The 56,978-nt window shown below is 71.2% G+C and carries 51 protein-coding genes (1 of these 51 only partly in view); 20 read left to right on the top strand and 31 right to left on the bottom strand.

Features of this window, described 5'->3' with window-relative positions; genetic code table 11:
• From ABZS69_RS14340 to ABZS69_RS14325, 4 genes are all read left to right on the top strand, one after another.
• On the top strand, nucleotides 1-84 hold the 3' end of the coding sequence (locus tag ABZS69_RS14340) for a DUF1996 domain-containing protein (protein ID WP_355371160.1). The gene continues 1,380 nt to the left of window position 1, outside the view; only the last 84 of its 1,464 coding nucleotides appear in the window; its start codon lies off the left edge, out of view; it ends in the stop codon at nucleotides 82-84.
• A 150-nt stretch (nucleotides 85-234) separates the two neighbouring features.
• Nucleotides 235-1,026 (top strand): hypothetical protein, encoded by a 792-nt coding sequence (locus tag ABZS69_RS14335; protein WP_355371157.1) that lies wholly within the window; start codon nucleotides 235-237, stop codon nucleotides 1,024-1,026.
• A gap of 46 nt (nucleotides 1,027-1,072) precedes the next feature.
• Nucleotides 1,073-2,713 (top strand): NADH-ubiquinone oxidoreductase-F iron-sulfur binding region domain-containing protein, encoded by a 1,641-nt coding sequence (locus ABZS69_RS14330; protein ID WP_355371154.1) that lies wholly within the window; start codon nucleotides 1,073-1,075, stop codon nucleotides 2,711-2,713.
• An 89-nt stretch (nucleotides 2,714-2,802) separates the two neighbouring features.
• A complete protein-coding gene (locus ABZS69_RS14325; RefSeq protein WP_355371152.1) occupies nucleotides 2,803-4,227 on the top strand; it encodes an FAD-binding oxidoreductase in 1,425 nt (474 codons plus the stop codon).
• Here ABZS69_RS14325 and ABZS69_RS14320 read toward each other — a convergent pair.
• The 4 genes from ABZS69_RS14320 to ABZS69_RS14305 form a co-directional block, all read right to left on the bottom strand.
• The gene (locus ABZS69_RS14320) at nucleotides 4,224-4,919 is read right to left on the bottom strand and encodes a L,D-transpeptidase family protein (protein WP_355371149.1); all 696 of its coding nucleotides are present in this window, start codon (nucleotides 4,917-4,919) and stop codon (nucleotides 4,224-4,226) included. The genes ABZS69_RS14325 and ABZS69_RS14320 overlap by 4 nt on opposite strands.
• Before the next feature lie 371 nt (nucleotides 4,920-5,290).
• On the bottom strand, nucleotides 5,291-6,067 hold the full coding sequence (locus ABZS69_RS14315) for an ABC transporter permease (protein WP_355371146.1): 777 nt from the start codon (nucleotides 6,065-6,067) through the stop codon (nucleotides 5,291-5,293).
• Nucleotides 6,064-7,617 (bottom strand): ABC transporter permease subunit, encoded by a 1,554-nt coding sequence (locus ABZS69_RS14310; RefSeq protein ID WP_355371143.1) that lies wholly within the window; start codon nucleotides 7,615-7,617, stop codon nucleotides 6,064-6,066. The genes ABZS69_RS14315 and ABZS69_RS14310 overlap by 4 nt, the downstream gene beginning before the upstream one ends.
• On the bottom strand, nucleotides 7,614-8,531 hold the full coding sequence (locus ABZS69_RS14305; protein WP_355371140.1) for an ATP-binding cassette domain-containing protein: 918 nt from the start codon (nucleotides 8,529-8,531) through the stop codon (nucleotides 7,614-7,616). The genes ABZS69_RS14310 and ABZS69_RS14305 overlap by 4 nt, the downstream gene beginning before the upstream one ends.
• A 134-nt stretch (nucleotides 8,532-8,665) precedes the next feature.
• On the opposite strand from ABZS69_RS14305, the gene ABZS69_RS14300 reads away from it, so the two are divergent.
• Both ABZS69_RS14300 and ABZS69_RS14295 read left to right on the top strand, forming a co-directional pair.
• The gene (locus ABZS69_RS14300; protein WP_355371137.1) at nucleotides 8,666-9,976 is read left to right on the top strand and encodes a sensor histidine kinase; all 1,311 of its coding nucleotides are present in this window, start codon (nucleotides 8,666-8,668) and stop codon (nucleotides 9,974-9,976) included.
• Complete coding sequence (locus ABZS69_RS14295; protein WP_355371134.1) at nucleotides 9,973-10,641, top strand: response regulator transcription factor; 669 nt, start codon at nucleotides 9,973-9,975, stop codon at nucleotides 10,639-10,641. Before ABZS69_RS14300 ends, ABZS69_RS14295 begins: the two co-directional genes overlap by 4 nt.
• 12 nt (nucleotides 10,642-10,653) lie before the next feature.
• Here ABZS69_RS14295 and rhaS read toward each other — a convergent pair whose 3' ends face one another.
• The 5 genes from rhaS to ABZS69_RS14270 form a co-directional block, all read right to left on the bottom strand.
• The gene (rhaS, locus tag ABZS69_RS14290) at nucleotides 10,654-11,739 is read right to left on the bottom strand and encodes a rhamnose ABC transporter substrate-binding protein (RefSeq protein WP_355371132.1); all 1,086 of its coding nucleotides are present in this window, start codon (nucleotides 11,737-11,739) and stop codon (nucleotides 10,654-10,656) included.
• Nucleotides 11,736-12,719 carry an ABC transporter permease gene (locus ABZS69_RS14285; RefSeq protein WP_355371129.1) on the bottom strand — a complete coding sequence of 328 codons (984 nt, stop codon included), beginning with the start codon at nucleotides 12,717-12,719 and terminating at the stop codon, nucleotides 11,736-11,738. Before ABZS69_RS14285 ends, rhaS begins: the two co-directional genes overlap by 4 nt.
• A complete protein-coding gene (locus ABZS69_RS14280; RefSeq protein ID WP_355371126.1) occupies nucleotides 12,709-13,809 on the bottom strand; it encodes an ABC transporter permease in 1,101 nt (366 codons plus the stop codon). The genes ABZS69_RS14285 and ABZS69_RS14280 overlap by 11 nt, the downstream gene beginning before the upstream one ends.
• A 46-nt stretch (nucleotides 13,810-13,855) precedes the next feature.
• The gene (locus tag ABZS69_RS14275; protein ID WP_355371123.1) at nucleotides 13,856-15,352 is read right to left on the bottom strand and encodes a sugar ABC transporter ATP-binding protein; all 1,497 of its coding nucleotides are present in this window, start codon (nucleotides 15,350-15,352) and stop codon (nucleotides 13,856-13,858) included.
• Nucleotides 15,353-15,504: 152 nt separating this feature from the next.
• Entirely contained in the window at nucleotides 15,505-16,443 is a 939-nt protein-coding gene (locus ABZS69_RS14270) for an AraC family transcriptional regulator (RefSeq protein ID WP_355371121.1), read from the bottom strand.
• A gap of 88 nt (nucleotides 16,444-16,531) precedes the next feature.
• On the opposite strand from ABZS69_RS14270, the gene ABZS69_RS14265 reads away from it, so the two are divergent.
• A complete protein-coding gene (locus ABZS69_RS14265; RefSeq protein WP_355371118.1) occupies nucleotides 16,532-18,196 on the top strand; it encodes a zinc-binding dehydrogenase in 1,665 nt (554 codons plus the stop codon).
• On the opposite strand, the gene ABZS69_RS14260 is transcribed toward ABZS69_RS14265, so the two are convergent.
• Genes ABZS69_RS14260 through ABZS69_RS14250 form a run of 3 tightly spaced genes read right to left on the bottom strand, consistent with a single transcriptional unit; the run spans nucleotide 18,177 to nucleotide 21,988 of the window.
• Nucleotides 18,177-20,144 carry an acetoacetate--CoA ligase gene (locus ABZS69_RS14260; protein WP_355371115.1) on the bottom strand — a complete coding sequence of 656 codons (1,968 nt, stop codon included), beginning with the start codon at nucleotides 20,142-20,144 and terminating at the stop codon, nucleotides 18,177-18,179. The genes ABZS69_RS14265 and ABZS69_RS14260 overlap by 20 nt on opposite strands.
• A gap of 57 nt (nucleotides 20,145-20,201) precedes the next feature.
• A complete protein-coding gene (locus tag ABZS69_RS14255; protein WP_355371112.1) occupies nucleotides 20,202-21,059 on the bottom strand; it encodes a serine hydrolase in 858 nt (285 codons plus the stop codon).
• A complete protein-coding gene (locus tag ABZS69_RS14250; RefSeq protein WP_355371110.1) occupies nucleotides 21,056-21,988 on the bottom strand; it encodes a LysR family transcriptional regulator in 933 nt (310 codons plus the stop codon). The genes ABZS69_RS14255 and ABZS69_RS14250 overlap by 4 nt, the downstream gene beginning before the upstream one ends.
• Before the next feature lie 87 nt (nucleotides 21,989-22,075).
• Between ABZS69_RS14250 and ABZS69_RS14245 the strand changes: the two genes are divergently transcribed.
• Nucleotides 22,076-23,659 carry a penicillin-binding transpeptidase domain-containing protein gene (locus tag ABZS69_RS14245; RefSeq protein WP_355371107.1) on the top strand — a complete coding sequence of 528 codons (1,584 nt, stop codon included), beginning with the start codon at nucleotides 22,076-22,078 and terminating at the stop codon, nucleotides 23,657-23,659.
• 26 nt (nucleotides 23,660-23,685) lie between these two features.
• Here the strand turns inward: ABZS69_RS14245 and ABZS69_RS14240 are convergent, their stop codons facing one another.
• The 5 genes from ABZS69_RS14240 to ABZS69_RS14220 all read right to left on the bottom strand — a co-directional run bounded on the left by ABZS69_RS14240 (nucleotide 23,686) and on the right by ABZS69_RS14220 (nucleotide 27,061).
• Entirely contained in the window at nucleotides 23,686-24,390 is a 705-nt protein-coding gene (locus ABZS69_RS14240) for a haloacid dehalogenase-like hydrolase (protein WP_355371104.1), read from the bottom strand.
• Between the two features lie 131 nt (nucleotides 24,391-24,521).
• Entirely contained in the window at nucleotides 24,522-25,148 is a 627-nt protein-coding gene (locus ABZS69_RS14235) for an HAD hydrolase-like protein (protein WP_355371101.1), read from the bottom strand.
• 91 nt (nucleotides 25,149-25,239) lie between these two features.
• Nucleotides 25,240-25,686, bottom strand: a complete 447-nt coding sequence (locus ABZS69_RS14230; RefSeq protein WP_355371099.1) for a hypothetical protein — start codon at nucleotides 25,684-25,686, stop codon at nucleotides 25,240-25,242.
• 99 nt (nucleotides 25,687-25,785) lie between these two features.
• The gene (locus ABZS69_RS14225) at nucleotides 25,786-26,295 is read right to left on the bottom strand and encodes a hypothetical protein (RefSeq protein WP_355371096.1); all 510 of its coding nucleotides are present in this window, start codon (nucleotides 26,293-26,295) and stop codon (nucleotides 25,786-25,788) included.
• 97 nt (nucleotides 26,296-26,392) lie between these two features.
• Entirely contained in the window at nucleotides 26,393-27,061 is a 669-nt protein-coding gene (locus tag ABZS69_RS14220) for an HAD family phosphatase (RefSeq protein ID WP_355371633.1), read from the bottom strand.
• A 97-nt stretch (nucleotides 27,062-27,158) separates the two neighbouring features.
• Here ABZS69_RS14220 and ABZS69_RS14215 point away from each other — a divergent pair, with 97 nt between their 5' ends.
• A complete protein-coding gene (locus ABZS69_RS14215; RefSeq protein WP_355371094.1) occupies nucleotides 27,159-27,971 on the top strand; it encodes a F0F1 ATP synthase subunit A in 813 nt (270 codons plus the stop codon).
• On the opposite strand, the gene ABZS69_RS14210 is transcribed toward ABZS69_RS14215, so the two are convergent.
• The 6 genes from ABZS69_RS14210 to ABZS69_RS14185 form a co-directional block, all read right to left on the bottom strand.
• A complete protein-coding gene (locus ABZS69_RS14210) occupies nucleotides 27,972-29,309 on the bottom strand; it encodes a glycoside hydrolase family 3 N-terminal domain-containing protein (protein WP_355371091.1) in 1,338 nt (445 codons plus the stop codon). It abuts the gene before it with no gap.
• A gap of 72 nt (nucleotides 29,310-29,381) precedes the next feature.
• Complete coding sequence (gene ptsP, locus ABZS69_RS14205; protein ID WP_355371088.1) at nucleotides 29,382-31,049, bottom strand: phosphoenolpyruvate--protein phosphotransferase; 1,668 nt, start codon at nucleotides 31,047-31,049, stop codon at nucleotides 29,382-29,384.
• On the bottom strand, nucleotides 31,046-31,306 hold the full coding sequence (locus ABZS69_RS14200) for an HPr family phosphocarrier protein (protein ID WP_355371086.1): 261 nt from the start codon (nucleotides 31,304-31,306) through the stop codon (nucleotides 31,046-31,048). The genes ptsP and ABZS69_RS14200 overlap by 4 nt, the downstream gene beginning before the upstream one ends.
• A gap of 94 nt (nucleotides 31,307-31,400) precedes the next feature.
• Nucleotides 31,401-31,847, bottom strand: a complete 447-nt coding sequence (locus ABZS69_RS14195; protein WP_355371083.1) for a PTS glucose transporter subunit IIA — start codon at nucleotides 31,845-31,847, stop codon at nucleotides 31,401-31,403.
• 10 nt (nucleotides 31,848-31,857) lie between these two features.
• Nucleotides 31,858-32,094, bottom strand: coding sequence for a PTS glucose/sucrose transporter subunit IIB (locus tag ABZS69_RS14190; protein WP_185071009.1), 237 nt, complete (start codon nucleotides 32,092-32,094; stop codon nucleotides 31,858-31,860).
• Nucleotides 32,095-32,127: 33 nt separating this feature from the next.
• Complete coding sequence (locus ABZS69_RS14185; RefSeq protein ID WP_355371080.1) at nucleotides 32,128-33,162, bottom strand: SIS domain-containing protein; 1,035 nt, start codon at nucleotides 33,160-33,162, stop codon at nucleotides 32,128-32,130.
• A gap of 125 nt (nucleotides 33,163-33,287) precedes the next feature.
• Here ABZS69_RS14185 and ABZS69_RS14180 point away from each other — a divergent pair, with 125 nt between their 5' ends.
• The 3 genes from ABZS69_RS14180 (at nucleotide 33,288) to ABZS69_RS14170 (ending at nucleotide 36,437) form a co-directional block, all read left to right on the top strand.
• Nucleotides 33,288-34,028, top strand: coding sequence for a GntR family transcriptional regulator (locus ABZS69_RS14180; RefSeq protein ID WP_355371076.1), 741 nt, complete (start codon nucleotides 33,288-33,290; stop codon nucleotides 34,026-34,028).
• 28 nt (nucleotides 34,029-34,056) lie between these two features.
• Complete coding sequence (locus ABZS69_RS14175; RefSeq protein WP_355371074.1) at nucleotides 34,057-35,370, top strand: PTS transporter subunit EIIC; 1,314 nt, start codon at nucleotides 34,057-34,059, stop codon at nucleotides 35,368-35,370.
• 614 nt (nucleotides 35,371-35,984) lie between these two features.
• Nucleotides 35,985-36,437 carry an Rv3235 family protein gene (locus tag ABZS69_RS14170; protein WP_355371071.1) on the top strand — a complete coding sequence of 151 codons (453 nt, stop codon included), beginning with the start codon at nucleotides 35,985-35,987 and terminating at the stop codon, nucleotides 36,435-36,437.
• A gap of 61 nt (nucleotides 36,438-36,498) precedes the next feature.
• On the opposite strand, the gene secA is transcribed toward ABZS69_RS14170, so the two are convergent.
• Nucleotides 36,499-39,288: a preprotein translocase subunit SecA gene (gene secA, locus ABZS69_RS14165; RefSeq protein ID WP_355371068.1), complete on the bottom strand. Its 2,790-nt coding sequence runs from the start codon at nucleotides 39,286-39,288 to the stop codon at nucleotides 36,499-36,501.
• Nucleotides 39,289-39,511: 223 nt separating this feature from the next.
• On the opposite strand from secA, the gene ABZS69_RS14160 reads away from it, so the two are divergent.
• Both ABZS69_RS14160 and ABZS69_RS14155 read left to right on the top strand, forming a co-directional pair.
• Nucleotides 39,512-39,772, top strand: coding sequence for an HGxxPAAW family protein (locus ABZS69_RS14160; RefSeq protein WP_355371066.1), 261 nt, complete (start codon nucleotides 39,512-39,514; stop codon nucleotides 39,770-39,772).
• 814 nt (nucleotides 39,773-40,586) lie between these two features.
• Entirely contained in the window at nucleotides 40,587-41,777 is a 1,191-nt protein-coding gene (locus ABZS69_RS14155) for a crosslink repair DNA glycosylase YcaQ family protein (RefSeq protein ID WP_355371064.1), read from the top strand.
• 370 nt (nucleotides 41,778-42,147) lie between these two features.
• On the opposite strand, the gene ABZS69_RS14150 is transcribed toward ABZS69_RS14155, so the two are convergent.
• The 6 genes from ABZS69_RS14150 to mtrA form a co-directional block, all read right to left on the bottom strand.
• A complete protein-coding gene (locus ABZS69_RS14150; protein WP_355371061.1) occupies nucleotides 42,148-42,846 on the bottom strand; it encodes a response regulator transcription factor in 699 nt (232 codons plus the stop codon).
• Nucleotides 42,847-43,018: 172 nt separating this feature from the next.
• Nucleotides 43,019-43,675, bottom strand: a complete 657-nt coding sequence (raiA, locus tag ABZS69_RS14145; protein ID WP_355371059.1) for a ribosome-associated translation inhibitor RaiA — start codon at nucleotides 43,673-43,675, stop codon at nucleotides 43,019-43,021.
• 628 nt (nucleotides 43,676-44,303) lie between these two features.
• Complete coding sequence (locus ABZS69_RS14140) at nucleotides 44,304-44,987, bottom strand: ComF family protein (protein WP_355371056.1); 684 nt, start codon at nucleotides 44,985-44,987, stop codon at nucleotides 44,304-44,306.
• A gap of 105 nt (nucleotides 44,988-45,092) precedes the next feature.
• Entirely contained in the window at nucleotides 45,093-46,820 is a 1,728-nt protein-coding gene (locus ABZS69_RS14135; protein ID WP_355371054.1) for an LpqB family beta-propeller domain-containing protein, read from the bottom strand.
• Nucleotides 46,807-48,429: an MtrAB system histidine kinase MtrB gene (mtrB, locus tag ABZS69_RS14130; RefSeq protein ID WP_355371051.1), complete on the bottom strand. Its 1,623-nt coding sequence runs from the start codon at nucleotides 48,427-48,429 to the stop codon at nucleotides 46,807-46,809. Before mtrB ends, ABZS69_RS14135 begins: the two co-directional genes overlap by 14 nt.
• A 120-nt stretch (nucleotides 48,430-48,549) precedes the next feature.
• Nucleotides 48,550-49,227 (bottom strand): MtrAB system response regulator MtrA, encoded by a 678-nt coding sequence (mtrA, locus tag ABZS69_RS14125; RefSeq protein WP_043620615.1) that lies wholly within the window; start codon nucleotides 49,225-49,227, stop codon nucleotides 48,550-48,552.
• 272 nt (nucleotides 49,228-49,499) lie between these two features.
• Between mtrA and ABZS69_RS14120 the strand changes: the two genes are divergently transcribed.
• Genes ABZS69_RS14120 through ABZS69_RS14100 form a run of 5 tightly spaced genes read left to right on the top strand, consistent with a single transcriptional unit; the run spans nucleotide 49,500 to nucleotide 54,963 of the window.
• Nucleotides 49,500-50,765, top strand: coding sequence for a glycerophosphoryl diester phosphodiesterase membrane domain-containing protein (locus ABZS69_RS14120; protein ID WP_355371047.1), 1,266 nt, complete (start codon nucleotides 49,500-49,502; stop codon nucleotides 50,763-50,765).
• Nucleotides 50,762-51,445 (top strand): DUF4129 domain-containing protein, encoded by a 684-nt coding sequence (locus ABZS69_RS14115; RefSeq protein WP_355371044.1) that lies wholly within the window; start codon nucleotides 50,762-50,764, stop codon nucleotides 51,443-51,445. The genes ABZS69_RS14120 and ABZS69_RS14115 overlap by 4 nt, the downstream gene beginning before the upstream one ends.
• Nucleotides 51,442-52,620, top strand: a complete 1,179-nt coding sequence (locus ABZS69_RS14110; RefSeq protein ID WP_355371041.1) for a DUF4350 domain-containing protein — start codon at nucleotides 51,442-51,444, stop codon at nucleotides 52,618-52,620. The genes ABZS69_RS14115 and ABZS69_RS14110 overlap by 4 nt, the downstream gene beginning before the upstream one ends.
• Entirely contained in the window at nucleotides 52,610-53,590 is a 981-nt protein-coding gene (locus ABZS69_RS14105) for a MoxR family ATPase (RefSeq protein WP_355371038.1), read from the top strand. The genes ABZS69_RS14110 and ABZS69_RS14105 overlap by 11 nt, the downstream gene beginning before the upstream one ends.
• A complete protein-coding gene (locus tag ABZS69_RS14100; protein WP_355371035.1) occupies nucleotides 53,590-54,963 on the top strand; it encodes a DUF58 domain-containing protein in 1,374 nt (457 codons plus the stop codon). Before ABZS69_RS14105 ends, ABZS69_RS14100 begins: the two co-directional genes overlap by 1 nt.
• A 31-nt stretch (nucleotides 54,964-54,994) precedes the next feature.
• Here the strand turns inward: ABZS69_RS14100 and ABZS69_RS14095 are convergent, their stop codons facing one another.
• Nucleotides 54,995-55,987, bottom strand: a complete 993-nt coding sequence (locus ABZS69_RS14095; protein WP_355371032.1) for a stage II sporulation protein M — start codon at nucleotides 55,985-55,987, stop codon at nucleotides 54,995-54,997.
• Nucleotides 55,988-56,038: 51 nt separating this feature from the next.
• On the opposite strand from ABZS69_RS14095, the gene ABZS69_RS14090 reads away from it, so the two are divergent.
• A partial coding sequence (locus ABZS69_RS14090; protein WP_355371029.1) for an RDD family protein occupies nucleotides 56,039-56,978 on the top strand: 940 nt, incomplete at its 3' end.

Genomic DNA, 56,978 nt, shown 5'->3' with positions numbered 1-56,978 from the left:
GACCACGCGGACTTCGCGAACGTGATGCCCGATCGGCTGATGCAATTCGTCGTCTCTTGCATCAACCGGGGCCGCCGATGCTGATCTGACAGCCCTCACGGGCTACCCAGCCTTCCGAGTCGCACCCTCACCCGACGTTGGAGGGAACCTTAGATGCTCCACAGACGACACCCCCGGCACACTCCCACGAAGCTGGACACGAGAGGTGTCCGGCTGGGAGCCAGCGCCATGGTCATGGCAGTCGTTCTGTCGGCGTTCGCGCTGACCAGGACCGACCGTGGCATCGCGATACTGGGCCGGGTGGTGGCCTTCCTCGAGTTCTACGTGGGCGTGATGGCCCTGGTGACGTTCACCGCGACCGTCGCGCTCGGCATCATCACCACCGAGCGGGTCTTCCTGTCGCCGGTCAACCGGGTCAGGTCGCAACTCGCCCACAAGGCCTTCGGGCTTCTCGGGATGATCTTCCTGATCACGCACATCTCACTCATGATCAGTCTGGGACACGTGCCGCCGGGCGCGGCGGTCGTCCCGATCGCGGGCATCAACAAGGGCCTGGGCATCCTGGCCTTCGACCTGATGATCCTGGCTGTGGTCACGGGAGTACTCAGGAGGCGCTGGGCGGCGAAGGCCAGGCCGTGGATGTGGCGGGTGATGCACTCCGCCGCGTACATCGGCTGGCCCGTCGCCATCATGCACGGGTTGACGGCCGGCCGCCCTCCGGCCGGCTGGGTCGCCTGGTCCTACGTGGCCAGCATCGCGGCGGTCGGCGGAGCGCTGGTCGTCCGCGTGCTGGCCTCGGTCTTCCGCCCGCCGGTCACGCTCGAGAAGATCCAGGGGCCGGCGGTCACCTCCCCCGCCGCCATGGGCGTGCCCGACGAGCGGATGCAGCCGCAGAAGGTCGCGGCCGGGGCCGCCGCCACGGGCCCGGCTCAGGCCCAAGCTCCGGCCCCCGCCCAGGCTCAGGCTCAAAGAAGAAACGCGCCAGTGAGCCTCGCCGAGCGGCGCAGGTACCGGGAGGCGGGATGAGACCGCCCGCTATCTGGATGATCCCCGCAACCCGACAGGAGCGACCGTGATTCCGGCCCGAGTGCCGCGGGTCTTACGGATGGGTCCGGCCCGGCTGACCGCCGGGCTGGACCAGACCCGCCGTCTGGACCTGCCCGCCCACCGCACCCTCCATGGCTCTCCCAAGCCGCGCGACCTCGAAGACCTCATCTCGATCGCCAACGAGGTGGACATGCGCGGCCGTGGCGGCGCGGCGTTCCCGTTCGCGCGCAAGCTGCGGGCCGTCGCCGACGCGGTGGGCTCGGGCGGCGAGTGCGTCGTCCTCATCAACGGCGCCGAGGGCGAGCCCGCCAGCTCCAAGGACGCCATGCTGCTGACCCGCAACCCGCACCTGGTGCTGGACGGGGCGGTGCTGGCGGCCGAGGCGCTGGGCGCCCGCGAGGTGGTGCTCGCCACGGCCGGCGGCGAGGTCGCCGAGGCGTCCGTCAGCGCCGCCGTGGACGAGCGCCGGGCCGCGAACGTCTCCGGCGGCGCGGAGAGCCGCATCCCGATCCGGGTGGTCGGGATCAAGGAGAGGTTCATCTCCGGGGAGGGCGGCGCCCTGGTCAACGCCGTCAACGGCGAGAAGGGCATCCCGCCCGGCCGCAAGAGGCGGGCCGCGATCAGCGGCGTGGACGGGCTGCCGACCCTGCTGTCCAACACGGAGACGTACGCTCAGCTGGCGCTGCTGGCCGAGCTCGGCCCGGACAGGTACGCCGAGGTCGGCACCGCCAAGGAGCCCGGCACCATCCTGCTCACCGTCAGCGGCGGCGCGGCCAGCGGCGCGGTCATCGAGGCGCCGACGGGCACCTATCTGGCGGACGTGCTCGCGCTCACCGAGGCCGAGATCGGCGACGGGGTGCTCATCGGGGGCTACCACGGCGCCTGGCTCTCGGCCGAGGTGGCCCAGACGGCCGTGATCTCGCGCGAGGGCATGAAGCTGGCCGGCGCGACCCTGGGGGCCGGGATCATCGTCCCGCTCGGCGAGTCGACGTGCTCGCTGGGCGAGGCCGCCAGGGTCACCTCCTACCTGGCGGGCGAGTCGGCCGGCCAGTGCGGCCCGTGCCGGCTCGGCCTGCCGGACCTGGCCTGGGCCATGAACTCACTGGTCGAGGGGAACGGCTCCGTGGACGCCGTACGGCGCTGCGTGCGCGGCGTCGAGCGGCGGGGGGCGTGCTTCCACCCGGACGGCACGGCCAAGTTCGTGCTGTCGGCGCTGGACGCGTTCGAGACCGAGATCGCGCTCCATCTGGAGCACGGCTCGTGCGGCCGGCCGGTGCGCGGCGTGCTGCCGATGCCCGAGCCCGAGAAGGACTACGTCGAATACCGGCTGGAGGTCGACTGGTCCCGCTGCGCGGGACACGGGCTCTGTGCCCACCTGCTGCCGGAGTTCGTGGAGCTGGACGACTACGGGTTCCCGTCGTTCAGGACCGTTCCGGGCTGGATGGCCAAGGAGGCGCGGCGCACGGTCGAGATGTGCCCCGCACTGGCCCTGCGGATGGTCCAGACCACGGGAGACGGCCACGGTGGTCCGGCTCCGAAGCCGGCCGGGTCGCCGCTGCGCCTCGTCAAGGACGGAACCCTCAAGAAGGCCGACAAGAGCACACCGCGGCTCACCCGGGTCGGGGCCCCCACTCCCAGGAGCGCGTTCGGAGGTAGCGCCGGGTGAACCCCGAAGTGATGGAGATGTGACCAAACCTGGCGGGTCATCCCGACGTCTCACCGAGCGGCTCAACCCCGATCACCACGGAGGCGTCCATGGACCGCCGGGACTTTCTGCACGTCGCCGCGCTCGCCCCACTGGCCGCCACCGCGCGGCCTACTGGCACGTCCGGCCTCTCCGCGCCGCCGCCCAACTGGGCGAGGCTGCGGAGACAGCTGGCGGGCACGCTCGTGCTGCCGGGTGACGCCGGATACGACGGCGCGCGCCGCCTCTACAACCCCGCCTACGACCGGATCCGGCCGGGCGGGGTCGCTTACTGCGCGAGCGCGGCCGACGTGTCGGCGTGCCTGACGTTCGCGCGCACCAGCGGCGTGCCCATCACCCCCCGCTCGGGAGGCCACTCCTACGCCGGCTGGTCCACGGGCACCGGGCTGGTGATCGACGTGTCCAGGATGAGCTCGGTCGCCTATGCGGGCGGCCGGGCCACGATCGGCGCGGGCGCCAAGCTGATCGACGTGTACGACCGGCTCGCCCGCCACGGCGTGAGCATCCCCGCGGGCACCTGCCCCACGGTCGGGATCGGCGGCCTCACGCTGGGCGGAGGCATCGGCGTGGTGTCGAGGAAGTACGGCCTCACGTGCGACACCCTCCAGTCGGTACGCGTCGTCACGGCCGACGGCCGCACCCTCGACTGCGACACCGCCCGCAACGCCGGCCTCTACTGGGCCTGCAGGGGCGGCGGCGGCGGGAACTTCGGCGTGGCGGTGTCCTTCACGTTCAGGACGTTCACGGCGCGTGACATCACCGTGTTCTTCCTGCACTGGCCCTGGGCCAAGGCGGGCGCCGCGGTCAAGGCGTGGCAGTCGTGGGCGCCGTCGGCGCCGGACGAGCTGTGGTCCTCGCTGCAACTGGGGCGCTCGGGCGGCGGCGGCCTGGACGTGGCGATCGTCGGCGCGTACGTCGGCGGCAGGCCCGCGCTCGACCGGCTGCTGGCCCCGCTCGTCGCCAAGGTCGGCCGGCCCTCCTCCCGCTCGGCGCGGACGGTCCCCTATCTGGACGGCATGAAGATCATGGGTGGCTGCGCGGGCAGGTCGACCGCCGAGTGCCGGCGGACGCCCCGGGAGGCGTTCGTGGCCAAGTCGCACCTGGCGTACGCGAAGCTGCCGGCCGACGGCGTGCGGGCGCTGGTGGACGGGGTGGCCCGCGGCGGGCGGCACTCGGTGCTGCTGGACGCCATGGGAGGGGCCATCGGCCGGATCGCTCCCGCGGACACGGCGTTCGCGCACCGGGCGGCGCTTTACAGCGTGCAGTATTACGCGGAGGGGACGGATCGGCGGTGGCTGCGCGGGCTACATTCCGACATGTCCCCATTTTTCGGGGATCATGCTTACGTTAATTACATAGACCCCGATTTGCGTAATTGGCGAAGTGCGTATTACGGACCGAATGCCGGCCGGCTGGCCGAGGTGAAGTCCACGTACGACCCCGGCCGGCTGTTCCGATTGCCCCAGGGCATCTAGATCTGTCCGCGTACGTACACCGGCTCCCCCACCTTCACCATGTTGTACAGGCGCACGGACGTCGACAGCGGCACGCGTACGCAGCCGTGCGAGGCGGGTCTGAGGGGCACCTCCGTCGAGCCGTGCATGGCGATGCCGCCGACGAAGTAGGACGAGTTGAACATCGAGCCCAGCCGGCTCTGCGTCCAGCCGGGCGCCTTCCTCTCCACGTGGAAGTCGCCCACCGGCGTGACCGCGTTGCCGCAGTGGCCCTTCTCGCAATACCGCACCTCGGCGCCGGTGGAGATGTGGGTGACCAGCGCCGGGCGGTTGTCGCGGTAGACGGTGAGCAACTGGTGCGACAGGCTGATCTCCACCCGGTCCGCGCCGCCCTGCGGCACCAGCGGGCGCAGGCCCTTGCTCCGGTTGAGCGCCGCCAACGTCTTCTGCCCCACTTCGTTCCTCGGCGTCAGCCCCCTGCTCTTCTGGAATCCCCAGACCGCGTACCTCGTCTGGTCGTCGAAGATCCCGTGCGTCTCGCCGAAGTAGAAGCCGCCGTCGTGCAGGCGGCGCTGGAGCTGCCTGACCGCCTCGCTCCGGTCGCCCATCCGCAGCGGGACGATCTTCCCGGCATGGGCGCCCTTGACGCCTTTGACGCCCTTGACGCCCTTGACCGCCGGCACAGACTTCACGACCGGCACGGGCTTCGCCACCGGCACAGGCTTCGCCGCTGGCACAGGCTTCACGACCGGCGCGGGCTTCGCCGCCGGCATGGTTATCACCGCCGGCACGGTTATCACCGCCGGGACCGACCTGACCTCCGGGCCGCCCGGGTCGGTCTGGGCCCCCGTGTTCCCCTGCGCAGGTTTGTCCGGCTGCGAGGGCTCGTCCGCCAGGGCGGGCGCCGCGGCCAAGAGCGGCAGAAAACATCCCGCGGCCAGCGCCGCCATTCCCCTTATCCTCATAAATCGACGCGTACCCAGATCGCCGATAATTCACGTCCAACGGGAGGTTTTGTCAAGCAAAGTCCGACGGAATATCAATACCGGGAAAATACCGGCATTTCTGCTCTATTCGCCATCCGTCACGCGTCGCGGTACCGGAGGAGCAGGCCGCCGCCCAGGAGGGAGGCGGCGGACCAGGCGGCGAGGACGCCGAGCCCCTCCCACGGGCCGATGGGGAGGGAGGCCAGATCCACGGTCGTCTGGACGGCCAGCCCGGCGTTCGTCGGGGACACCGACCACAGGAACCGCCGCAGCTCGGGGTCCGCGACCATGAGGATCGCGACCGGGAAGACGTACAGGAGCCCGAGCACGGCCCCGGCCGCCGCGGCGGAGTCGCGGACGGCGGTGGCCAGACCGAGGCTGAGCAGCGCGATCAGCACCAGGTACAGGACCGAGCCCGCGGCGGCGCGCAGGGTGGGCCCGTCGGCCAGGGACAGCGGCGGGTAGCCGTGCGCGGCCGTGAAGCCGCTGCCCGGCAGCAGGAGCCGCCCGGCCAGCACGGACCCGAGGACGGCCAGGATCCCCGCGCCCAGCGTGAGCCCGCCGACCACCACCGCCTTGGCGGCCAGGGCGGTGGCCCGGCGCGGCATGGCGGTGAGGCTGGTGCGGATCATGCCGGTGCTGTACTCGCCGCAGACCGCCACCACGGCCAGCAGGGCGACCAGCGCCTGGCCCAGCTGGACCCCGACGAGGCTGATCCTGGCCGCGTCCTGCCCGCACCCGGCCGCCGCGCAGGGCACCACGGCCGCTCCGACGGCGCTCGCGACCACGGTCAGCACGACGACCCCGGCCAGCAGCCAGCCGGGCCCCGCCAGGGTCCGCAGCTTGGTCCACTCGGCGTGCGTCTCCCGTCTCATACGTCCCTCCGGCGCAGCCGGTGGGCGGCCAGGGCGAGGGCGAGGGCGGCGTACGCGCACAGGACCGCGAACCCCGCCCAGGGCGCCAGCGGGAAGAAGCCGTCCGCCGGTGCGAAGCGGGCGGTCACCTGCTCGTACGCGGTCATGCTCTGCTGGATCGCGAAACCCGCCGCCGGAGTGAGCCGCAGCAGCCACCGCGCCGCCTCGTCGGGCAGCAGCGACGTGGTCGCCAGCACGTACGGGACGACGATCGCCACGATGGCGGCGATGACGGCCACGGCGCTGCGCCGGAACAGCGACCCGAGGGCGAGCGCGAGGACGGCGGCCACGGCGAGCAGCCCGGCGGTCCCGGCGATCATCCGCACGGCGGTGAGCGGCGCCAAGGGGGCCAGGGCGTTGCCGTTGCCCGCCAGGAGAGCCCGGCCGACCGGCACCGTGACGGCGGCGGCGACCAGCCCGAAGGCGAAGGCGGCCGCGAAGATCACGACGGCCTTGGCCGCCAGCGCCCGGCTCCGCCGCGGGCTGGCGAGCAGGGTGGTGCGGATGAGCCCGCGCCGGTACTCGGAGGTGACGAACGCCACGGCGACCACGCTGACGGCGACCAGCCCCGTCAGCACCCCGGTCAGGACGCGCTCGGCGGGCATGCGCTCGACGTCCGGCGCGATGTCGCCCACTCCGGTGATCCTGAACGTGTCGCCGGACCGCACGAGCCCGCCCGGATGGTGCGGGGTGCCGTCGGCCTCCAGCGTGACGCCGAGGTCGTCGCGGGCCCACGTGCCCCCGGCGGCCACGCCCCGCACGCTCACCTGGTCCATGTCGGCGGTGACCTCGGCGAAGCGGGAGGCCGTCGTCGATCCGCCGATCACGTCCCGGGTCACGGTCAGGTCGCCGGGAGAGGCCGCGAACAGCCCGATGCGGACCTTCCCGGTGGCCAGCGGGGCGGTGCCCACCCTGGTCCACCGCGAGCCGTCGGCCGACTCCTCGCCGACGATCGTCCCGCCGGTGCGGGTCAGCCGCAGCCACCGCGGGCCCCCGCCGGGCCGTCCCGCCACGTCCTCGGTGAAGTCGTGCTGCATCCGCACGCCGTGGCTGCCGGTGACCATCATCGCCGCGTACGCGGCTCCCTGCCGGACGCTCTGCTTGATCATGACCCCCGCCTTGGCCCATGGCGTGACGCCGGGGACGACGTTCCGGACGCCGGGGGTGACGTCGGGCTTGCGGAGCTGCCCGGTCATGGAGTTCACGCGTACGGTGATGCTGCCGTCGCCGTCGAGCTGCTGGTGGACGAAGTAGAACCGGTCCTGGACGGCCTCGCCGCCGGGCCCGGTCGGCGGTGCGGGACAGGGCACCTCGATCGGCCCGTTCATGCAGGAGGAGCGGCTGCCGGTCGCGAACAGCACCCCGAGCATGACGATGAGCAGCGCCGCCAGCGTCAGGCCGGCCATCCAGCCGCGTACGGTGCGCAGCTTGGTCCACTCGGCCAGCAGCAGTTGCGCGAAGCCGTCGCGCCCGGCCCGCAGGCCCGAGCGGTAGGGGGTCACCGTGGTCATCGCGCCGCTCCCCTGAACTCGACCGCGTCCCTGGTGAGGTCCAGGTACGCCTCCTCCAGCGACGCCCGATGGGCCGCCACCTCCGAGAACGGCACCCCCCGCGCGGCGAGCAGCCGCACGATGTGCTCGGCCGCCAGCCCGGAGACGACCAGCGTCTCGCGGTCGGTGACGGTCACGGTGCCCCCGGCCGCGGCCAGCACCGACATCGCCTCGGGCCGGGCCGCGGTACGCAGCGTGACCCGGTCCTGTGAGGCGGCCGTGATCAGGTCGGCCACGCTGGTGTCCGCGACGACCCGGCCCCTGCCCACCGCCACGAGATGGCCGGCGGTGTCCTGCAGCTCGCTCATCAGGTGACTGGACACCAGCACGGCGCGCCCCTCCGCGGCCAGCGACCGCAGGAAGCCGCGGATCCACACGATGCCCTCGGGGTCGAGGCCGTTGAACGGCTCGTCCAGCATGAGCACGGGCGGGTCGCCGAGCAGCGCCGCGGCGATGCCGAGGCGCTGGCGCATGCCCAGCGAGAACCCGCCCGCCCTGCGCCGGGCCGCCGGCGTCAGCCCGACCTGCTCGATCACCTCGTCCACCCGCCTGGCGCCCAGTCCCTGGGAGTGGGCCAGCCACAGGAGGTGGTTGCGCGCGGTGCGGCCCGGCTGCAGCGCGCCCGCGTCCAGTAACGCGCCGACGTGGCTCAGCGGGCTGCGCAGGCTCGCGTACGGGCGCCCGCCGACCAGGGCGTGGCCCTCGTCGGCGGCGTCCAGGCCGAGCACCACGCGCATGGTGGTGGACTTGCCCGCGCCGTTCGGCCCGACGAACCCGGTGACCTGGCCGGGCAGCACGGTGAACGTCATCCCGTCCAGGGCCCGGGTCTGGCCGAACCGCTTGCGCAGGCCGCTCACTTCGATGGTTGCTTCCACGGCAGGCAGACTAGGCAGCGGACCCGGCCGGAGTCGTCACGCGCCGGAGCGATCCGCGGCGTCACTGGCGCCAGCTACGCCTCGTCACTCTTACGAGGGATGCCACAATTGTCGCTGCCCGGGACAATGACCTGGTGGAACGAGTGCAGGACCGGAGGTGGAGCCGTATCGTCGCGGTGCCGGTCGCGTGGGTGCGCAGGATCGGGGCGGCCGTGCCGTACGGTCCCGCCGTGGCCCGGCATCTGCCGGTCGTGCTCGGGGTGGTCCTGGCGCTGCTCGCGGTGGTCGAGTCGATCGTGCAGGCCGGGAGCGCGCCCGCGCTCTCGGAGACCGTGAGCGTGCCGGTGGACGGCCAGACGGCGTATCCCGCCGCGGTGCCGCCGGCCGGTGACTCCACGGCCCCGCTGCTCCTCATGGTGTTCCCCCTGCTCGCGCTGGCCACCACGCTGCCGCTCCCCCTCCTGTGGGCCCAGCCGGGCCTGGCGGCGCTCCTGGCGACCGGGGCGGGCGCGCTGTCGGTCCTGGCCTTCCACACGCTGACGGTGGCGGGCGCGGTGGCGCAGCTGGTCACCGGCTACCGGCTCGGCCGGCTCGGCGTCCCGGCGGTGGCGGTGCTCGTCGCGCTCCCGTACCCGCTGGTGGCGCTGGCGGTCGGGCCGGGCGAGCGGGTGCGGGGGCTCACGCTGCTGCTCGCCTGCCTGGCCCCGGCGGTGGCGCTGGCCGGGATCGCCGTACGGGCCCGCCGCAGGGCCCGTGCCGACACCGCCGCCCGGCAGGTCATGGCCGACAGCCTGGTCGAGCACACCGCCCGCGGCGAGCGCGCCCGCATCGCCCGCGAGCTGCACGACGTGGTCGCCCACCACATCTCCATGGTCGCCGTCCAGGCGGAGACCGCCCGGCTGGCCGTCCCGGGCATGCCGGAGGCGGGCGCGGAGCGGCTGCTGGCCATCGGCGACACCGCCAGGTCGGCGCTGACCGAGATGCGGCGGCTGCTCGGCGTGCTGCGCGAGGACGCCGAGGCCGAGTCCACCTGGCGGCCGCAGCCGGGGCTGCGCCTGCACGAGCTCAACGAGCTGCTCGACGAGTCGCGCGCGGCGTCTGGCACGACCACCCGGCTGGTCCTGCGGGGCTCGCCGGTGGAGCTCGATCCCGGCGTGGAGCTGGCCGCGTATCGGATCATCCAGGAGGCGCTCACCAACGCGCGCCGCCACGCGCCCGGGGCCGCCGTGGACGTGGAGCTCGACTACACCGGCGCCGACCTGCGCCTGCTCGTCCGCGACAACGGGCCTGGCCCGGCGAGCACGCTGCAGGGTGGTGGGCACGGCCTGTCCGGCATGCGCGAGCGCGCCGCGGCCGTCGGCGGCGAGCTGCGCACGGGCCCCGCCCAGGGCGGCGGCTTCCTTGTCGAGGCCCGCCTGCCCGGACGCGACGAGGAGGGCGGATGAGCGGCGAGCCCGCCAGGCTCAGGATCGTGATCGCCGACGACCATCTGGTGGTGCGGACGGGGTTCGCCGAGCTGCTCGACACCCAGCCGGACTTCGAGGTCGCGGGCACCGCCGCCGACGGGGCCGAGGCGGTGCGGGTCTGCCGCGAGCTGTCGCCCGACGTGGTGCTCATGGACGTGCGCATGCCGGTCATGGACGGCATCGAGGCCACCAGGCGCCTCAACGGCGGGCCGCGGGTGCTCATCCTGACCACGTTCGATCTGGACGAGTACGTCTACGACGCCCTGCGCGCCGGAGCCAGCGGCTTCCTGCTCAAGGACGTCACGGCCGAGCGCCTCTTCGACGCCGTACGCGTGATCGCCGCCGGCGAGGCGCTGCTGGCCCCGGCCGTCACCCGCCGCCTGATCAGCGAGTTCGCCCGCATGGGCGGCCCGAGGCCGGACGCGGAGGCGCTCTCCGCGCTGACCCCGCGCGAGACGCAGGTCCTGCGGCTGGTCGCCGAGGGCCTGTCCAACCCCGAGGTCGCGGCCAGGCTGGTGGTCACCGAGGAGACGGTCAAGACGCACGTGAGCCGCGTGCTGAACAAGCTCGGCCTGCGCGACAGGACCCAGGCCGTCGTCATGGCGTACGAGACGGGCCTGGTCGTGCCGCGCGGCCGGGCGTGAGCGCCAGAGGTCTCAGAAGTCGAACTTGTCGATGTTGTCCTTGTTGAACACGGTCGGCTTGCCCAGCAGCACCTCGCCCTTGGCCCCGATCGTGTACTCGCCGAGCTTGCCCGCCTTGAACTTCTCCCCTTCTGCCCCGGTGATCTGCCCCGACGCCAGCGCCGCCGCCGCGTACGAGGACAGGTAGCCGAGGTCGGCCGGGTTCCACAGCTCGAACGCCTCGATGGTGCCGTCCTTGACGAACTTCCTGAGCTGGTTGGGGGTGCCGAGCCCGGTCAGCTTGACCTTGCCCTTGGACGGCGAGTCCGACAGGTAGCGGGCCGCCGCGGCGATGCCCACGGTCGTGGGCGAGATGATGCCCGCCAGGTCCGGGTACGAGCGCAGCAGCCCCTGCGTCTCGGTGAACGACTTCTGGTCGTCGTCGTTGCCGTAGGCGACCTTGACCAGCTCCATGTCCTTGTACTCGGGCTTCTTGAGCTCGTCCTTCATGAAGTCGATCCAGGTGTTCTGGTTCGTCGCGTTGGGGGTGGCGGAGAGCACGGCGATCTTGCCCTTGTGCCCGATCTGCTCGGCCAGCAGCTGCACCTCGGTCCGGCCCAGGTCCTCGGGGCTGGCCTGGTTGACGAACACGTCGCGGCCCTCGGGGGCGGTGTCGGAGTCGTAGCTGACGACCTTGACCCCGGCGGCCATGGCCTGCTTGAGCGCGGGCACGACGGCGTTGGGGTCGTTCGCGGAGATGACGATGGCGTCCTGCTTCTGCTGCATCAGCGTGTTGATGTAGGACACCTGCGAGGACGCGCTGGCGTCGGACGGCCCGACCTCCTTGCCCTCGCCGCCGAACTCCTTGGCGGCCTCGATCCCGCCGCCGTCGGCGATCGTGAAGTACGGGTTGTTGACCTGCTTGGGCAGGAACGCGATCTTCAGTCCCTGCTTGAGCGGGGCGTTCGGATTCGCGGCGGGGGCCGAGGACGCGGCGGCCGTGGCGGAGGCGGAGGACTGTTGTGCCACGTCGCTCTTGGTGGTGCCGCCGCAGGCGGCCGTCAGCAGGACGAGTCCGGCAAGGAGCGCCGTGGAGCGCCAAGGGGTGCGCGTTGTCATGAAACGGACTTCCCTTCCACTTGTGGTGATGTGCGCCGCCGCCATACCGCCCCCAGGTTCGGCGCCAGCACGGATGCGACGAGCAGCAGGCCCGTCACGAAGTTCAGGACCTCGTTGGCCACGTCGGCGAGGATGAGCGCGTTGCGTACCACGCCGAGCAGCAGCACCGCCATGAGGACTCCGGGCAGCGTGCCGCGCCCGCCGAAGATCGACACGCCGCCGAGCAGCACGGCGGCCACCACGGCCAGTTCGAGCCCGACGCCGTTGTCCGCCCTGGCGCTGGCGTAGCGGAACGTGTAGACGAGTGAGGCCAGCGACGCCATCACCCCGGAGGCCACGAACAGCCAGAACTTGATCCGCTTGACCCGGACGCCCGCGAAGAAGGCGGCCTCCACGTTCGAGCCGAGCGCGACGATTGACCGGCCCAGCCCGGTCGCGTGCAGCACCGTGGCCGCCACCGCCGCCAGCACCGCGACCAGCACGGACGCCAGCGGGATCGGGCCGACGGAGGCGGTGGCCAGGCTCGTGTACGCGGGCGGCAGGTCGGCCACCGCTTGGTCGCCGAGCATGACGTACGCCAGGCCGCGGAACAGCGCGAACGTCCCGATGGTGACCGCCAGCGAGGGCAGGCCCAGCCGGGTGACGAGCAGCCCGTTGAACGCCCCGCACGCGGCGCCCACCAGCAGGCAGATGGGCATGATCGCCTCGATCGGCAGGCCCGCGTTCCACAGCCGGCCGAGCACCGCGCACGACAGGCCCAGCGTGGAGGCCACCGACAGGTCGATCTCGGCCGCCACGATGACCAGCGTCATGGTCAGGGCCATGAGGGCGATCTCGGTGGTGTCGAGGAGCAGGAAGGAGACGTTGGACCCGTTCGCGAACCCGTCCACGCCGAGCGAGGCCCACCCGATCACGCCGACGAGCAGGACGAGGATGAGCCCCTCCCACCGGCGGGCCATCCGAGCGAGATCAGCGGCCATCGGCGGTCCTCCCGGAGGCGGGGTCGGCGGGATCGGCGGGGTCGGCGGGGCCGGCGGGGTCGTGGAATCTTCGGCGGCGCAGGGCGGCGGCGACGCGGAGGGCGAGCACGCGGTCGAGGACGATGGCGGCCAGCAGCAGGGCGCCGTTGATCGCGGTCTGGGCGAGGGCGTCCACCCGGAGCACGGCCAGCGCGCTGGTGATGCCGGCCAGCAGCAGCGCGCCGAGCGCCGCTCCGTACACCGTGCCGCTGCCGCCGAAGATGGCCACCCCGCCCACCACGACGGCCGCGATCACGTCGAGCTCCTTGCCGGTCGCCACGGTGGCGTCCACGGTGCCGAAGCGGGCCGCCCACATCACCCCGGCCAGCCCCGCCAGCGCCCCGTTGGCCACGAACGCCGCCAGGATCCTGCGCCGCACCCGGATCCCGGCGAGCACCGCCGCCTCGGGGTTGGAGCCGATCGCGTACAGCTCCCGGCCGGCGCGCAGGTTGCCCAGCATCCACCCGACCACCAGCAGCACGACCAGGGCGGCCAGCGCGAGCAGCGGCACGCCGAGCACCGAGCGGGTCCCCAGGGACAGGAAGCTCTCGGGCATGTCGGCCGCGTTCACCTGGCGTCCGCCGGCCCAGGCGTAGTCGATGCCGCGGAAGGCGTACAGGGTGCCGAGGGTGGCCACCAGCGCGGGCACCTTCGCCGCGCCGACGAGCAGCCCGTTGACCGCCCCGCACAGGGCGCCGACCAGCACGCATCCCACGATCACGACCGGGATCGGCACGGCCGGGTGGTCGGCCAGGATCAGCGCGCCCCCGAACGCCGACAGCCCCACCACGGAGCTGACGGACAGGTCCACGTTCCTGGTGATGACCACGAGCGTCTGGCCGACGGCGAGCATGGCGACGATGGCGGAGTTCAGCAGGATGTCGCGGAAGCTGGCGTAGGTGAGGAAGGACGGGTTGACGGCGCCGGTGACGCCGAAGAGGGCGCCCAGCGCGACCACGATGCCCAGCTCGCGCACCCGCGCGACGCGGTCCACGAGCCGCCGCCCGCCGTTGCGCCGCACAGCCTCGGCTCTGGTCGCGGTGGCGGTCACGTGACGCTCCTTCCGGTCGCGGGCGCGGTCACGGTCGCGGTGGCGGTCACGCGAGGCTCCTTCCGGTGGCGGCGGCCATCACGCTCTCCTCGGTGGCGGCCGCGCGCGGGATCTCGGCGGCCAGCCGCCCCTCGTGCATGACCAGCACCCGGTCGGCCATCCCGAGCACCTCGGGCAGCTCGGAAGAGATCATCAGCACCGCCACCCCGCTCCCGGCCAGCTCCGACAGCAGCCGGTGCACCTCGGCCTTGGTGGCCACGTCGATCCCGCGGGTGGGCTCGTCCACGATGAGCACCGACGGTCTGCGCGCCAGCCACTTGGCCAGCACGACCTTCTGCTGGTTCCCCCCGGACAGCACGTTCACGGCGTCCGTCAGCCGCGCGAACTTCAGCCGCAGCCGCACCGCCCAGTCCCTGGCCCGCTCCCGCTCGGCCGTCCGGGAGACCAGCGGCCCCCACCGCACGTCGGCCAGGCCGGCCAGCCCGATGTTGCGCTCGATGGACAGGTCCATGACGAGCCCCTGCAGCCGCCGGTCCTCGGGCACGAGGGCCAGCCCGGCCGCCATGGCCGCCGTAGGGCTGGCGGGCCGCAGCCTCCGGCCGCCCACCTCGACGCTCCCCGCGTCCCACCGGTCGATGCCGAACACGGCCCTGGCCACCTCGCTGCGCCCGGCCCCGACGAGCCCGGCCAGCGCGACGATCTCCCCCCGCCGTACCTCGAAGGACACGTCGGTGAAGACGCCCTCGCGGGTGAGCCGGGCCACCTTCAGCGCGACCTCGCCGGCCTCCGTCTCCTGCTTGGGGAACAGGGCCTCCAGCTCCCTGCCGACCATGCGGCGTACCAGGTCGTCGGGGGTGATGTCGGCGATCAGGTCCGCGGCGACGTACGTGCCGTCGCGCAGGGTGGTGACCCGCCGGCACAGCTCGAAGATCTCCTCCAGCCGGTGCGAGATGAACAGCAGCGCGCAGCCCTGCGAGCGCAGCGTCCGGGCCACGCCGAACAGCCGGGCGACCTCCGTGCCCGACAGGGCGGCGGTCGGCTCGTCCATGACGAGCACCCGCGCCTGCCGCGACAGCGCCTTGGCGATCTCCACGAGCTGCTGGTCGGCGATCGACAGGCCGCGGGCCGGCTGGTCGGGGTCGAGGTGCACGCCGAGCCGGTCGAACAGCTCGGCGGCGCCGGCGCGCATGGCCCGCCGGTCGATGCCGAGGCGGCCGCGGGGCTGGCGGCCCATGAAGATGTTCTCCATGACCGACAGATCGGGAAAGAGGGTCGGCTCCTGGTAGATGACCGCGACCCCGGCCCGCTGCGCGTCCGCGGGCCCGCCGAACTCCACCGGCTCGCCGTCCAGCAGGATCCGGCCCGAATCCGGCCGGTGCACGCCGGACAGGATCTTCACGATCGTCGACTTGCCCGCGCCGTTCTCCCCCGCGAGCGCGTGCACCTCGCCCGGGAAGAGCGCAAGAGAGACCTCGCGTACGGCGCGCACCGCACCGAACGCCTTGCTGACCTGCGAAAGGGATAGAACGGGAGTTTCACTCATTGCCGCACTCCCGGCAAAATCGTTTTAAGCGGTGGGAGGACGGTAAATCAGCGAGTGGCAAAGCGTCAATGCCTGGGTAATGCCAGATTTCCCGCCGCTCGAAGTCGTTCGGAAATTGTTACGTTTTAACCTATTTGCATAGGGGCAAGCGATCAGGCCGGGCAGATCTCGCGGCGATATCTGCCGGGCGCCACGCCGTACTCCCGCTTGAAGGCGTTGGCGAAGGCGAACTCCGAGGTGTAGCCCACCGCCGAGGCGATCTCGGCCAGCGGCGCGGCGGACTCCCGCATGAGGCGGACCGCCGTGGCCAGGCGCCACCAGGTGATGTACGCGAGCGGCGGCCGGCCGATCAGCTCACCGAAGCGGCGCGAGAAGGCCGACCGCGACAGCCCCGCCCGCGCGCCCAGCTCCTGGACCGTCCACGGGTGGGCGGGATCCCGGTGGACGGCGTCCAGCGCGACGCTGATGCCGGGGTCCGCCAGCGCCTGCGCCCACCCGCCGACCGTGCACTGACCGTGCTCCCCCTCGAACCAGGCCCGCAGGATGTAGAGCAGCAGCAGGTCCAGGAGGGACGCCACCACCGTGTCCGCGCCCAGCCGCGGGCGCTGGATCTCCGCGCCCAGGGCTTCGACGGCGGCACGCAGCTCGGTCTGGAGGCCGAGGCCGGCCGGGAGGTGGATCAGGTCGGGCAGCTCGCGCAGGACCGGGTGGGCCCGGCCCTGGTCGAGCCGGTAGCCGCCGCACAGCAGCACCGTCACGGGCCCGTCGCCGGGCCCGTCGAGGGAGGCGGAGGCGAACAGGCCGGGACCGTCGTCCAGCGGGTCGCAGTCGGGCTCGGCCAGCGGGGTGGACGGCGAGTCCGCCATGGCGTAGCCGTGGCCTCGGGGGAAGAAGACCACGTCGCCCACCGACAGTGGGATCGGGTCGCCGTCCGGCGGGATCAACCAGCTCGTCCCCCGCAGGACGACCTGGAACCCGGCCGAGCCGGGAACCGACGGGAAGCGCTGACCCCAGGGCGCGCGCCGTTCGACGCGGGCCGATCGGGGGCTGCCGGTGCGCATGAGGGCGATCACGTCGCTGAGCACGTCCACGCGGGCAGCTTACGGGAGGACGATCGCGTATGGAATCGGGGTGGATGACGCATTGGTTGTCTCGCCGCCGCCCCCTACGGTGGCCTGCATGAGAACGGTACTGGTCACGGGCGCGACCGGCACGGTCGGCGGACAGGTGGCGGCGCGGTTGACGGAAATGGGGGCCGAGGTCAGGCCCTTCGGCAGGGCCCGGGGCGATCTGGCGGACCCCGGGTCGCTGCCGCTCGACGGAGTGGAGTCGGTGTTCCTGGTGTGGCCCTTCGCCACGGCGGAGGGGGCGCGGGCGGTGGTCGACGCGATCGCGGGCCGGGCGCGCCGCGTGGTCTACCTCTCCTCCGCCGCGGTACGCGACCACGAACGCGAGGTCGAGCGGCTGATCGAGCAGTCGGGGCTGGAGTGGACGGTCCTGCGCCCGCACGCCTTCGCGGCCAACGCGCTGCGGTGGGCCGCGCGGGTGCGGGCAGGCGTGGTACGCGGCTCGTACGGCCGGGCCGCCATGCCCGTGGTGCACGAGCGGGACCTCGCGGCGGTGGCGGCACTGGCACTGCTGGAGGAAGGGCACCACGGCGCCGTCTACAATCTGACCGGCCCGGAGTCGATCAGCCAGGCCGACCAGGTCCGCGCCATCTCCCAGATCACGAAATTTCCGGCGCGCTGGGAAGAGGTCCCGCCCGACCGGACCCGCGCGGAGCTCCTGGCCACGGGCTGGCCCCCACAGGCAGTGGACGGCGTGCTCCAGGCCCAGGCAGACCTCGTCCGCCGCCCGGCCCCCGCCACGCCGACGGTCGAGGAGGTCACGAAGACCGTGCCCCGCACGTTCAGCGCATGGGCTGCCGAACACGCCGAGAAGTTCCGCACCCCCGGCGAACCGCCCGAGACCATGAGTGCCGCCCGCATCCACGAATACGGGGCCGAGATCCGCTACGACCGGATCCCCACGCCGCACCCGGGCCCGGGACAGGTCCTCCTCGAAGTCGCCGCCACCTCCTTCAACCCGTCGGAGGTCGGCCTGCGCATGGGCCTGCTGCGCGAGGTGCTCCCGGTGAGCCTGCCGTACACGCTCGGCTGGGACGTCTCCGGCACGGTCGTCGAGGTCGGCGCGGGCGTGACGGGCCTGGCCCCGGGCGACCGCGTGTTCGGCCTGGTGGACGGCGCCGCCGCCGAATATGCGACCGTGCCCGCGAGCGTCCTGGCCAGAGCGCCGGAGAGCATCCCGCTCGCCCACGCGGCCGCCGTCCCGGTGGCCGGGCTCACCGCCTGGCAGGCGGTGCAAGAGCACGCCCAGATCACGCGGGGGCAGCGCGTGCTGATCAACGGCGCAGGCGGTGGGATCGGCATGTTCGCGGTCCAGCTCGCCAAGCTCGCGGGCGCGACCGTGTTCGCCACGGCGAGCCCGCGCAGCGCGGCCGCGGTCGAGCGGTACGGCGCCGACGAGGTGATCGACTACACGACCACGCCGCTCCCCGGCGGCATGGACGTGGTGCTGAACCTGGCCGCGGTCCGCGAGGAGGACGCCGCCGCCCTGGCCGGACTCGGGCGCACGGTGATCACCGTCGCCGCCCCGATCGAAGGCGGCACCCACTTCGTGGCCCGCAACGACCCGGCTCAGCTGGCCGAGCTGGCCGAGCTCATCGACCGGGGCGAGCTCACGGTCGAGGCGGCCGAGTATCGCCCCCTGACCGAACTGGAAGAGGTCCATCGCGCGGCCGAGCAGGGCCGAACCCGCGGCAAGATCATTCTGCTGCTGGCCTGAAGTGGCGCAGCACCTCGGGGTTGGCCATGGCGTCGGGATTGGCCGCCTGCTCGACGGGCGTGCCCAGCAGGATCTTGCGTACGGGCACCTCCAGCTTCTTGCCGGAGAGCGTGCGGGGGATGCCGGGGACGGCGTGAATCTCGTTGGGCACGTGCCGGGGCGACAGCTCCTTGCGCAGGGTGTCGCAGAGGGTGCGCTGCAACGACTCGGTCAGCGTCGCACCCTCGGCGAGGGTCACGTACAGCAGCAGCCGCCCCTCCTGCCCGAGCTGCCCGGTGTCGATCACGAGGCTGTCGGCGATCTCGTCGAACCGCTCGACGACCCGGTAGAACTCGCTGGTGCCCATCCGGACGCCGCCGCGGTTGAGCGTCGAGTCGGAGCGGCCGTAGATCACGCAGCTCCCGTCCTCGTTGATCTTGATCCAGTCGCCGTGCCGCCACACCCCGGGGTAGACGTCGAAGTAGCTCTCCAGGTAGCGCCGGCCGTCGGGGTCGTTCCAGAACTTCACCGGCATCGACGGCATCGGCGCGGTCAGCACCAGCTCGCCCACCTCGCCGATGACCGGCTTGCCCGCGGAGTCGTACGACTCCACCCTCGCCCCCAGCGACCGGCACGGGATGATGCCCGCCCTGATCGGGTGGAGCACGGTCGCCCCGACGAACCCCGTGCACACGTCCGTGCCCCCGGAGAACGAGCCCAGCGGGACCCCGGGCAGCTCCGCGGCCACCCACCCGAATCCCTCGGGCGGCAGCGGCGACCCGGTCGAGCCGATGCCGCGCAGCCGCTCCAGCCCGTCGAGGTGGAGCCCGGCCTTCAGCGAGGCCATGATGTACGGCGCCCCGACCCCGAAGTAGGTCACGTCCTCGGAGTCGGCGATCCGCCACAGCGCGGCCGGCGACGGATAGGTGGCCGCGCCGTCGTACAGCACCGGCGTGGCCCCCACCAGCAGGGCGCCGATGAGGTAGTTCCACATCATCCAGCCGGTGGTGGTGTACCAGAAGAACACATCGCCTTCGTCGAGGTCCTGGTGGAAGGCGAGGGATTTGAGGTGTTCCAGCACCACGCCGCCGTGCCCGTGCACGATCGGCTTGGGCAGCCCGGTCGTGCCGCTGGAGTAGAGGATCCACAGCGGGTGGCCGAACGGCACCCGCTCGAACTCCAGCGGCCCCTCCTCGGCCCGCAGCCCCTCCCAGCCGATCACCTCGCCGTGCGGCACCTCGCGGGTGTGCGCCTCGGCGGGCCCGGCCTGCTGGGGCGCGCTGCCCTCGTCGAGCGCCGCCAGGTAGGGGATCCACACGGTCGCGCGCAGCGTGGGCAGCTGGGCGGCGATCTCGTTGACCGCGTCGGAGCGGTCGTACGTCTTCCCGTTGTAGTGGTAGCCGTCGACCGCGATGAGCACCTTGGGCTCGATCTGCTTGAACCTGTCGACGATGCTCGGCACCCCGAAGTCGGGCGAGCCGGCCGACCAGATCGCGCCCAGCGAGGCGGTCGCCAGGAAGGCGATCAGGGCCTGCGGGATGCTCGGCAGGTAGGCGGCCACCCGGTCGCCGCGCCGCACGCCGAGCCGGACCAGCCCCGCCCGGACGCGGGCGACCTCCTCGCGCAGCTCGTCCCAGGTCAGCTCCTGGCGGGCGCCGTCCTCGGACACGAACACCACGGCGGTGCCACCGGCGTGGCGCAGCGCGTTCTCGGCGTAGTTGAGCGTGCTGCCCTCGAACCACGTGACGTCCGGCATCGTCCCGGAGACCACCGGCCCGTCGCCCCGGTCCCCGACCACGTCGAAGTAGTCCCAGACGGACGTCCAGAACGCGCCCGGTTCGTCGACGGACCACCGCCACACGTCCTCGTAGGGTCCCGGCCGTCCCAGCCACTCCAGGTAACGGGTCAGCCTGGCCTGCGCCACGACCTCTTCGCTCGGCTCCCAGAGAAGCTCGCCCTCAGCAACCATGTGCCCATCCTGTCGCCCGATCGGGGGAAAGTCATACCCGACCTCCCACATAACTTGCTACCGCCGTAGGTGGTCCACCGCCATACGCGCCGCCGTGCCGATCACCGCGTCGGCGCGCGGCTGGTTGAGCGCGGTGCTGAACGAACGGGTGCACACGGCCACGGCGTAGCGCCGGCCGTCGGGGTACTCGACGACCCCGGACTCGCTGCGCAGCGTGGGCAGCGTGCCGGTCTTGCCGCTGACCGCGACGTCGTCGTACGGAAAGCCGGAGGCCAGCCGGTGCGGCCACACCTGCATGTTGAGCACGCCGCGCATCCAGGCGCACGACTGCGCCGAGGCCGCCTCGTCCCGCCAGATCATCCCGAACAGCGCGGCCAGCTCGCGCGGGGTGGACCGGTTCGTCCGCGCGGGGTCGAGCGCGCTCAGCCGCGCGATGTCCTCCGGATCCACGAACGGCCACCCGTGTCCGGTGTCGGCACCCATGCTGTCGTTGAGCTCCCGGCAGCTCCGCCTCACCCGCGTCCCGTCCAGCCCGAACCCGGCCAGCATGGCGTTGACCGCCTCGAACCCGACCCGGCCCAGCACCACGTCGGCCGAGGTGTTGTCGCTCACCGTGATCATCAGGTATGCCAGATCACGCAGCGAGATCGTCACGTCGTCGAGCATCGCCGACAGCCCCGTCGGCCCCGAGACCCTGTCCTGTGCCGTCACCGTCACGCGTTCGGACAGGTCGAGGAGCCCGGCGTCGGCCTGCCTGCACAGCGCCACCAGCAGCGGCACCTTGAACATCGACGCCGTGGGCACCGGCTCGTCCGGCCCGTGTCCCACCTCGCGCCCCGAGTCGATGTCGGCCGCGTACAGCCGGCCCCGCACACCCGCCGTGCGGAACAGCGCGTCGAAGTCGGGACCGCTCATGCCAGCATCCCCGGCCTGCGGCTGATCCGCCGCACGGACACCGCGGCCTCGTCCGTCATCCCGGCGCTCTCCTTCAGAGTGCGTACGGCCACGGCCGAGAAGTCGCCGACCAGTTCTTCGATCGGGGCGGCCGCCGCCTGGCGCCAGGCGGTGGAGACCCGGCACGTGATCGGCGAGCCTAGCAGCGGCCGCCAGGCCAGCCCCGGGAGGTCCGCCTTCGGCCCGAACGCCACCGCCGCACCCGCCATGACCAGCCCGAGCCCGGCGCCCTCGTGCACCTGCGCGGGGACGTAGCCGTGGCGGCGGCACTCCGAGAGCATCTCCGCGTACAGGCCAGGCTCCCCCTCCTGGGGAGGCATCAGCAGCTCCCGCCCCGCCAGGTCGGCCAGGTGCACCTCGCCCACGCCGGTGAGCGGGTCGCCCGCGGCCAGCAGCACGCCCTGCGCCTGCGCGAGCAGCTGGCCGAAGCGCAGGCCGGGCGCGGTGACCGGGTGGCGGACGAGACCGACGTCGATCGTTCCCTCCGCCAGCGCCGTCACCTGGTCGGCGGTCCAGATCTCGGCGGGCGCGAGGCGTACCGTGGGGTTGGTCTCGCGGAAGCCCGCGACCAGGGCGGCGATGGCGGCGGCGGCCAGGTCGGGCGGGACACCCACCTTGAGCACCGTGCCCTCGCCCTGTCTGGCCAGCTCGTGCAGCCGGTCCACCCTGGCCACGATCTCGCGGGCCTCACCCAGGAGCAGCCGGCCCGCCTCGGTGAGCCGCACCTGGCGGGCCGAGCGGTCGAACAGCCGCACGCCCAGCTCCTCCTCCAGGCGCTTGATGCGCTGGCTGAGCGGCGGCTGTGCCATGCCGAGCCGGATCGCGGCGTTGCCGAAGTGGAGTTCCTCCGCGACGACGGTGAAGTAGCGAAGGTGCCGGACGAGGTCCACGACCAGCCACTATATCCAGACTTATATCTACAAACCGCCCATATCAATATTGGACACCCCTGCCGCCGCTCTGGTGTCCTCTGCTCCATGGCACCACAAACGGGGAAAATACGACGCCGTCGCTGGCCGTGGATCGTTTCGGGGATCCTGGTCCCGGTCGTGGCGGCGGGAGGCGTCGTCTGGGCGCTGCGTACGGAGGGCTCGCCGGAGGAGACGGCCGACAAATACCTGGCGGCCTGGTCCGCCCAGGACTACGCGGGGATGCGCGCCCTGGTGGCCGACCCGCCCGCCGACTTCGAGACCTGGCACCGCCGCTTCCGCGCCGATCTCAAGCTCACCGGGGCGGACTTCCACCGCCCCAGGCCGACGGGGGTCTTCGCCTCCTCCAGCGACGTCGTCCCCTTCCAGGCCAAGCTGCTCGGCCAGCAGGACTGGACCTACGACGGCCGGCTCAATCTCGTGGAGCGTGACCGCAGGTGGCAGGTCGCCTGGACGCCCGCCGCCATCCACCCGCTGCTCAAGCCGGGCCGCTCGCTGCGCGTCATCTCCCAGCAGGGCGACCCGCTGCGGGTCCTGGCCGCCGACGGCACCGCGATCAACACGCCGGACGCGCCCGGCTCGGTGCAGCAGCTCGTGGAGGGCATCAAGCAGACGTTCCCCGACCGGTTCGAGAAGCCGGCCCGTTCCCGGATCGACCTCTACCAGGGGGACGAACCCATCCAGACGGTCGTCCGCGCCAACGGCTACCGCGCGCTCCAGACCACCGTCGACCTGAAGGTCCACCGCGCCGGGGCCAAGGCCCTGGAGGACGTGAAGCAACCGGCGTCGCTGGTGGCGCTGCGGGCCTCGACCGGCGAGATCCTCGCGGTGGTGAACAAGCCGGGCGGCTTCAACCGGGCCCTGCTCGGCAAGTATCCGCCCGGTTCGACGTTCAAGGTCGTGACGGCCTCCGCGCTGGTCGCGGACGGGGTCGAGCCGTCCCGCCAGGTCACCTGCCCCGCCGAGAAGAACATCGGCGGCTTCCCCTTCCACAACGCCGACTTCGAGGACTTCGGCAGGCTTTCGTTCCAGGACGCGTTCGCGCATTCGTGCAACACGACGTTCGGGGAGATGAGCGTGCGCCAGTTGAACGGCGGGCGGCTGGCGCAGGTGGCCCGCAGCTTCGGCTTCGGCACCCCGATCACCCCCGGCCTGCCCGCCGTACGGGCCGAGTTCCCGGACCCGAAGGACGACACGGACCTCGCCTCCGCCGCCATCGGCCAGGGCCGCGTCCTGGCCAGCCCGCTCAACATGGCCTCGGTCGCGGCCGCCATCGCCTCCGGCGCCTGGATCTCCCCGACCCTCGTCAAGGAGGAGCTCATCCCGGACGCCCAGCCCACCAACCCCCGGCCGCTGGAGGAGGGCGTGGTGGCGGCCCTGCGCAGGCTGATGCCCGCCGTGGTGACGGACGGCACCGCCCACGCCGTCCAGTTCCCCAAGGGCACGGCCGGCAAGACGGGCACCGCGGAGTTCGGGTCCGGCAAGGAGCCGCCGACGCACTCGTGGTTCATCGGCTACCGGGGTGACGTGGCCTTCGCGGTCATCGCCGAGGGCGCGGGCACGGGCGCCGGCGTGGCCGCCCCGGCCGCCGCCCGCTTCCTCGACGCCCTGGACCCGGGCACCGACGGTTAGGCGACGCGGCCTTTGGCGACACGGCCTTAGGCGATGCGGCCGACCGGGGAGGTGAGGCCCGCCACGGCGGCGACGACCTCGGAGGCGTTGGAGAGGTCGGGCAGCACCACGTCGGCCCCCGCCTCGCGCAGTTCGGCCGCCATGGAACGCCCCGAGGCGACCCCGATCATCGCCGCGCCGCCGATCTTGGCGGCCTGGACGTCCCGCGTGGAGTCGCCGATCACGACCGTGTTGGCCGCGGTGAACGGCGTGCCCAGGCGTTCCTTGGCCCGCGACTGGGCCACCTGCAGCAGCGTCGCCTTGGGGTAGACCTCCTCGCCGTACCCGCCCAGCGTGAAGTCGATGTGCTTGTCCAGCCCGAACGCCTTGAGCTTGTGGACGGCGTTGCTCTTGATGGTCCCGGTCAGCACCGTCTGGATCACGCCGTCGAGCCGGGACACCGACTTCAGCGCGTCCTTGGCCCCCTGCATCATCCGCCCCTCCTTGGCCAGCCGCCCGCGCCGGTCGGCGAAGGCCACGGCGAGCGCTGACAGGAACTTGGGCAGGTGGTCGTCCTCGGCCACGATGCCGTTGACGGCGAGCGTCTCGAAGATGATCTCCGAGTCGGGGCGCCCCAGCGGGGGCACGAGTTTGACCAGCGGTCGCCCCGTGACGAAGCGGAACGCCTCAGCGTAGGCGTCCCGGGTCACGATGGCGACGTCGACCAGCGTCAGGTCGACGTTCCACAGCACAAGGCGGTTGATGGCAGCCTCCTGGGGGGTGACCCTGCATAGGGTACGGCGGGCGCCGCCGTTTTGTTCAGTTACGGTACGGCCGGCGCCATGCCCGGAGTCGACGCCTTGGCGATTTGAGCATGAAGCCTTTACGCGTGGTCCAGCGCGTCCGACAGCGTGTCGACCACGGGAAACCCAGTGCTCTCCAGGTCGGCGCGGGTCGTCATCCCGCCCGTGTACAGCACCGCCCTGGCCCCCACGTGCCGCGCGGCGAACCCGTCGTCCATGCTGTCGCCGATGACCAGGATCTTGCCGGGGTCCACCCCGATGGCCTCGATGTGGGCCGCCATGTGCGCGGCCTTCTCGCCGCCGGTCGTGCCCAGCAGCCCGTCGACCCGGGTGAAGTGCCGGGTGATGCCGAACGAGTCGACCATCGGCACCAGGTGCGCGTGCGGCGCCATCGAGCAGAGCGACTGGCTGCCCGTCCAGCTCGTGAGGGCCAGCTCGGCGTCGGCGGCCAGCGCGCAGGCGTCGCTCAGCCGGAAGTAGTGCTCGTGGAACCCGTCGTCGAGCAGCTCCCACTCCCCCTCGGTCAGGGGGCGGCCGAGCAGGCGCTCGTAGGCGACCCAGATGGGCCGGGTGTAGACCGCGCGGAAACCGTCGACGGTCACCTCAGGAAGTTCGTACGGCTTGAAGACCGCGTTGGTCGCCCCGACCACGGCGTCGATGTCGTGGAAGAGCGTGCCGTTCCAATCCCAGATGATGTGCTTTGTCATGTTGCAACAAAGCTTAGACGGCACGTGTGACGTTTCGATGAACGCCCACTGCAGGGGCCGCGACCATCCGGCCACGGCCCCCGGGGGAGAGCTAGCCGCAGGCCTTCGCGGTCGTGCCGGAGCCGTTCTGGCCGCCGCGGCCGCCGTTCCACTGGACCGAGACGCTGCCCCAGGCGCACATGTTGTTGGCCGAGATCATGTTGCCCCAGTGGCGGCCCTTGTTGCCCTTCTTGAAGCGGAACTGGTCGTAGCGGCCGTCGGCGGCGTAGACGCTGATGGTGCCCGTCGCGGACGAGGCCGTCCGAATCTCGACCCAGTTGGTCTTGCACTTGCCGGACCACCAGAGCTTGATCGTCCCGACGTTGCCGTCGACGCGGCTCTTGATGGGGGCGGTCTTGACCACCTTGGCCGCGTTCCAGCAGCCCTCCTTGACTGGGTCCTTGTGGTCGCCCGGCTTGGCCTGGGCATGCGCGGGCGCGCCCGCCAGGAGGACCGCCGTGACGGCGCCCAGGACAGTAGCGGCAACTCGAAGCTTCACTTGGACCGACTCCTTGCGTAAACAACACTTGCTAGATCGGGACCCTAGCGAGGTTCGGCTCGAAACGGTCAAGGAAGTGCCATCGATGTAACGGCTCCGTTACGTACCGAGAAGGTCAGGAATCTCTTGCGTTGCGTACCACATGAGCTCGTGCGCCTCGGCCCCGTCCACGGTGAATCTGGCGTCGTCGTCGCCTTCGTCCGCGGCCGGCAGCGCGGCGACCGCGGCCTCGACGTCGGCGGTCGCCTCGTGGTCGTCGATGTGCACCGCGGCCACCTTGGCCAGCGGGATCGGGCCGGCGAGGCGTACTCTCGCCCGTTCTTCGAGATCGACCCCGGCGGAGACCGATCCCTCCGGCACCTCGGCCGCGACCACCACGCGCCGGGCCGCGATCTCGGCGCCCTCGGCGCGGCCGGCGGCCACCATCCGCAGCGAGGCACGGGCCGCCTCGGTGAGCGCCACGTATTCGAGCTCCTCGGTGTCGCCCGAGGCATACCACTCGGTCAGCGCGGGGGTCACCGCGTAGCCGGTCAGCGGGGCCGGGCCCAGCTCTCCCGCCGCGACCGCCTGGGTCAGGGCCGGGAGAGTGCACGGCAGATAGACGCGCATGACGAACCTTTCGTGCTTCTTTCTGGCCGAGCTCAGCTCGGCGTGCCGGGACGGACGTCCGCGTCCGGCGGGCCCGTCTCAGCGTGCAAGGGCTCTATCATGCCCGCCGCAGCGTGAGACGGAGGAGAGACTCGAGTTCCTCGATGGTCGAGTCGGCATCTTTGTGATGGATGCCGGCGATGCCGAGCGCGCGGGCGGCCAGGATGTTGGCCTCGATGTCGTCGATGAACACGCACTCCTCGCAGGTCAGGCCGATCAGCTCGACCGCGTGGCGGTAGATGCGCGGCTCGGGCTTGCGCATGCCCACCTCGCCGGAGATCACGACCGCGTCGAAGAGCCCGTCCCACTCGGCCCGGGGGTATTCGTTCGACCAAGAGTTAGATACCAAACACGTTTTGACACCATTTTTCCGCACATCGCGGAGCATGTCGTACATAGCGTCAACGCGATCGAATCCCGCGAACATCCGGGCCAGCAGCCCGTCGGCCACGGGCGGCACGCCGTCAACGGTCAGCAGCCGGGCGGCGAGGTCGCGCTCGAAGGCGGAGCCGTCGATCTCGCCCCTTTCCAGCGCGTGGACGACGCTTTCGCCGACACCGTCGCCGTAAGCGTGGTCGACCAGCTTCCGCATCACCTGGCGGTAGTGGTCGCCGTCGATCCTGTCCGCCGCGATCCAGCGCGCGATGGAGTCGGAGAGGCTGGTCGTCAGCACCCCGCCCCAGTCGATGAGCACACCCGTAAGCACCGTTCCAGAATAGAACGTCATCGGCACTTATAAACCGTTAAAACCCCATAAAAAGGTCGCCCGATATATCCGGTTAAGGTGTACTTCCAGCGATAGTCGCTACCCAGAAAGGACCGCCGTGCAGACGACGATCCTGATCACCTCCTTTGGCTTGAACCCCTCCCCCGACCAGTGGACCGCCCCGGGACTGGAACTCTTCGAATTCGCGCCGATCTTCCCCGGCGGCCCGGAGTGGTTCACCAAACCGGTCCTCATCGCCCTGCTCAGCTCGGTCATCGCCATCGCCCTGTGCTGGGCCGCGTTCGCCAAACCGAAGATCATCCCACGCGGCTGGCAGAGCATCGGCGAGTACGCGTACATGTTCGTACGCGACCACATAGCCCGCCCCAGCCTCGGCGCCGACTCCGACCGATGGATGGGCTTCCTCCTCACGATCTTCCTGACCGTGCTCATCTGGAACCTGATGGGCGTCGTCCCGCTCATCCAGTTCCCCGTCGCGGCGCGCATCTACTTCCCCCTGGCGCTGGCGCTCATCGTGTACGGCGTCAAGGTCTACCTCGGCGTCCGGCACCACGGCGTGCGCGGCTATCTGAGGGGCATCGTGCACCTCCCGGGCCTGCCCGGCTGGGCGTACGGCCTCTATGCCCCGCTGATCCTGGCCGAGGTGTTCATCACGTCGCTGTTCACCCACTTCATCCGGCTGTTCGCGAACATGTTCGCCGGCCACATCCTCCTAGCCTTCTTCAGCTCGGTGGGCTTCTGGTTCCTGTTCGAGCGGCTCACCCCGCTGGGCGCGGGCCTCGGCGTCGTCGGCGTGCTGATGACGATCGTGATGACCGCGTTCGAGATGTTCATCCAGTTCCTGCAGGCGTTCCTGTTCGCCATGCTGGCCGGGATGTTCATCGCCAGCGGCCTGCGCGGCGCGCACTAGCTAGCGGGTGGCCTGGGCGGCCAGCTTGCGGTGCGCCGCGGAGCGCACCACGCCGGCCGCCCTCCCCGCGTCGGCGGCGGGGGCCTCGGGCAGGTAGCCCTTGGCCTGCTTGAGCGTCAGCAGCCGGGTGACGGACTGGTCGAGCCGCTCCTTCGAGATCCGGCCCGACCGCACCGCCGCCGCCACCGCCTGGTACGCCTTCGGCAGGTCGTTCGGCATGAGCAGCAGGTCGGCCCCGGCCAGCACGGCGCGCACCGCGATCTCCCCGTCGTCGTACTTCTTGCGCACGCCCTCCATGTTGAGCGCGTCGGTGGAGATCACGCCCTTGAAGCCGAGCTTCTGCCTGAGCAGGCCGGTCAGGATGGGCTTGGACAGCGTGGCGGGGTCGCCCGACGGGTCGAGCCTGGGGAAGACGATGTGGGCGCTCATCACGGCGTCCACGCCCGCGCCGATGGCCGCCCTGAACGGCGGCGCGTCGATCTTCTCCCACTCCGCCTTCGTGTGCTTGATCACCGGCAGCCCGGTGTGGCTGTCGACGTCGGTGTCTCCGTGGCCGGGGAAGTGCTTGGCGCTGGCGGCCACCTTCGCCTCGCCGAACCCCTTGACCGCCCCCGCGACCATCTTCGCCACCCGCGCCGGGTCGTTGCCGTAGGCCCGGCGGCCGATGACCGGGTTCTTGGGGTTCACGTTCACGTCGGCCACCGGGGCGAAGTCGAGGTTGACGCCGAGCGCGCGCAGCTCCTCGCCGGTCGCCCTGGCCACGGCCCGCGCCCGGTCGGGGTCCTTGGTCGCGCCGATCTCGGCGGCTCCCGGGAAGTCGGTCATGATCGCGGACATCCTGGCCACCAGGCCGTTCTCCTGGTCGGTGCCGATCAGCAGCGGCACGTCCTTGGACGCGCGCTGCATGCCGTTGGTGAGGCCGACGACCTGGCCGACGCCCTTGATGTTCTGCGGGAAGAGGATCACGCCGCCGAGGTGGTATTTCGCGATCACCTTGGCCGGGGTCTGGGCGCCGTACCTGGCCTGGTTCTCGCCCGACACGGTGTCGGCCGCGGTGCCGTACAGGACGGGCATGAAGAGCTGGCCGATCTTCTCCTCGACGCTCATCTTCGCCAGGGCCCGCCCGACGGCGTCCTGGCGCGCCTGCGGCGGGCTCTGCGGCGGCGCGGTCTGCGGCGCCGTCTCCTGGGACGTCTGCGGAGCGCTCTGCTGGGACGTCTGCGCGGGCGGTGCGGCCTTGCCTCCTCCGGTGGGAGTCGCACCCGCCGGGCTGGGGCCGTAGCCGCAGGCTGTCAGAGCGATCGCGAGGAGTCCTGCCGTACCGGTCCGTCGAAGCATGCCTCCAAAGGTATCCATCCGACGACCCGCAGCAGACCGTCCCTTTACCAAGTCGGCCGGATGCGGACCCGGCTACAGCCCCAACCGGGCGAGCCCGGACAGGTGCACGCGGGCCGCCGCACGCGCATGAGCCGCCGTCGTCTGCGCCCGCGCGGCCTCGGCGGCGCTCCGGCACTGGTCGAGCGTGTGCGCGGCCAGCACGGCGCGTACGGCGGGCAGCGCCGCGGCGGCCATCGACAGCGAGGAGACCCCGAGCCCGACGAGCACGCAGGCCAGCGCCGGGTCGGCGGCCGACTCGCCGCAGACGCCGCACGGCTTGCCGAGCTTCGCGGCGGCCGCCGCGGTCATGGCGACCAGGTCGAGCAGCGCGGGCAGCCAGGGGTCGTGCAGCGCGCTCACGGCACCGACCTGGCGGTCCGCGGCGTAGGCGTACTGGGCGAGGTCGTTGGTGCCGATCGAGACGAAGTCCACCCGGGCGAGCAGCTCGCGGGCGCGCAGCGCGGCCGACGGGATCTCGACCATCACGCCCACGTCCGTCAGGCCCCTGGCCCGGCACTCCTGCGCGAACCAGCCGGCCTCCTCGGCCGTGGCCACCATCGGCGCCATCACCTGGAGCCCCTCTGCGGCGACGGCCGCCAGCGCGGCGAGCTGCGCGTCCATGACCTCGGGGAACCTCCGGAGCCTGCGCAGCCCCCGCTCCCCGAGCGCCGGGTTCGGCTCGGCGGGCGCGGGCATGAACGCCAGCGGCTTGTCCGCGCCCGCGTCCAGCGCCCGCACGACCACCTTGCCGCCGGGGAACGCCTCCAGCGCCGCGCGATAGGCCCGCCGCTGCTCCTCGGTGGCGGGCGGCTTGGCCCTGCCGAGGAAGAGGAACTCGGTGCGGTAGAGCCCGATCCCCTCGGCTCCCGCGCCGCGGGCGGCTTCGAGGTCCGCGGGGCCGCCGATGTTGGCCAGCAGCGGAACCGGGTGCCCGTCGGCGGTCCTGCCGGGGCCCTTCGCCGCGGCGATCGCCGCCTGCCGCGCGGCGTCCGCGCCGACCGCCTCGGCCACGTCGGACTCGGCCGGCTCGACGCGTACGGCTCCCGTCGTGCCGTCGGCCATCACCCGGACGCCCGGCGGGATCTCCAGCGCGCCGTGGCAGGCCACGACGGCGGGCACGCCCATCGCCCTGGCCATGATCGCGGTGTGGCTGGTGGGGCCGCCTTCCTGGGTGACGAACGCGGCGATGTCCTCCTTGCGCAGCAGCGCCGTGTCGGCGGGCGCGAGGTCCCTGGCGACCAGCACGTACGGCTCCTCGGGAGCGACCGGGAGCCCCTGCATGGCGTGCCCGTAGAGGAGCGCGATCACGCGGTCCCTGATGTCGATGAGGTCGGCGGCCCGCTCGCCCAGGTAGCCCCCGGACCCGGCCAGCACGTCCCGATATTTCGTGAAAGCTTCAAAAACCGCCCTCGGGGCGGCCAGGCCGCGGTCGATCAGCGTTCGCACCTTGACGACCAGCCCGGGATCCTCGGCCATCAGCGCCTGGGCCTTGAGTATCTCCTCGGCCTCGCCGCCCGCCTGGTTCCCCCGGGCCTCCAACTCGCCCGCGACCTGCGTGAGCGCGGCCATCGCGCGCTCTTTCTCCTGCTCCGCCTCACCGGTGTAGGTGGCGCCCTCGGGGGGTTCGGGCACGGAGGCGGTCAGAACGTACGCGGGGCCGTGCCCGATGCCCGGGCTGACCCCTACCCCCCGCAGGTTCATGGCGTCGCGGCGATCGCGGCCAGCTCGTCGAGGATCTGCTCCGACCCCTCACCCTCCGCGCTGATCACGACGGTCTCGCCCTGCTTCACGTCCAGGGCCATGATCGCGAGGATGCTCTTGCCGTTGACCTGCTCGTTACCGTGGGACTTCGTCACCGTGATGTCCATGGGGGCCTGCTTGGCCCGCTGGACGAACGTCGCGGCGGGCCGGGCGTGCAGCCCCACCTCCGCCGCCACGGTGACCTTGCGCTCACCCATTACTCCTCCTTCTGGTGCCGGTCCAGACCAGCTGGACCCTTGCGCGATGGCGCGTATACATTCTGCCGTCTCCCCGAACCCGCTCGTTCCGGAGCTATTCCCAGCGGAACAGCTCGTCTCCTGCGTGAACTGCCCCCTCCGCGACCTCGGTCACGGACTCCGACAGGGCGTCGAGCGCGACGACCGGGCAGACCGGCGAGCGTCCGCCCGCCTCGACGACCGCCGGGTCCCAGGCCACGACGGGCTGCCCGGCGCTCACCCGGTCGCCCTCGGCGGCCAGGAGCTCGAACCCCTGACCTTTGAGCTGGACCGTGTCGATGCCCAGATGCACCAGCACGCCCCTGCCGTCGTCTCCGACGATGACGTACGCGTGCGGATGCAGTTTCATGATTTTTCCAGCTATGGGGGCAACGGCCTTCCCCGGCCCGCGCAGCGGGTCGATCGCCGCCCCCGGCCCGACCAGACCGGCGGAGAACACCGGGTCGGGCACGGCGGCCAGCCCCACAGCCGCCCCCTCGACCGGGGCGAGAACAGTCGTCATGATCTCGCCCTTAGCCGATGATGTCCTCGATGTCGCTGGCGATGGTGTCCGCCTCCGGCCCCACGACGACCTGGACCACGTTCCCCGCGGCCATCACGCCGTGCGCGCCCGCCGCCCTGAGGGCGGCCTGATCGACCTTGGACGCGTCGTGCACCTCGGTGCGCAACCGGGTGATGCAGGGCTCTATCTCGATGATGTTGTCGGCCCCGCCCAAACCGGCGATGATCGCGTTCGCGTCAGCCGCCATCCGGCCCTCCCTAGGCTCTTGTGACCAGGCTAATCAGTCGGTCTGGGTGACCTTGTTCAGCCCGCGCGGCGCGTCGGGGTCGATGCCGAGCCTGCGGGCCAGCGCCTCGGTGAGCAGCTGCCCGGGCACGATCAACCCCATCGGCGCCACCCATTCGGGCAGGTCGGGGCCGTTCAGCGCGGCGGTGCCCGCCTGCGCGAGCGCGTCGCCGCCGCCGATCGTGAACGCCGCCGCGCCCGCGGCCACCACCCGCTCGGCCAGCGCGACCGTACCGGGCAGGGTCGGGCTGTTCTCGGCGGCGACCAGCAGCGCCGGGGTGTCGGCGTCGACCACGGCGATGGGGCCGTGCAGCAGGTCGGCGTAGGACAGGCCCATGGCGTGCAGGTAGCAGGCCTCCTTGAGCTTCAGCGCCGTCTCCAGCGCCGTCGAGAACGCCAGCCCGCGCCCGGACACGACCACGCCCGGCTTGTCCAGCAGGCCCTCGACCACGGCCTCCAGGTCGCCCGGGTCGGTGATCAGCTTCTCCACCGCGTCGGGCACCCGCCGCAGCTCCGCCGCGTCCACGTCGGCGCCCAGCCCCAGCGCGAGCACGGCCAGCGCCGCCAGCTGCGTCGTGTACGTCTTGGTCGCCGGAACGGCCTTCTCCTCCCCGGCGACCGTGCACAGGGCCACGTCGGCGGCCTGCGCGAGGGGGCTGTCCGCGCCCCCGTTCGTGATGCCGACGGTCCTGGCGCCGCAGTCCTTGGCCCAGGCCAGCGTCTCGACGATCTCCTCGGTGCGCCCCGACTGCGAGATGGCGACCGCCAGCACCCCGTCCAGGTCCAGCTTGCGCTTGTACGTCGTGGCGATGGAGGGCGCGGCCAGCGCGCACAGACGGCCCGCGTGTGATTCGACCAGGTATCGCCCATAAACTGCAGCATTGTCAGAGGTACCGCGCGCGATGAACAGCAGCTGGCGAGCCTGCTCGCCCACTGCTCTCACCTCGTCGACCCTCGGCAGCAGGGAGTCCAGGGTGGCCCGCAGCGCGGCCGGCTGCTCCGCGATCTCGCTGCGCATCTTCGTGGTCATCTCGGGCTCTTTCCTTGATCGACTTCGACGCGGACTTGACCGTCTTTCGCGACATGTGGTCTAGTCCGGACTAGACCAGTACGAACCATAGCCCATAGCCATGGCTGCGATCGAGGGGAGGATCCGTGGCGCACATCGATCCGGACAGCCCGGTGCCCAAGTATTTCCAGCTCCGCGAGATCCTGTTGGACCTCATCGACAGCGACGAGCTCAGCATCGGGGCGGCCATCCCGTCCGAGCGCGAGCTCTGCCAGCGCTTCGGCCTGTCCAGGATGACCGTACGCCAGGCGGTCGACCACCTCGTGTCCGAGGGCCGCCTGCACCGGGTGCCCGGCAAGGGGACGTTCGTCGCCCGGCCCAAGATCGAGCTGGCGCTGCAGCTGACGTCGTTCACCGACGACATGAGGGCGCGGGGCATGATCCCGGGCTCGCGCGACCTCGATCGCCGGATCGTGCGGGCCAGCGCGCACCTCGCCAAGGAGCTGGGGATCCAGCCGGGCGAGGAGGTGCACTTCATCGAGCGGTTGCGCACCGCCGACGGCGAGCCGCTGTCCATCGAACGGGCACACATCCCGGTCAAGCTCGCCCCCGACCTGGGCTCCCACGAGTTGTCGGAAAAATCACTTTATGAGCTTCTGGAGAGCCGCTACGGCCTGGTCATGGACGCCGGCGAGCTCACCATCGACGGCGGCATCGCCGACCCGAGCGACGCGGACCTGCTGAAGCTCCCGCGCGGCGGCGCCGTACTGCTGCTGCAGCGCAGGTCGTTCGCCGGCGGTGTCTGTGCGGAGCTGGGCGTGTCCACGTATCGTGCGGACCGTTACCAGTTGCGCACCATCCTGGAAATGCCCGTAAGACGGGGCTGAGGCCTCACCCGGCTCGGAGGAACGCCCGGTGAACGAGACCACCGCCGCCCGGCCTTCGCCGTTCGCTCGCGTGATGACCGTGCTCCAGCGGCTGGGCCGCTCCCTCATGCTGCCCATCGCCGCCCTGCCCGCGGCCGCCCTGCTGCTGCGCTTCGGCCAGCCCGACATGCTCGGCTCCAACGGCGCCGAGCCGGGCGGCCTGGCGGACGTGGCCGGGTTCGCCTGGATGAACCAGGTCGCCGAGGTGCTGGCCGCGGCCGGCGCGGCGCTGTTCGAGAACCTGCCGCTGCTGTTCGCCGTGGGAGTGGCCATCGGCTTCGCCCGCAAGGCCGACGGCTCCACCGCCCTGGCCGCCGTGGTCGGCTACCTGGTCTTCGACCGGGTGACCAAGGTGATGTTCTTCGGCTCCGACATCCGGGACACCGTCCTCATCAGGGAGGCCCAGCCCCAGGGCATCAAGGAGATCATCAACTACGGCATGCAGAACCCGACCAAGGTCCTCGGCGGCATCGTCATGGGCCTGGTCGCCGCCATGCTCTGGCAGCGCTTCCACCGCATCAAACTGCCGTCCTGGCTGGCCTTCTTCGGCGGGCGCCGGTTCGTCCCCATCATCACCTCCATCGTGGCCCTGCTCATCGGCGTGGTCTTCGGCTGGCTCTGGCCGGTGATCGGCGAGTGGATCCGCCACGCCGGCGAGGCCCTGGCCGCCATCGGCCCGATCGGCACCGGCATCTACGGCCTGATCAACCGCCTCCTCATCCCCCTCGGCCTGCACCACTTCGTCAACTCCGTCGTCTGGTACGTGGTGCCGCAGTGCGAAGTGGGCGGCCGCGTACTCGGCGGGGACTGGAACTGCTACTTCGGCGGCGCCCCGCACTCCGGCCAGTTCATGGCCGGCTTCTTCCCCATCATGATGTTCGCCCTGCCCGCCGCCGCCCTCGCCATGTGGCGCGCGGCCCCACCCCACCGCCGCGCCACGGTGGGCGGCATCATGCTGTCGGCCGCCCTGGCGTCGTTCGTCACGGGCATCACGGAGCCGATCGAGTTCGCCTTCATCTTCGTGGCCCCGCTGCTGCTGGTGGTGCACGCCCTCCTGACCGGCCTGGCCATGGCCCTGACCACGCTGATCGGCGGCCAACTGGGCTTCGGCTTCTCCGCCGGCCTGCTCGACATGCTCCTGAACGCCAGCAAGTCGAACACTGAGAATCTGCCCGGGATCCTGATATTGGGGGTCGTTTACGGCGTGGTCTACTACGCCGTCTTCACCTTCCTCATCCGAAAACTCAACATCATGACCCCGGGCCGCGAACCAGAACCAGACGTCGACTCCGGCGAAACCTAACCTCACTCCAACACCCGACGCCCCACAGGCAAGCCCCTCACCCCCGACCACCCCACGGGGTATGCCCCCGCCCACCCAGTAGCCCCACGAGTAATCCGCACGCCCCAGCCACCCCACGGGCAATCCCACACACCTCGGCCACCCCACCACGGGTGCGCCCCCGCGCGCCCCAGTGCCTCCCCGCACGCCCCGGCCACCCAACGGGCGACCCGCACGCCGCCCTATGAGACGCACAGCGCGCCAAAGCACCGCCACGCCGCGCCCCAAGCACCCCACCCCCACCCGCACCCCAAAGCGCCGCATCGGCGAGAAGCCCCGCAGGCGAGCCCGGCGCCGATCAACGGCGCGAGCCCAACCGTGCCCACAATTAAGGGACGACTACAAAGCCAGAAAAAGCATGCCCCGAAAGGTTTGGGCCACCCTCAACCCAACAAATCACGCCCGGAACACCCCACCACCCCCACCCCAGGGGGATCCAACTTCCAGAAATCTTCTCCATCAAAGACGGTCAAACCCATCCGCCCAAGGGAGAAGTTGGCGGCATTTGTATTCTTAGCCCAGACCGAAAACTCCTTATAGCGATTCTTTCTTCGCTCAAAGAATTTGGAGGATGCGTGTCAACAACCCCCCGCATCGGCGTCACCCCCACCCCCGAACCCCCGTACGACGAAGACCAGCCCACCCCGGAAATCGCGACCCCGGAAAACCACGGCGCCCTGGCCCTCGACCCGCACCCCCTCGTATGGGGCCCGCCCGGAGCCATCCCCGATGAGCGCAAGTTGCGCCACCTGGGTCAGGCGCTGGCCGAGGTCCTCGCGGGCCGCCGCCCGCCGGAGACAGTGGCCGACAGGCTCACCGCCCGCGCCTACCGTGAGCTGGTCCAGGCGGGACAGATGATCCACACCAGCCGCCCGCCGTTCGCCGGCAGCGTGCACGTCAAGGAGCCGAGGGAGGGCGCGGTGGAGATGTGCCTGCTGTTGCACTGCGGCGACCGCAATCGCGTTCTGGCGATACGCCTCGAACGGAGAGGCACCCAATGGCTCTGCACAGACTTCGAAACAGCGTAGAAAAGCGAAAAGCGGCGGAAAAAGAGAGACCCCCACCAGGAGGTGGGGGTCTCAGAAAGCGTCAGGCCGCGTTCTTGGGATCGCCGTGGCAGCGCTTGTACTTCTTGCCCGACCCGCACGGGCACGGCGCGTTGCGCTCCACGTTTCCGTAGGCGGCGCGCTCCGCCGAAGTGGTGCGGACGCGGGTGTGCTCGACCTCGCCCTGCTCGCCGGGCGCCGTGTACTCGAGCTCGGCCGGGCGATCAGGCCCGCGCAGCCCGCGCGCGATGATCGAGCGGGTCTCCGCGAGAACCGCGTCCTCCTCCTCGACGATCGGGTTCTCCTGCACCTCGACCTCAAGGTTGAACAGGAACCCGACCGAGTCCTCCTTGATGCCCTCGAGCATCGCGGCGAACATCTCGAAGCCCTCGCGGGCGTACTCGATCTTGGGGTCCTTCTGCGCGTAGGCCCGCATGCCGATGCCCTCGCGCAGGTAGTCCATCTCGTACAGGTGCTCGCGCCACTTGCGGTCGAGGACCGAGAGGATCACGCGGCGCTCCAGGTCGCGCGTGGTCTCGGGGCCGAACTCCTCCTCGCGCCTGGCGTACGCCTCGAGCGCGTCGGCCTTGACCTTCTCGGAGATGAGCTCGGCGGACAGCTCTTCGCGGCTGCCGGCCTCCTCGACGAGGTCCTCGATCCTGACCGAGACCGGGTAGAGCTCCCCGAACGCCTTCCACAGCTTGTCGAGGTCCCACTCCTCCGCGAAGCCCTCGGAGGTGGCGCCCTGTACGTAGCCTTCGATCACCTCGCCGATGAAGCCGCGCACCTGCTCGTGCAGGTCGGCGCCCTCAAGCACGCGGTGGCGCTCGGCGTAGATGACCTTGCGCTGGCGGTCCATGACCTCGTCGTACTTCAGAACTTCCTTGCGGATCTCGAAGTTCTGCTGCTCGACCTGGTGCTGGGCGGAGGCGATGGCCTTGGAGACGATGCCCGACTCGATCGGCTGGTCGTCGGGGATCTGCAGCCTGGTCATGATCATCTCGACCCTGGCCGAGTTGAACAGGCGCATGAGGTCGTCGCCGAGCGACAGGTAGAACCGGGACTCACCCGGGTCGCCCTGACGGCCGGAGCGGCCGCGGAGCTGGTTGTCGATGCGGCGCGACTCGTGGCGCTCGGTGCCGAGGACGTAGAGGCCGCCGAGCGAGGTGACCTCGTCGTGCTCGGCCTTGACCGCCGCCCTGGCCTTCTCCAGCGCCTCGGGGTAGGCCTTCTCGTACTCCTCCGGCGTCTCGACCGGGTCGAGGCCGCGCTGGCGCAGCTCGAGGTCGGCGCGGAACTCGGAGTTGCCGCCGAGCATGATGTCGGTGCCTCGACCGGCCATGTTGGTGGCGACGGTGACCGCGCCCTTGCGCCCGGCCTCGGCGATGATCGACGCCTCACGCGCGTGGTTCTTCGCGTTGAGCACCTCGTGCTGCACTCCGCGGCGCTTGAGCGCCTTGGACAGCCGCTCGGACTTCGCCACCGAGGTCGTGCCGACGAGCACCGGCTGCCCGGCCTCGAAGCGCTCCTTGATGTCCTGGACCACCGCGTCGAACTTGGCGTCCTCGGTCTTGTAGACCACGTCCGCCTGGTCCTTGCGGACCATCGGCCGGTTGGTCGGGATCGGGACGACACCCAGCTTGTACGTCTGGTGGAACTCGTTGGCCTCGGTGGCGGCCGTACCGGTCATTCCGCTCAGCTTGGAGTAGAGGCGGAAGTAGTTCTGCAGGGTGACCGTGGCGAGAGTCTGGTTCTCGTCCTTGATCTTCACGCTCTCCTTGGCCTCGATGGCCTGGTGCATGCCCTCGTTGTAGCGGCGGCCGTGCAGGATGCGGCCGGTGAACTCGTCGACGATCAGGACCTCGCCGTCGGTGACGATGTAGTCCTTGTCCTTCTTGAACAGCTCCTTGGCCTTGAGCGCGTTGTTCAGGAAGCCGACGAGGTGGGTGTGCTCGGGCTTGTAGAGGTTGTCGATGCCGAGCCAGTCCTCGACCTTCTCGACACCGGCCTCCAGGATGCCGACCGTGCGCTTCTTCTCGTCGACGATGTAGTCGCCGGTGCTCTCCTCGCCCGGGTTCTTCGCCTCGACGCCCCTGCGCAGGCGGGGCACGATCTTGGCGAACTCGTTGTACCACTTGCCCGACTGCTCGCCGGGGCCGGAGATGATCAGCGGCGTACGGGCCTCGTCGATCAGGATGGAGTCGACCTCGTCGACGATCGCGAAGTTGTGGCCGCGCTGCGCGCACTCCTCGAGCGACCACGCCATGTTGTCGCGCAGGTAGTCGAAGCCGAACTCGTTGTTGGTGCCGTACGTGATGTCGGCCTCGTACTGCTTGCGACGTTCGTCGGGCTGCTGGCCGGCGACGATGCAACCGACCTGGAGACCCAGGAAGCGGTGGATACGCCCCATGTTGTCCGCGTCACGCTTGGCCAGGTAGTCGTTGACCGTGATGACGTGGACGCCCTTGCCGGAGATCGCGTTGAGGTACGCCGGAAGCGTACAGGTGAGGGTCTTGCCCTCACCGGTCTTCATCTCCGAGATGTTGCCCATATGGAGGTTGGCGCCGCCCATGATCTGCACGTCGTAGGGCCGCTGACCGAGCACGCGGCGGGCCGCCTCGCGCACGGTCGCGAACGCCTCGGGAAGCAGATCGTCGAGCGATTCACCGTCTGCATGGCGCTGCTTGAACTCATCCGTCAGCGCACGCAACTCCGCGTCGGACAGGCTCGTGAAGTCGTCCTCGATGGAGTTGACCTGGTCTGCGATCCGCTTGAGCTTGCGCAGGATCTTACCTTCGCCGGCACGTAGGATCTTGTCGAGAATGGCTGCCACTTTATGTAAAGCTCCTCGCAGGTCTACCCCGGCGGCGCCGCCAGGAGGAGAGGCCGAGACAAACTTCCCCGTTGACATCGTAGGCGGTTCCGCAACCAGACACAGCCACCGTGATGATGAGGGCGCCACACTCGTCTGGGAGAATGGGTCAAGGCAGAGGGTATGCCGGTTGAGAGCCGGCTCGCACCATTAAGCGCGATAACCGGCAAAGGAAGGATTAGTCATGGTTGAGGGGAAGAAGTCGGGGCATTCGGAGGAGCTCGGCAGCCACGCCGGGCGGGCGTCGTCGTGGCTGGCGGTGACGGTGATGCTCGTGGGCACGGTGGTGGCCGGCTTCGGCCTCACGGCCGCCAACTGGACGCTCGTCTGGGTCGGCGCCGGAGTGTTCGTCGTGGGCGGCGTCCTGGCTCTCGTCTTCGATATCTTCACCGATGTCGTGATCGACGCGCCGCGCGTGGGCATGCACGCCGAAGATCACCGCTGACGCACGCTTCACCGGGCGGGCGCCCGCCCCACGGGCGGCCCGCCGGCTCCCATCTCCCGCGCTATTCACGCCGTACGCCGAGCGCCTCGACGATGGCGAACGCGGCAAACGTAATAGACGAGCACAATCCCCGTAATGCCAAGCCCGCTGCGCGTGTCGGGCAAGGACGAACACCCCGGGTCACACCCGCACCGGACGACCTCGTCCCGGCCGACCAGGGGGTGCCAGGCAGGCCCCGGGTTAGGCGCGCGCCGGCCGCCGCGCCAAGCGAGCGGCTGGGGCTCACCCCCACCGCGGACGTACCTCGCCCCGGCCGACCACGGAGTGACGGGCAGCCCCTGGCTCACTCGGTCGCCGGACGAACCTTGGCCACACCCCGCCAAGCACCCCGCCCCGAACCACGCGCGTGGGCCCCCATCACTGGCGCACGACACCCCAGTGCCGACGATCGGCTGGCGCGACACCGCAGGCAGGTGGGGCGCAGACATGCGGTGCCAGCTGGCAGGCGCGCGCGGACAACCGACGTCGGCAGGCGAGCCAGGTGGCATTAAGGAGCCGGCGAGTGCAAGGGCGCCAATAAGCCAAACCGGGCACAGGCGGCACTGGCGCCAGGGGCCGGGGCGAGCGGTGGGCCGGGCGCAGGCGACGCTGGCGCCCGGAGGCCGGGATGAGCGGCTGGCCGAGTGCGGATGGCGGGCCGGGTGTGAGCGGCGCTGGCGCACGAAGGTCGGGGGCGAGCGGCCGGGTGCGGACGGGGTTTTGTCGGTGGGCGTCGCTAGATTGCTCGCATGCATCGCCGTACGCAATCGCAGACATGACCGGCACCACCGATCTGACCCCCGATGAGGCGCGCCGGATCATCCTCCGCTCCCAGGGCTTGATCGGCGCCGACGCGCGCAAGGGTGGGGCGCATGCGATGCTGCGCAGGCTGGGCGCCGTGCAGCTCGACACGATCTCGGTCCTCGCCCGCTCCCACGAGTTGGTCGCCTACGCCCGCCTGGGCGCGGTGGACAGGCCAAGCATCGAGCGGGCCTACTGGCACAACCCCGCCCAGAGCTTCGAATACTGGTGTCACGCCGCCTGCATCCTGCCCATCGAGCACTGGCCGCTCTACTCGTTCCGGCGCCAGGCGTACCGCAAGCGGCGCTACCGCTGGCACGAGGTGCCCGACGGCGTGGACAAGCTGCTCGAGCAGGTTCGTGAGCAGGGCCCGCTGACGACCTCCGACGTCGGCGGCGCCAAGAACGGCGGCCCGTGGTGGGACTGGTCCGACTCCAAGATCGGCCTGGAGTGGCTGCTCGACATCGGCGAGCTGGTCTGCACCCGCCGCGTCGGCTGGCGGCGCGTCTACGACCTGGCCGAGCGCGTGGTCCCCGCCGACCTCCTGGCCGATGACCTCTCCGACGAGGAGTGCGTCGTACGCCTGGCCTCCGTCGCGGGCCGGTCCCTGGGCGTGGCCAACAGGACCGACCTGATCGACTTCCTCCGCCTCAAGGGCGAGTACGCCACCATGCTCGACGAGGCCCTGCGCAGCGGCGCGGCGGGCCTGGTGCCGGTGACGGTCGCGGGCTGGCCGGGCAAGACGGGCTCCCCCAACGCCTGGGCGGACCCGGTGGCGCTGGCGTCAGAGCCGCGCGGGCGTCACCGCACGACGCTGCTGTCGCCGTTCGACTCCCTCATCTGGCACCGCGGCCGCACCGAGCGCGTCTTCGGCTTCCGGTACACGCTTGAGCTGTACGTCCCCAAGCACAAGCGGGTCCACGGCTACTTCACGATGCCCGTGCTGGCGGGGGGCCGGCTGATCGGCCGCGTCGATCCGGCCCGCGAGGGCAGCACGCTGGTGATCCGGCAGCTTCACCTGGAGCCGGGCCTGTCGCCCGCCAGGTGGGCCGACGCCCTGGCGGACGCCGTGTGGTCGGCGGCGGAGTGGGTGGGCTGCGACGCCGTACGCGTCGAACGGACCGATCCGCCCGAGCTCGCCGCCATCCTGAGCACGGCCCGGTGAGCATCTCCGGTGCCCCTGGGGTAACGCCTGAGCCTGCGGTAAAGCCGGTGGAGCCGCCTGTAGCCGGACGCCCGATGCGCGGGATGCCCAAGCGCCGCTTGATGCCTTCCGACGAGACCTTCACGCGCCGTCCGATGGCCCTCAGGCAACACCCCGACGGCCCACCCGGTGAACGCCCAGCCCCGCCGCCGTTCTGGTGGAGGCCCAGTGCGACGGTGTCAGGGTGGGCGGGCAGCGGTGACTGGCTGCGCCACCGGCCGTCCAGGCAGTAGAGGCTCTGGAGCGGGCGGTGTGCCCGGCGTGGCCTGGCCGCCGGAGCTCGGGAAGCCCCTTGGAGGTGGCGCGGCCTGGCCGGTGTGGGTTCGGCGGGCTAGGTGATTTCCAGCATGCGCTCCCGCACCGCGTACACCACGGCCTCCATCCTCGAGTGCAGTTGCAGCTTGTCGAGGATGTTGCGCACGTGGTTCTTCACGGTGTTCTCGGAGATGAACAGCTGCTTGGCGATCTCGCGGTTGTTCATCCCCTTGGCCACCAGCCGCAGGACCTCCATCTCGCGGTCGGTCAGGCGGGGGACGGGGAGCTGGGGAGGGCGCTCGGACTCCTTGCGGCTCATGTTCTGGAATTCGCTGATGAGCTTGGCGGCCATCGCCGGGTTGATTAAGGACTGGCCCTCGTGCACGCCGCGCACCGCGGCCGGCACGTCGTTGATCTGGACGTCCTTGAGCAGATAGCCGGTGGCGCCCGCCTTGATGGCTTCGAAGAGGTCTTCCTCCTCGTCGCTCACCGTCAGCATGATGACGCGGGTGCTCGGGACCGAGGCTTTGATGCCCTTCGTGGCCTCGATCCCGTCCTGCCGCGGCATGCGCACGTCCATGAGCGCGATGTCGGGCATGAGGCGGTTCGCCAATTCGACCGCCTCCTGCCCGTCGCTCGCTTCGCCGACCACCTCGATGTCGGGCTCAGCGGCCAGTGCGAGAGCCAGGCTTCGCCGGATCAGCTCGTGATCGTCAACGATCAGCACGCGAATCGGCTCGCTCGCCGACGTGCGGACCTCGCCGGACTCGGTCACGAGGCCTCCTTGATCCGCCTCGCGACAGCCTTTGCCTCGCTTCGCTCGCTCACCTGAACCTGACTGAGCTCGCTCACGTCTCCTCCTCGTCGGGGGGCCAGAGCCGTTGAACCGCAATGATGGCACGGGTACCGCGGTTCTCGGGTGGTCGAGAAGATCTTTTAGCGCGCGATCATGGCTCTACGAGCCGCAACACGCCGTAGTTGTAGCCGCGTCTGTTGTAGACGACGCACGGCTGGCCGCTCTCCTTGTCACGGAACAGGTAGAAGTCGTGCCCGACCAGCTCCATCTCGAGGAGGGCCTGGTCGATGGTCATGGGTTCCGCTTTGTGGAACTTCTCTCGGACGATGAGCGGCCCTTCGCCGTCCATCTCGATCGGGACGATGTCGTCGTAGCGCTGGTCACGCTGGACCTGCTCGTCCTCGTCGGCCTCGCTGGGGACGGTGGCCGCCCGCGGGGTCAGGTCGGCGACGTCGGGGAGCGTCGCGGTGATCTCCGCCACAGAGGGCGGGCAGTGGTTGCCGTGGTGGACCTTGCGCCGGTCGGCCAGCCGCCTGAGGCGGCCTTCCAGCTTGTCGAGGGCCATGTCGAGGGCTGCGAACCGGTCGTCGGCCGAGGCTTCGGCGCGGATGGCCGGTCCTCGAGAGTGAATGGTGAGCTCGACGCGCTCGCGCTGGTCGGCGAGGCGTGGATTGCGTTCTTTCGACACCTCCACGTCGACTCGGATGAGTTTGTTGTCCAGACGTTCGATCCTGGCCAGCTTGGTCGTCACTTGGTCACGGAACCGATCACTCACTCCTGTGTGCCGGCCCTTGACGATGATGTCCATGCAACAGCCCCCCTTCGGTCTAGCGACTGAGCAAGAGCGCCCGACGACGTGCCTGCCGGACGGGGTCTTCTGTCTGCCTTTCTGTCACCGTTACCCTCTTCCGACTCTGCGTCACCGGGAACTCGGTTGGCACCCGCCCGGCCGACCTGGTCTTCGACCCCACATCCGCCTGCTGAGGGGTTCGCAGCTCTGTTGCCACTACTGCCCTTCTCTTCTGACGAGGGACATCTGGACCCTCGGGAAGGCAGGACTTATCCCTAAGCCGCACCGTGATCGGTCGACAAAGAGTCGCCTTACGTGGACCGTTTTGCCTGCGGCTGGCATCGGCTAGCAGAGCCGGGGACACCGACTCTGCGCAACCACGGACCCGAACGGGTGCCATGTCAGAACGCTATCCGCATCCTGGGCGAATGTCAGCCGGAGGATCGGCCAAAGGATCACGTACCGTGATTTTCCCGAGGTCCTCATGGCCTCCCAAATGCCCCATTTAACCGATCGGCAACCCTTATGAGGATGGGGCTCCCGCCCACTGAGCAGCCCCACCGCCACCTTGGGGGAAGTGACATGTGGCCTCCAGGTGAGGATAGCGATTTGGATCTTTCTTTACGCACCGTAACCGTAATCCTTTTCAAGATCTTCGGCGTGTCGCGGCCACGGTCGCGGCCAGCGGCACCTCGACCCCGGCCGAGCTCAGCGCCCTGGCGGCCTCCACCAGGGTGGCCCCGGTCGTGACGATGTCGTCCAGGAGCACCGCACAGCCCGCTGGAGCGCCTTTCGCGGCCCGCCGCACCTGGAGTGACCCCGCGAGGTTGGAGCTCCTCTCGGCGGAGCTCAGCCCCGCCTGGTCGGCCACCCGCCTCGCCTGGCCCAGCGCCGGCCAGCTCTCGGCCCGCATGCCCCATGCCCGCAACTGCCCCGCCGCCAGCACCGCCAGCCGCCCGACCGGGTCGTGGCCCCGGTGCCGGCGCGTCCGCCGCGCGCTCGGCACCGGCACCACCGCGAACCGCCCGCCGGCCCAGGGCGCCTTCGCGCCGTTCGCCGCCGTCACGACGGTGAACGCCACGGCCTCCGCCAGCACCCCTGCCAGCGCCACCGCGCCCCGCTCCTTGTACGCCACGACCGCCCTGCGCACCGCGCCCTCGTACGGCGCCGCGGACCAGCAGTCGGGCAGGCCGCCCGGCACGGGCTCGGGCAACCGCCTGGCGGGCGCGCCCACGAGCTCGGCATGGCAGCCCGCGCACCACCGCCCGCCATCGGCGCCGCACCCGGCGCAGGACTGCGGGAGGACGAGGTCGAGCACGGCGGTCAGCACGCGTGCCAGGATGCCGCCCGCGACCGACAATTTCCGCGCGGGCAGCCGGTCGCGGGCGGGTGGTGGCTGCGGGTGGAAACGTCGCTCGGGGATGGTCGCCGGTGGTCAGCCCAGGGGGAAGAGTGGGGTGCTGGCGCCGGATTCGATCTTGGTGGTCCAGGACTGCCGGTCCTGGCTGAGCTCCATGATCTGGTTGCTCTTGTCCGTCTTCGCCTCGGCCAGCACGCGGTCGTTCACCGCCGCCACCGACACGAGCGGCTCCTTCAAGGGCACCCCCTCGATCTCGCCGTCCCCCACGTTGATCTCGTTGAGCACCTGCCCCGCCTTGCTCCTCACCAGCACGAGCAGATGCTCGTCATCCCCCCAGGCCACGTCGATGATGCTGGTGCCGCCCTCGATGGTGGTCAGGGCATGGACGTTGCCCAGCATGATCCCCGCCGCCCCGCCCGTGAGCGCGCCGATCTGGACCGTGTTCTGCCCGGTGGTGATCGCCACCCGCACCCCGTCCCTGGCGATCCTGAGCCGGGTGACGTCCAGGCCGGTCAGCTTGGGCGAGGAGATCCGCTGGGGCCCCTTCCCGCTCATCGGGTCGTACCGGAGCAGGGCGGAGTTCCTCTGGTCGTAGGTCCATAGGGACCCGTCCCGGTGCCACGTCGGCGGGGTCAGCTCGCCCTTCATGACCTCCTGCCAGCGCCCCGACTGCGTCAGCGCGGCGACCGAGATGCCGGTCGAGGTCCTGGCGGCGACGTACCCGCCGTCCTTGGAGAGGGCGAAGTCTTGGAAGCCCTCGCGCTCCTCCCCCGCCGGACCCGGCACGGAGCCCGCGGGACCGTCCTTGCTCATGTAGTGGACGGCGCCCTTGCTGATGTAGTACGCGGTGTCGCTGGTGGCGTCCAGCCAGTCGTCGTCGGAGTCGGGCCGGTCTACGGAGTAGGACTCCCCGTCCACCTGGATCTCGATGACGCGGCCCTTGGCGATCTCGTTCTTGTTGAGGCTGTACCTGATCTGCGCCCGCAGGGAGTCCTCGGCGCTCAGGTCAAGGGGGTCGAGAGGGCCGGAGAGGTTGATCACCACGCGGTCCTCGCCGGACCTGATCGACTGGACCTTGGTGCCGGACGGGAAGCTCGTCGTCACCGCCCCCTGCAGGGCCGAGGTGGGGCTCTTGAGCAGCCGCTCCAGGATGGTCTGCGCGTACGTCTCCGTCGGCTTCAGCCGCAGGCGTACGCGGTCCACGACCAGCGTGTTCGGGCTGTTGCCGTTCACGTAGTAGAGGTTCGTGGGCCGGTACGCGCGGGCCACGTCGGAGTTGGTGAGCAGCAGCCCGTTGGGCAGGCTGCTGACCAGGTAGCCGCCGCCCTGGGACTTCACGAGCTCGACGGAGTAGTCGTCCCACTGGCCCTCGGTGGGGGCGTACGAGTCGTCCTCGTTGATGCGCGCCACCCACCGGCCCTTGAGCATGACCTTCTCCACCGGCCCCAGCTCGTCACTCTGAGGGGGAGGAACGACCTCGAACGCGTCGTCGACCACCGTCACCGGGCCCGAGGCGCTCCACTTCGCCCGCGCCTCCGGGGTCAGGTACTGGGGCAGGACGGTCGGGTCGTCGGCGTAGGCGGCCATGGCCGCCTGCAGGCCCCTGATCGTCTGCTCCTCGTTCCAGGACTTGTCGGGCGGAAGGGCGATCATGCGGTGGAACGGCTTGCTCAGCGGGTCGCCGCTGCCGGCCTCGTTGACGGTGGTGGGCCCGGTCACGGGGATCACGGTGCAACCGGTGCCCGCGCAGGCCACGGCGACCATGATCGCGATCACCGCGCCGAGCCGCCTAGTCCTCGTCATGGCCGGTCCCGTCCGCCGAGGCCGGCAGCAGCACCGGCGTCATGGCCGTGCGCCACGTACGTCGCATCTCGATCTCCGGCGGCACCAGCGACAGCGGGGAGCCCTTCAGATCGGCGCCGGCCGTCCTCGGCAGCGTCAGCCTGAACTGCGAGCCCTCCCCCGGCTGTCCCCACGCCTGCAGCCAGCCGCCGTGCAGCGTGGCGTCCTCGCGGGAGATCGCCAGCCCGAGTCCGGTGCCGCCGATCGTGCGCGCCCGCGACGGGTCGGCCCGCCAGAACCGGTCGAACACCATCGTGTCCTCCCCGCCCTTCAGCCCGATCCCGTGGTCGCGCACCGCGACCGCGACCGCGTCGCGGTCGGCGCCGACGGTGACCACGATGTCCCTGCCCTCGCCGTGCTCGATGGCGTTGAACAGCAGGTTGCGCAGGATCCGCTCGACCCTGCGGTTGTCGATCTCGGCCATGCACGGCTCGTTCGGCAGCCGGAGCTCGAAGCGGGTCGTGTGCCGCTCGGCCAGCGCCTCGGAGTCGGCGATGGCCCGCAGCACCACGTCGCGCACGTCCACGGGGTCGAGGTCGAGCGTGGCGGCGCCGGCGTCGTAGCGGCTGATCTCCAGCAGGTCGGCCAGCATCGACTCGAACCGTTCGAGCTGGGCCTGCATGAGCTCCGCCGAGCGGGAGGCCATCGGGTCGAAGTCCTCGCGCGCGTCGTAGAGCAGGTCGGCGGCCATGCGCACGGTCGTCAGCGGGGTGCGCAGCTCGTGGGAGACGTCGGAGACGAACTGCCGCTGGACCTGCGAGAGCTCCTCCAGCTGGTGGATCTTCAGGGTCAGGTTGGCGGCCATCTCGTTGAACGAGTTCGCCAGGCGGGCCAGGTCGTCCTCGCCGCGAACCTTGAGCCGTTCGTCCAGTTTGCCGGAGGCCAGGCGCTCGGCGGCCTGGCGCGCCAGCCGCACCGGGGTGACGACCTGGCGGGCGACCAGGTACGCGATGGCGGCCAGCAGCAGCACGAGCCCGAGGCCGACCACGACGATGGCCAGCCGGACGTTGGACAGCAGCCCCTCTTCGTCCGTGAACGGGAAGAAGTGGTAGACCTCGTAGTTCTGGCCGGTGGAGGGCACGTGCACGGTGCCGCCGACCACGTAGGTGAGCCTGGGCTGGCTCTCGCCGGCGAACTTGATCTTCTCGATGGACCCGACGGTCTTCTTCTTCACGTTGTGCCGCAGGCTCTCCGGCACGTTCGACGGCACGACGCCCCCGGACGCCCGCGACTGGCCCGGGGTCGTCTCGTTGAGGATCAGCACGTCGTAGCGCTTCTTGGAGCCGTTCTCACCCGATCCGGTGACGATGTCCATGACGTCGTCGAGCGGGTTGGCCGAGCCCTTCTTACCGCTGTCGGCGGGTTTGCCCGGATCGTCGGCCTCGGGCGCCAGCGCGTCGGCGATCTGGAGACGGTCGGCGAACGCCTCGCTGGCGGAGGAGCGCTGACTGCTCTGCACGACCGACCGGTTGATCTGCTCGGACAGGAACGTGCCCAGCACGACAACCACGATCACGGAGATCACCAGCGTGCTGGTGACCACCTGGAGCTGGAGCGACCGCCTCCACACGCTCCGTGCCCTGCCCGCCGCACGGCGCACCCGCCGGCGAACGCCGCCTAGAATCTGGCGGAATGTCCGTCGGCGGAAGCGTTTCTTCTTCGCCGGGGGCACGGCAGGACGAGGCGCGGCTTAGGCGGGGCCGGCTTTGTAGCCGACGCCGCGGACCGTCACCACGATCTCGGGGTGCTCGGGGTCCTTCTCGATCTTGGCCCTGAGCCGTTGTACGTGCACGTTGACCAGCCGCGTGTCGGCCGCGTGGCGGTAGCCCCAGACCTGCTCCAGCAGGACCTCGCGGGTGAACACCTGGCGCGGCTTGCGGGCCAGCGCGACCAGCAGGTCGAACTCCAGCGGCGTGAGGTTGATCGTCTCCTCGCCCCGCTTGACCGAATGCCCCGCCACGTCGATGGTGATGTCGCCGATCTGGAGGATCTCGGGGGTCGGCTCGTCGGTGCGGCGAAGCCGCGCGCGCACCCGGGCCACGAGCTCCTTCGGCTTGAACGGCTTGACGATGTAGTCGTCGGCCCCGGACTCCAGCCCGAGAACGACGTCGATCGTGTCGCTCTTGGCCGTGAGCATCACGATCGGAACCCCCGACTCAGCCCTGATCCTGCGTGCGACGTCGATGCCATCGGCCCCCGGTAGCATCAGGTCGAGCAGTACCAGATCCGGGCGTGTATCCCGGAACGCATCGAGGGCCTTGTCGCCGTCGGAGACAAAAGACGGCTCGAAGCCTTCCCCTCGCAGGACGATCCCAAGCATCTCGGCGAGAGCGGCGTCGTCATCGACGACCAGCACGCGACCTTTCATGGCCCCTCATTCGTTCTACGCATTGTGGGACATACCCGCACGATCGCTGAAGGTTACCCTTGGTCGGCCCATGAGTGTGACATGAGCCATGCAAAAGGCGAATTTTAGGTCCGCCCCCCGCGACCGCAATCTCAAGTCTGCGGTAACAGAGCAACTTTCGGCCATCCCCTGGACGTGAACCTCGGCTGGATTCGCCATGGAATACGGGCTTGATGCGACGGCGAATGCGCTCAGCGACACCAATGCCCCGTTCAGCATGCCAGGATTGGGATATGTCAGACGGTCACGGTCCCCCGCCCGAGACGCCATCAGGCTGGTCGGCCGAACAGCCCCCGCCCTACAGCGCCCCGCAGGCCTCCCCGTGGACCGCGCCAGGCGCGCCGCAGCAGACGCCCTACGGGCAGCCGAGCGCGCAGCCGTACGGGGAGCCCCTTCAGCAACATCAGCCACTGGGACCCGGGCCCCAAACACCTTATCCGCCCTATCCACATCCTCAGCCCGGTTACGGCTACGCGCCGCCCCAGCCGGCGCTCAGACCGGGGATCATCCCGCTGCGCCCGCTGGGTCTCGGCGACATCCTCGACGGCACGATCAAGCTGATCCGGTCCAACCCGAAGGCCGTGCTCGGCCTGTCGGCCGTCGCGGCCCTGCTCGCCGCCGTGCCGCTGGCCGTCGGCCAGGCGTTCGTGCTCGACACCATGAGCGGCTCGCTCACCGACCCCGAGAGCATGGCCACCACCTCCGGCCAGCTCACCGGCGTCGCCGCCCAGTACGGCGGCACGCTCGTCTCCTACGTGGTCCAGTTCGTCGTGGTCACGCTGCTGACCGGCGTGCTGACCCGGATTCTCGGCCGGGCCGTCTTCGGCGGCAACCTGTCGGCCGGGGAGGCGTGGCGGCTGGTCAAGGGCAGGGTGCCCGCGCTGTTCGGCGTCGTGGGCCTGATGGCCGTCATCATGGTGGTGCCGCTGGTCGTGATCGTGCTGCTCATCGTGGTGGTCGCGATGAACGTCCCCTCCGACGGGGTCGGCCTGATCCTCGCGCTGGCCTTCCTGTTCATGATCGCCTACCTCGGCTACTACCTGTTCTTCACCACCCGCTTCGCCTTCGCCTCGCCCATCGTGGTGCTGGAGGGCAGAGGGGCGATCGACGCCATGCGGCGCTCGTGGCACCTGGTGACCGGCGACTTCTGGCGCGTCCTCGGCATCCTGCTCCTCACGTCCCTGCTGGTCGGGCTCGTGGCGGGCGTCCTGTCGGTGCCCTTCACGCTGGCGGGCACGCTGTTCGGCATGCTCAGCGGGGGCTCGGTGGTCAGCACCGTCGTGTCGGCCGTGCTCATCGCCGCCGGCGGCACGCTCGCCTCGATGCTCACCTATCCGTTCCAGGCCGGGGTCGCCGGGCTGCTCTACGCCGACCGGCGCATGCGCAGTGAGGCGTTCGACCTCGTGCTGCAGACGGCGGCCATCGAGCAGCAGCGCCAGGGATGGGTGCACGCCTCCGCGGACGAGCTCTGGCACCCCTCCAACTCCGCCAGGCCGTGAGCCCGATCGACAGGGAGGAGGCCGCGCGCCGGGCCGCGGAGGAGCTCCTCAGACCTGCGTACGAGAAGGAGTCGTGGCCCGACCTGATCTACCGGCGGGTCATGCAGTTCCTCGGCGACCTGGTGGACAGGGCCGCGGGCGGCGGCACCGCCGGTGGGATCATCGCCTCCGTGATCATCGTGCTGGTCCTCCTCACGCTGATCGTGCTGATCTCGTGGCAGCTCCGCAAGGCCACCCGCAAGAACGCGCTCACCGTGGGCGGGCTGTTCGGGGAGCGGGTGATGACGGCGGCCGAGCACCGGGCGGCGGCCGCCGGGCTGGCCGCCGAGGAGCGCTGGACCGAGGCCGTCCAGGAACGGCTCCGCGCCATCGCCCGCGACCTGGAGGAACGCGCGCTGGTCGACGGCATGCCTGGGCGCACGGCCGACGAGCTGACCCGCGAGGCGGCCCTCTCGCTGCCCGGCTTCGCCACGAGGCTGGCGGCGGCGGCCCGGTCGTTCGACGACGTGACGTACGGCGGGGTGCCGGGCACGCGGGAGGCGTACGAGACGATGACCGACCTGGACGAGCAGCTCCGCCAGGCCCGGCCGGTGCCGGTCGGGGCCGGCGCGGCGGCCACGGCCTGGACCCCGGTCGGCACGGCCTCGGGCGAGCGGCCCGGGGCGGGTGGGACGGCATGAGCGTCCTCACGCGGCCCGCGGGCGGCCCGTCCTACTCGACCTCCCCCACCGCGCGCTCCACCTGGCGCGGCAGCCGGATCATCGCCCTGCTCGGCCTCATCGTCGTGCTCGTCGCGGTCGCGGGCGTCCTGTTCGGCCCGGAGTCGGGCCCGTCGCGGGCCCTGGACCCCGACGACACCACCCTGGCGGGCTCCAAGGCGCTGGCCGAGGTGCTCAGGTCGCGGGGCGTCGCGGTGGACCGGGTCGACTCCGTCGAAGCCGCCGCCGCCAAGGCCGCGACCGGCAACCGGCTGCTGCTGATCACCGACATGTCGTACTTCGACGAATACACCCTGGCCCGGCTCCAGGGCGACCGGCTGATCGTCGGCGACGTCCCCGGCCTCGACGCCCTCGCCCCCGGCGTGCGCAGCGAGCAGGCCCCGGCGCGCACGCGCTCGCGTGAGCCCGAGTGCGCGCTGCCCGCCGCCACGGCCGCGGGCAGCGCCTACCTGGGCGGCGCCGTCTTCACGGGCCCCTCAGGGGCCACCGGCTGCTACCCGGCCGGCGACGGATACACGCTGGTCAGCTTCCCGCAGGCGGGCGGCGTGACCACGGTCGTCGGCGACGGCGGCTTCCTGACCAACCAGCGCCTGGCCGAGGACGGCAACGCCGCGCTCGCGCTCAACCTGATCGGCACCGGCAGGCCCGTGACCTGGCTGGTCCGCCCCGAGACCCCGCCGCCCGTCGCCGAGCTGCCGGGCGAGCGGGGCAAATCGATGTACGACCTCATGCCCGAGAGCATCCGCTGGACCGTCTACATGTCCCTCATCGCCCTGGCCGTCACGGCGTTCTGGCGGGGCAGGCGGCTGGGCCCCGTGGTGACGGAGAAGCTGCCCGTCATCGTGCGCGCGGCCGAGACCGTCGAAGGCCGCGGCAGGCTCTACCGGGCCAGGCGCGCGCGGCAACGGGCGGCGGAGTCGCTGCGCGAGGGCACGATCGACCGGCTCACGCCCAGGCTGGGGCTCGGTTCGGGGGCCGGGCCGAACGAGGTCGTCGCGGCGCTCGCCGCCCGCACCGGCCAGGACCCTCAGCAGGTCGGCGCGGCGCTCTACGGGCCGCCGCCGGCGGACGACGCCGGGCTCGTCGGGTTGGCCGGATATCTGGACTTCATCGAAAGGCAGGTCAGTGAACTCTGAGGAGACGTTCCGCGTCACGGGCTACGGCGACTCGGCCAGGGAGGCGCTGGGCGCGCTGCGCGCCGAGGTGTCCAAGGCCGTGGTCGGCCAGGACGCGGTGGTGACGGGGCTGGTCATCGCGCTGCTGTGCAGGGGGCACGTGCTGCTCGAAGGCGTGCCGGGCGTGGCCAAGACGTTGATGGTGCGTACGTTGTCGGCCGCCCTGTCCCTCGACTTCAAGCGGGTGCAGTTCACGCCGGACCTGATGCCGGGTGACGTGACCGGCTCGCTGATCTACGACGCGAAGACCGCGGAGTTCGAGTTCCGCGAGGGCCCGGTGTTCACGAACCTGCTGCTCGCCGACGAGATCAACCGCACCCCGCCGAAGACCCAGGCGGCGCTGCTGGAGGCGATGGAGGAGCGTCAGGTCAGCGTCGAGGGCTCGGCTCGGCCGCTGCCCGACCCGTTCGTGGTGTGCGCGACGCAGAACCCCGTCGAGTACGAGGGCACCTACCAGCTCCCCGAGGCCCAGCTCGACCGGTTCCTGCTCAAGCTGACGGTGCCGCTGCCGCCGCGCGAGCAGGAGATCTCGGTGCTCGAACGGCACGCCCGCGGCTTCGACCCGCGCGACCTGAGCGAGATCAAGGCCGTCGCCACGGCCGAGGACCTGGCGGCCGGGCGCGAGGCGGTCTCGAACGTGCACGTGGCGCCCGAGGTGCTCGGCTACATCGTGGACGTGGCCCGCGCCACCAGAAACTCGCCGTCGCTGCAGCTCGGCGTCTCGCCGCGTGGGGCCACGGCGCTGCTGGCGGCCTCGCGGGCGTGGGCGTGGCTGTCCGGGCGCCAGTACGTGACTCCCGACGACGTGAAGGCGCTGGCCAGGCCCGCGCTGCGGCACCGGATCCAGCTCCGGCCGGAGGCCGAGCTGGAGGGCGCGACCGCCGACGGCCTGCTCGACGGCATCCTGGCCTCCGTCCCGGTCCCGCGCTGATGGCTCTCACGGGACGCGCCGGGCTGGTCGCGGCGATCGGGATCGTCGTGGTGCTGCTCGCGCCCCGGCCCGGGGCCGCGCTGGCCGGGGTCTGCCTGCTGCTGGCCGCCGCGATCGTGGCGGACCTGGTGTTCGCCGGCGCGGTGCGCCCGCTGAGGTTCCACCGTTCCGGCGACACGCTCGTACGGCTCGGCCAGCGGGCCACGGTCGAGCTGATGGTCGAGAACCTGGGCCCCAGGCGGGTGCGCGGCGTGCTGCGGGACGCCTGGCCGCCCTCGGCGGGTGCCACGCCGCGCGTCGCCGACCTGGACGTGCCCAAGGGCGAGCGCCGCAAGATCGTCGTGACGCTCGCCCCGACGAGACGTGGCGACCGCTCGTCCGTGGCGGTCACGGTGCGCTCGGTCGGGCCACTGGGCCTGGCCGCCCGCCAGGGCAGCCACCAGGCGCCGTGGTCGGTGCGCGTGCTGCCGCCGTTCCTGTCGCGCAAGCACCTGCCGTCCAGGCTGGCCCGGCTGCGCGAGCTGGACGGCCAGCACCCGGCGCTGGTGCGCGGGCAGGGGACGGAGTTCGACTCGCTGCGGGAGTACGTGGTGGGCGACGACGTGCGCTCCATCGACTGGCGGGCCACGGCGCGCCGCAACGACGTGGTCGTGCGCACCTGGCGACCGGAACGCGACCGCCGCGTGCTGATCGTGCTCGACACCGGCCGCACCTCGGCGGGCCGGGTGGGCGACGCGCCCATCCCCATGTCCGGGGCCACCGCGGGCGGCGGCGGGGTTCTGGTGCGGCCGGATCCGCGCCCGGCGCCCGGCTGGCCGCGGCTCGACTGGTCGATGGACGCCGCGCTGCTGCTGGCCGCGCTGGCCGCCAGGGCCGGTGACCAGGTCGACTTCCTCGCCTACGACCGGGCGGTGCGCGCCTGGGTGGGCGGGGCGTCGCGGACCGAGCTGCTGTCGTCGCTGGTCAACGTGATGGCACCGATCGAGGCGGAGCTGATCGAGGCCGACTCGCAGGGCATGGTGGCGGCCATCCTGTCGCGCGCCAAGCGGCGCTGCCTGGTCGTGCTGCTCACCGACCTCAACGGGGCGGCCCTCGACGAGGGGCTCATGCCGGTGCTCTCCCAGCTCTCCTCGCGCCACCTGGTGCTGGTGGCGGGGGTGTCGGACCCGCGGGTGGCGGCGATGGCGGGGCGCCGGGCGTCGGCCGAGGAAGTGTACGACGCGGCGGCGGCCGAGCACGCCCAGCTCGAACGCAGGCGCATCACGGCCCGGCTGCGGCGGCACGGGGTGGAGGTCGTGGACGCGCCTCCGGAGGACATCGCCCCCGCGCTCGCGGACGCGTACCTGGCGCTGAAGGCGGCCGGACGGCTCTGAGGGCCGAGGCAGTTCCCAGGGCCGGTCGGGCTCAGGCCGTCGGGGCGACGTCCGGCGCGCGTTCGAGGTCGCCGGTCTCGTTCTGGCGCAGGGCGCGGCGGCCGAAGGCGATCACGTACATCAGGAAGGCCACCTCCGCGAGCACGCCGATGCTCACGCGCGCCCACGTCGGCAGCCCGGAGGGCGTGACGAACGCCTCGATCAGGCCCGACACGAACAGCACCACGACCAGCCCCAGCGCCACGCTCATCACCGCCCGGCCCTGCTCGGCCAGCGCCTCCACCCGCCTGCGGGGCCCGGGGTCGATGACCGTCCAGCCCAGCCGCATGCCGACCGCCGCCGCCAGGAACACGGCGGTCAGCTCCAGCAGCCCGTGCGGCATGATCAGGCCGAAGAAGATGTCCAGCTTGTCGCGGGAGGCCATGAGGCCGCCGGAGACGGCGACGTTCGCGGCGTTCACGTAGAGCACGTACGGGATCGGCAGGCCGAGCAGCACCGAGTAGATGATCGTCTGCGCCGCGACCCACGCGTTGTTCACCCACACCTGGCTGGCGAAGGAGGCGGCCGGGTGCTCGGAGTAGTAGTCGGCGAAGTCGTGGTCGACGAGCTGGGCGATCTCGTCCGGCGAGCCGATCGTCGCCTGGACGTCGGGGTTGGCCGCCACCCACGCGCCCATCACCCACGCCACCGCGATGAACGCCAGCGTGCTCCCCAGCCACCACCACCGTGCCCGGTAGGCCACCACGGGGAACGACACCGTGAAGAACCTCACCAGCTCCCGCCAGGCGGGCGTGTGCGCCCCGGTCACCGCCGACCTGGCCCGGGCCACCAGCGCCGACAGCCGCCCGGTCAGCATCGCGTCCCTGGACGAGGAGCGCACGATGGACAGATGGGTGGACACGCGTTGGTAGAGGTCGACGAGCTCGTCCACCTCGGCACCCGTCAGCGACGAGCGGCGCTTGACGAGGTGGTCGAGCCGGTCCCATACGGGGCGGTGTGCTGTGACGAACGCATCGATGTCCACCCGAACATTCTGGCCGCTCTAACACCAGCACATAGCCGTTAGGCTCCACATATGTCTGAGGTTGTGACCGGCGACGCGGTCGTCGTCGAAGTGCGGATCGCCCAGATGCCCTCGCGCGCGCTGGCGGTCGTCATCGACATGGCCGTGCAGTTCACGGTGCTGATCGCCGCCTACGCGATCTTAGGCGCATTCTCGGTCATCTCGGACTCGGCCATGCTGGGGGCCGCGATGATCGTGTTCGTGGTGCTGGTCCTGGTCGGCTATCCCGTGATCTTCGAGTCGCTCAGCAGGGGGCGCAGCCTCGGCAAGCTCGCGCTCGGGCTCCGGGTGGTCAGCGACGACGGCAGCCCCGAGCGCTTCAGGCAGGCGCTGTTCCGCGGCCTGGCCGGGGTCGTGGAGTTCTGGATGCTCTCCGGGGCGCCCGCGCTGATCGCGTCGCTGGTCTCGCAGCGGGGCAAGCGGCTCGGCGACGTCTTCGCCGGCACCATCGTGATCTCCGAGCGGGCGCCGCGCGACTCCGGGCAGCTCATCGTGATGCCGCCGCCGCTGGCGGCCTGGGCGGCGACGCTGGAGCTCTCCCAGCTCCCCGACGAGGTGGCGCAGGCGGCCCGGCAGTACCTGTCGCGGTGGCACGACCTGTCGCCGCAGATCCAGCATGAGATGGGGGTGCGGATCGCCACCCAGGTGGCGTCCTTCGTCTCGCCCACGGCACCCGCGGGGGCGCCGCCGCACGCGTACCTGAGCGCCGTCCTGGCCGAGCGCCGCAGGAGGGAGCAGGTCCGCTTCGCGCAACGCGCCGCCAACGGCCGCCCGGCCCAGACTCCCCAGGCCCCTTACGCCCAGCCGTCGCCGTACCAGCAGCAGCCCCAGGCGCCATACCAGCAGCAGCCTTCGGCGCCGTACCAGCAGCAGCCCCAGGCGCCATACCAGCAGCAGCCTTCGGCGCCGTACCAGCAGCAGCCCCAGGCGCCATACCAGCAGCAGCCTTCGG

It is taken from the genome of Nonomuraea sp. NPDC005650, from assembly GCF_040605375.1.
In the GTDB taxonomy this organism is placed as follows: Bacteria; Actinomycetota; Actinomycetes; order Streptosporangiales; family Streptosporangiaceae; genus Nonomuraea.
The sequence above is the reverse complement of the archived record's forward strand: the minus strand, read 5'-3'. Positions and strand labels throughout refer to the sequence as shown.

Coding starts and splice junctions, on each gene's coding strand:
- ABZS69_RS14335 (WP_355371157.1), top strand. CDS start 235: ATGGCAGTCGTTCTGTCGGCGTTCGCGCTGACCAGGACCGACCGTGGC.
- ABZS69_RS14325 (WP_355371152.1), top strand. CDS start 2,803: ATGGACCGCCGGGACTTTCTGCACGTCGCCGCGCTCGCCCCACTGGCC.
- ABZS69_RS14315 (WP_355371146.1), bottom strand. CDS start 6,067: ATGAGACGGGAGACGCACGCCGAGTGGACCAAGCTGCGGACCCTGGCG.
- ABZS69_RS14310 (WP_355371143.1), bottom strand. CDS start 7,617: ATGACCACGGTGACCCCCTACCGCTCGGGCCTGCGGGCCGGGCGCGAC.
- ABZS69_RS14295 (WP_355371134.1), top strand. CDS start 9,973: ATGAGCGGCGAGCCCGCCAGGCTCAGGATCGTGATCGCCGACGACCAT.
- rhaS (WP_355371132.1), bottom strand. CDS start 11,739: ATGACAACGCGCACCCCTTGGCGCTCCACGGCGCTCCTTGCCGGACTC.
- ABZS69_RS14285 (WP_355371129.1), bottom strand. CDS start 12,719: ATGGCCGCTGATCTCGCTCGGATGGCCCGCCGGTGGGAGGGGCTCATC.
- ABZS69_RS14275 (WP_355371123.1), bottom strand. CDS start 15,352: ATGAGTGAAACTCCCGTTCTATCCCTTTCGCAGGTCAGCAAGGCGTTC.
- ABZS69_RS14265 (WP_355371118.1), top strand. CDS start 16,532: ATGAGAACGGTACTGGTCACGGGCGCGACCGGCACGGTCGGCGGACAG.
- ABZS69_RS14260 (WP_355371115.1), bottom strand. CDS start 20,144: ATGGTTGCTGAGGGCGAGCTTCTCTGGGAGCCGAGCGAAGAGGTCGTG.
- ABZS69_RS14255 (WP_355371112.1), bottom strand. CDS start 21,059: ATGAGCGGTCCCGACTTCGACGCGCTGTTCCGCACGGCGGGTGTGCGG.
- ABZS69_RS14245 (WP_355371107.1), top strand. CDS start 22,076: ATGGCACCACAAACGGGGAAAATACGACGCCGTCGCTGGCCGTGGATC.
- ABZS69_RS14235 (WP_355371101.1), bottom strand. CDS start 25,148: ATGACAAAGCACATCATCTGGGATTGGAACGGCACGCTCTTCCACGAC.
- ABZS69_RS14225 (WP_355371096.1), bottom strand. CDS start 26,295: ATGCGCGTCTATCTGCCGTGCACTCTCCCGGCCCTGACCCAGGCGGTC.
- ABZS69_RS14220 (WP_355371633.1), bottom strand. CDS start 27,061: ATGACGTTCTATTCTGGAACGGTGCTTACGGGTGTGCTCATCGACTGG.
- ABZS69_RS14210 (WP_355371091.1), bottom strand. CDS start 29,309: ATGCTTCGACGGACCGGTACGGCAGGACTCCTCGCGATCGCTCTGACA.
- ptsP (WP_355371088.1), bottom strand. CDS start 31,049: ATGAACCTGCGGGGGGTAGGGGTCAGCCCGGGCATCGGGCACGGCCCC.
- ABZS69_RS14200 (WP_355371086.1), bottom strand. CDS start 31,306: ATGGGTGAGCGCAAGGTCACCGTGGCGGCGGAGGTGGGGCTGCACGCC.
- ABZS69_RS14195 (WP_355371083.1), bottom strand. CDS start 31,847: ATGACGACTGTTCTCGCCCCGGTCGAGGGGGCGGCTGTGGGGCTGGCC.
- ABZS69_RS14190 (WP_185071009.1), bottom strand. CDS start 32,094: ATGGCGGCTGACGCGAACGCGATCATCGCCGGTTTGGGCGGGGCCGAC.
- ABZS69_RS14185 (WP_355371080.1), bottom strand. CDS start 33,162: ATGACCACGAAGATGCGCAGCGAGATCGCGGAGCAGCCGGCCGCGCTG.
- ABZS69_RS14160 (WP_355371066.1), top strand. CDS start 39,512: ATGGTTGAGGGGAAGAAGTCGGGGCATTCGGAGGAGCTCGGCAGCCAC.
- ABZS69_RS14155 (WP_355371064.1), top strand. CDS start 40,587: ATGACCGGCACCACCGATCTGACCCCCGATGAGGCGCGCCGGATCATC.
- raiA (WP_355371059.1), bottom strand. CDS start 43,675: ATGGACATCATCGTCAAGGGCCGGCACACAGGAGTGAGTGATCGGTTC.
- ABZS69_RS14135 (WP_355371054.1), bottom strand. CDS start 46,820: ATGACGAGGACTAGGCGGCTCGGCGCGGTGATCGCGATCATGGTCGCC.
- mtrA (WP_043620615.1), bottom strand. CDS start 49,227: ATGAAAGGTCGCGTGCTGGTCGTCGATGACGACGCCGCTCTCGCCGAG.
- ABZS69_RS14120 (WP_355371047.1), top strand. CDS start 49,500: ATGTCAGACGGTCACGGTCCCCCGCCCGAGACGCCATCAGGCTGGTCG.
- ABZS69_RS14110 (WP_355371041.1), top strand. CDS start 51,442: ATGAGCGTCCTCACGCGGCCCGCGGGCGGCCCGTCCTACTCGACCTCC.
- ABZS69_RS14100 (WP_355371035.1), top strand. CDS start 53,590: ATGGCTCTCACGGGACGCGCCGGGCTGGTCGCGGCGATCGGGATCGTC.